Source organism: Candidatus Dormiibacterota bacterium (genome assembly GCA_035532035.1).
Taxonomy (GTDB): Bacteria; Vulcanimicrobiota; Vulcanimicrobiia; order Vulcanimicrobiales; family Vulcanimicrobiaceae; genus Tyrphobacter.
This window is the reverse complement of record DATKRS010000011.1, coordinates 1-56984: the sequence shown is the minus strand read 5'-3', so window position 1 is coordinate 56984 and position 56984 is coordinate 1. Positions and strand designations below refer to the sequence as shown.

56 protein-coding genes and 1 riboswitch (1 of these 57 running past the window's edge) are annotated in these 56984 nt (G+C 65.2%); of the genes, 31 read left to right on the top strand and 25 right to left on the bottom strand.

Annotation, left to right across the window (positions count from 1 at the left end):
* The 5 genes in view from metH to VMV82_04125 are tightly spaced (at most 59 nt apart) and all read left to right on the top strand, a layout consistent with a single transcriptional unit that may run on beyond the window.
* Window positions 1–2281, top strand: the 3' portion of a protein-coding gene (gene metH / locus VMV82_04145; protein HUY40741.1) for a methionine synthase. Its footprint begins 1220 nt before the window's first position; only the last 2281 of its 3501 coding nucleotides appear in the window; its start codon lies beyond the left edge, outside the window; its stop codon occupies window positions 2279–2281.
* Between the two features lie 59 nt (window positions 2282–2340).
* Window positions 2341–2565, top strand: coding sequence for a type II toxin-antitoxin system Phd/YefM family antitoxin (locus VMV82_04140; protein ID HUY40740.1), 225 nt, complete (start codon window positions 2341–2343; stop codon window positions 2563–2565).
* Complete coding sequence (locus VMV82_04135) at window positions 2562–2981, top strand: type II toxin-antitoxin system VapC family toxin (protein HUY40739.1); 420 nt, start codon at window positions 2562–2564, stop codon at window positions 2979–2981. Before VMV82_04140 ends, VMV82_04135 begins: the two co-directional genes overlap by 4 nt.
* 5 nt (window positions 2982–2986) lie before the next feature.
* Window positions 2987–3373, top strand: coding sequence for a glyoxalase (locus VMV82_04130; protein ID HUY40738.1), 387 nt, complete (start codon window positions 2987–2989; stop codon window positions 3371–3373).
* Between the two features lie 48 nt (window positions 3374–3421).
* On the top strand, window positions 3422–4324 hold the full coding sequence (locus VMV82_04125; GenBank protein HUY40737.1) for a sulfite exporter TauE/SafE family protein: 903 nt from the start codon (window positions 3422–3424) through the stop codon (window positions 4322–4324).
* A 9-nt stretch (window positions 4325–4333) separates the two neighbouring features.
* Here VMV82_04125 and VMV82_04120 read toward each other — a convergent pair whose 3' ends face one another.
* Both VMV82_04120 and manB read right to left on the bottom strand, forming a co-directional pair.
* Window positions 4334–5476 (bottom strand): amidohydrolase family protein, encoded by a 1143-nt coding sequence (locus tag VMV82_04120; protein HUY40736.1) that lies wholly within the window; start codon window positions 5474–5476, stop codon window positions 4334–4336.
* A 181-nt stretch (window positions 5477–5657) separates the two neighbouring features.
* Window positions 5658–7010 (bottom strand): phosphomannomutase/phosphoglucomutase, encoded by a 1353-nt coding sequence (gene manB / locus VMV82_04115; GenBank protein ID HUY40735.1) that lies wholly within the window; start codon window positions 7008–7010, stop codon window positions 5658–5660.
* A gap of 42 nt (window positions 7011–7052) precedes the next feature.
* Between manB and VMV82_04110 the strand changes: the two genes are divergently transcribed.
* Together VMV82_04110 and VMV82_04105 are read left to right on the top strand one after the other, a co-directional pair.
* Complete coding sequence (locus tag VMV82_04110) at window positions 7053–8411, top strand: SpoIIE family protein phosphatase (protein ID HUY40734.1); 1359 nt, start codon at window positions 7053–7055, stop codon at window positions 8409–8411.
* Window positions 8395–8781, top strand: a complete 387-nt coding sequence (locus VMV82_04105; protein HUY40733.1) for a hypothetical protein — start codon at window positions 8395–8397, stop codon at window positions 8779–8781. Before VMV82_04110 ends, VMV82_04105 begins: the two co-directional genes overlap by 17 nt.
* A gap of 16 nt (window positions 8782–8797) precedes the next feature.
* Here the strand turns inward: VMV82_04105 and glnA are convergent, their stop codons facing one another.
* Genes glnA through VMV82_04090 form a run of 3 tightly spaced genes read right to left on the bottom strand, consistent with a single transcriptional unit; the run spans window position 8798 to window position 12058 of the window.
* Complete coding sequence (gene glnA, locus VMV82_04100; protein ID HUY40732.1) at window positions 8798–10234, bottom strand: type I glutamate--ammonia ligase; 1437 nt, start codon at window positions 10232–10234, stop codon at window positions 8798–8800.
* 46 nt (window positions 10235–10280) lie between these two features.
* Window positions 10281–11069 carry an ABC transporter ATP-binding protein gene (locus VMV82_04095; protein HUY40731.1) on the bottom strand — a complete coding sequence of 263 codons (789 nt, stop codon included), beginning with the start codon at window positions 11067–11069 and terminating at the stop codon, window positions 10281–10283.
* Window positions 11066–12058, bottom strand: coding sequence for an iron ABC transporter permease (locus VMV82_04090; protein ID HUY40730.1), 993 nt, complete (start codon window positions 12056–12058; stop codon window positions 11066–11068). Before VMV82_04090 ends, VMV82_04095 begins: the two co-directional genes overlap by 4 nt.
* 19 nt (window positions 12059–12077) lie before the next feature.
* Between VMV82_04090 and hflX the strand changes: the two genes are divergently transcribed.
* Entirely contained in the window at window positions 12078–13160 is a 1083-nt protein-coding gene (gene hflX, locus VMV82_04085) for a GTPase HflX (GenBank protein ID HUY40729.1), read from the top strand.
* 8 nt (window positions 13161–13168) lie between these two features.
* On the opposite strand, the gene VMV82_04080 is transcribed toward hflX, so the two are convergent.
* Together VMV82_04080 and VMV82_04075 are read right to left on the bottom strand one after the other, a co-directional pair.
* Window positions 13169–14263, bottom strand: coding sequence for a potassium channel family protein (locus VMV82_04080; GenBank protein HUY40728.1), 1095 nt, complete (start codon window positions 14261–14263; stop codon window positions 13169–13171).
* A 5-nt stretch (window positions 14264–14268) separates the two neighbouring features.
* Window positions 14269–14703 (bottom strand): carboxypeptidase-like regulatory domain-containing protein, encoded by a 435-nt coding sequence (locus VMV82_04075; protein ID HUY40727.1) that lies wholly within the window; start codon window positions 14701–14703, stop codon window positions 14269–14271.
* Window positions 14704–14802: 99 nt separating this feature from the next.
* Here VMV82_04075 and VMV82_04070 point away from each other — a divergent pair, with 99 nt between their 5' ends.
* From VMV82_04070 to VMV82_04005, 14 genes are read left to right on the top strand one after another with little or no spacing between them, the layout of a single operon-like run.
* The gene (locus tag VMV82_04070) at window positions 14803–15156 is read left to right on the top strand and encodes an NADH-quinone oxidoreductase subunit A (GenBank protein ID HUY40726.1); all 354 of its coding nucleotides are present in this window, start codon (window positions 14803–14805) and stop codon (window positions 15154–15156) included.
* Window positions 15141–15626 (top strand): NADH-quinone oxidoreductase subunit B family protein, encoded by a 486-nt coding sequence (locus tag VMV82_04065; protein ID HUY40725.1) that lies wholly within the window; start codon window positions 15141–15143, stop codon window positions 15624–15626. Before VMV82_04070 ends, VMV82_04065 begins: the two co-directional genes overlap by 16 nt.
* Window positions 15627–15648: 22 nt before the next feature.
* Window positions 15649–16236 carry an NADH-quinone oxidoreductase subunit C gene (locus VMV82_04060; protein ID HUY40724.1) on the top strand — a complete coding sequence of 196 codons (588 nt, stop codon included), beginning with the start codon at window positions 15649–15651 and terminating at the stop codon, window positions 16234–16236.
* 56 nt (window positions 16237–16292) lie between these two features.
* Window positions 16293–17456, top strand: a complete 1164-nt coding sequence (nuoD, locus tag VMV82_04055; protein ID HUY40723.1) for an NADH dehydrogenase (quinone) subunit D — start codon at window positions 16293–16295, stop codon at window positions 17454–17456.
* A complete protein-coding gene (locus tag VMV82_04050) occupies window positions 17453–18229 on the top strand; it encodes an NAD(P)H-dependent oxidoreductase subunit E (GenBank protein ID HUY40722.1) in 777 nt (258 codons plus the stop codon). Before nuoD ends, VMV82_04050 begins: the two co-directional genes overlap by 4 nt.
* Complete coding sequence (gene nuoF / locus VMV82_04045; protein HUY40721.1) at window positions 18216–19478, top strand: NADH-quinone oxidoreductase subunit NuoF; 1263 nt, start codon at window positions 18216–18218, stop codon at window positions 19476–19478. The genes VMV82_04050 and nuoF overlap by 14 nt, the downstream gene beginning before the upstream one ends.
* Window positions 19475–21406 carry a molybdopterin-dependent oxidoreductase gene (locus VMV82_04040; GenBank protein HUY40720.1) on the top strand — a complete coding sequence of 644 codons (1932 nt, stop codon included), beginning with the start codon at window positions 19475–19477 and terminating at the stop codon, window positions 21404–21406. Before nuoF ends, VMV82_04040 begins: the two co-directional genes overlap by 4 nt.
* Entirely contained in the window at window positions 21407–22384 is a 978-nt protein-coding gene (gene nuoH / locus VMV82_04035; protein HUY40719.1) for an NADH-quinone oxidoreductase subunit NuoH, read from the top strand.
* Window positions 22385–22398: 14 nt separating this feature from the next.
* The gene (gene nuoI / locus VMV82_04030; protein HUY40718.1) at window positions 22399–22977 is read left to right on the top strand and encodes an NADH-quinone oxidoreductase subunit NuoI; all 579 of its coding nucleotides are present in this window, start codon (window positions 22399–22401) and stop codon (window positions 22975–22977) included.
* On the top strand, window positions 22974–23570 hold the full coding sequence (locus VMV82_04025) for an NADH-quinone oxidoreductase subunit J (protein ID HUY40717.1): 597 nt from the start codon (window positions 22974–22976) through the stop codon (window positions 23568–23570). The genes nuoI and VMV82_04025 overlap by 4 nt, the downstream gene beginning before the upstream one ends.
* Entirely contained in the window at window positions 23570–23890 is a 321-nt protein-coding gene (gene nuoK / locus VMV82_04020; GenBank protein ID HUY40716.1) for an NADH-quinone oxidoreductase subunit NuoK, read from the top strand. Before VMV82_04025 ends, nuoK begins: the two co-directional genes overlap by 1 nt.
* On the top strand, window positions 23887–25779 hold the full coding sequence (gene nuoL, locus VMV82_04015) for an NADH-quinone oxidoreductase subunit L (protein HUY40715.1): 1893 nt from the start codon (window positions 23887–23889) through the stop codon (window positions 25777–25779). Before nuoK ends, nuoL begins: the two co-directional genes overlap by 4 nt.
* Window positions 25776–27167 (top strand): NADH-quinone oxidoreductase subunit M, encoded by a 1392-nt coding sequence (locus VMV82_04010; GenBank protein ID HUY40714.1) that lies wholly within the window; start codon window positions 25776–25778, stop codon window positions 27165–27167. Before nuoL ends, VMV82_04010 begins: the two co-directional genes overlap by 4 nt.
* Window positions 27164–28567, top strand: a complete 1404-nt coding sequence (locus VMV82_04005) for an NADH-quinone oxidoreductase subunit N (protein HUY40713.1) — start codon at window positions 27164–27166, stop codon at window positions 28565–28567. Before VMV82_04010 ends, VMV82_04005 begins: the two co-directional genes overlap by 4 nt.
* Window positions 28568–28574: 7 nt before the next feature.
* Here VMV82_04005 and VMV82_04000 read toward each other — a convergent pair whose 3' ends face one another.
* Window positions 28575–28958, bottom strand: coding sequence for a RidA family protein (locus VMV82_04000; GenBank protein HUY40712.1), 384 nt, complete (start codon window positions 28956–28958; stop codon window positions 28575–28577).
* Window positions 28958–29992: an aldo/keto reductase gene (locus VMV82_03995; protein ID HUY40711.1), complete on the bottom strand. Its 1035-nt coding sequence runs from the start codon at window positions 29990–29992 to the stop codon at window positions 28958–28960. The genes VMV82_04000 and VMV82_03995 overlap by 1 nt, the downstream gene beginning before the upstream one ends.
* A gap of 41 nt (window positions 29993–30033) precedes the next feature.
* On the opposite strand from VMV82_03995, the gene VMV82_03990 reads away from it, so the two are divergent.
* Window positions 30034–31449 (top strand): aminotransferase class I/II-fold pyridoxal phosphate-dependent enzyme, encoded by a 1416-nt coding sequence (locus VMV82_03990; protein ID HUY40710.1) that lies wholly within the window; start codon window positions 30034–30036, stop codon window positions 31447–31449.
* 14 nt (window positions 31450–31463) lie between these two features.
* Here VMV82_03990 and VMV82_03985 read toward each other — a convergent pair whose 3' ends face one another.
* Window positions 31464–32765 (bottom strand): glutamine synthetase family protein, encoded by a 1302-nt coding sequence (locus VMV82_03985; GenBank protein HUY40709.1) that lies wholly within the window; start codon window positions 32763–32765, stop codon window positions 31464–31466.
* Entirely contained in the window at window positions 32749–33636 is an 888-nt protein-coding gene (locus VMV82_03980) for a helix-turn-helix domain-containing protein (GenBank protein HUY40708.1), read from the bottom strand. Before VMV82_03980 ends, VMV82_03985 begins: the two co-directional genes overlap by 17 nt.
* Window positions 33637–33674: 38 nt before the next feature.
* Between VMV82_03980 and VMV82_03975 the strand changes: the two genes are divergently transcribed.
* Window positions 33675–34505, top strand: a complete 831-nt coding sequence (locus VMV82_03975) for a sensor domain-containing diguanylate cyclase (GenBank protein HUY40707.1) — start codon at window positions 33675–33677, stop codon at window positions 34503–34505.
* Here VMV82_03975 and VMV82_03970 read toward each other — a convergent pair.
* From VMV82_03970 to VMV82_03960, 3 genes are all read right to left on the bottom strand, one after another.
* Complete coding sequence (locus VMV82_03970; GenBank protein ID HUY40706.1) at window positions 34474–35760, bottom strand: Nramp family divalent metal transporter; 1287 nt, start codon at window positions 35758–35760, stop codon at window positions 34474–34476. The genes VMV82_03975 and VMV82_03970 overlap by 32 nt on opposite strands.
* Window positions 35760–37061, bottom strand: a complete 1302-nt coding sequence (locus VMV82_03965) for a CBS domain-containing protein (GenBank protein HUY40705.1) — start codon at window positions 37059–37061, stop codon at window positions 35760–35762. Before VMV82_03965 ends, VMV82_03970 begins: the two co-directional genes overlap by 1 nt.
* 77 nt (window positions 37062–37138) lie before the next feature.
* Window positions 37139–37437: riboswitch (M-box (ykoK) riboswitch) on the bottom strand.
* Between the two features lie 126 nt (window positions 37438–37563).
* Window positions 37564–37863, bottom strand: coding sequence for a cupin domain-containing protein (locus VMV82_03960; GenBank protein HUY40704.1), 300 nt, complete (start codon window positions 37861–37863; stop codon window positions 37564–37566).
* A gap of 642 nt (window positions 37864–38505) precedes the next feature.
* Here VMV82_03960 and VMV82_03955 point away from each other — a divergent pair.
* Window positions 38506–38973, top strand: a complete 468-nt coding sequence (locus tag VMV82_03955; GenBank protein HUY40703.1) for a hypothetical protein — start codon at window positions 38506–38508, stop codon at window positions 38971–38973.
* Window positions 38974–38980: 7 nt separating this feature from the next.
* On the opposite strand, the gene VMV82_03950 is transcribed toward VMV82_03955, so the two are convergent.
* The 3 genes from VMV82_03950 to VMV82_03940 form a co-directional block, all read right to left on the bottom strand.
* The gene (locus VMV82_03950; protein HUY40702.1) at window positions 38981–39745 is read right to left on the bottom strand and encodes a thioesterase family protein; all 765 of its coding nucleotides are present in this window, start codon (window positions 39743–39745) and stop codon (window positions 38981–38983) included.
* Window positions 39746–39812: 67 nt separating this feature from the next.
* Window positions 39813–40277 (bottom strand): DUF1003 domain-containing protein, encoded by a 465-nt coding sequence (locus VMV82_03945; protein HUY40701.1) that lies wholly within the window; start codon window positions 40275–40277, stop codon window positions 39813–39815.
* Window positions 40277–40723 (bottom strand): hypothetical protein, encoded by a 447-nt coding sequence (locus VMV82_03940; protein HUY40700.1) that lies wholly within the window; start codon window positions 40721–40723, stop codon window positions 40277–40279. The genes VMV82_03945 and VMV82_03940 overlap by 1 nt, the downstream gene beginning before the upstream one ends.
* A 56-nt stretch (window positions 40724–40779) precedes the next feature.
* Between VMV82_03940 and VMV82_03935 the strand changes: the two genes are divergently transcribed.
* Window positions 40780–41619, top strand: a complete 840-nt coding sequence (locus VMV82_03935) for a serine hydrolase (protein ID HUY40699.1) — start codon at window positions 40780–40782, stop codon at window positions 41617–41619.
* 11 nt (window positions 41620–41630) lie between these two features.
* A complete protein-coding gene (locus VMV82_03930; protein ID HUY40698.1) occupies window positions 41631–42392 on the top strand; it encodes an inositol monophosphatase family protein in 762 nt (253 codons plus the stop codon).
* Between the two features lie 199 nt (window positions 42393–42591).
* Here the strand turns inward: VMV82_03930 and VMV82_03925 are convergent, their stop codons facing one another.
* Window positions 42592–42903, bottom strand: a complete 312-nt coding sequence (locus tag VMV82_03925; protein ID HUY40697.1) for a DUF962 domain-containing protein — start codon at window positions 42901–42903, stop codon at window positions 42592–42594.
* Window positions 42904–42951: 48 nt separating this feature from the next.
* Between VMV82_03925 and VMV82_03920 the strand changes: the two genes are divergently transcribed.
* Together VMV82_03920 and VMV82_03915 are read left to right on the top strand one after the other, a co-directional pair.
* Complete coding sequence (locus tag VMV82_03920) at window positions 42952–43614, top strand: hypothetical protein (GenBank protein HUY40696.1); 663 nt, start codon at window positions 42952–42954, stop codon at window positions 43612–43614.
* 84 nt (window positions 43615–43698) lie between these two features.
* Entirely contained in the window at window positions 43699–46020 is a 2322-nt protein-coding gene (locus tag VMV82_03915) for an MFS transporter (protein ID HUY40695.1), read from the top strand.
* Window positions 46021–46043: 23 nt separating this feature from the next.
* Here VMV82_03915 and VMV82_03910 read toward each other — a convergent pair whose 3' ends face one another.
* On the bottom strand, window positions 46044–49178 hold the full coding sequence (locus VMV82_03910; GenBank protein ID HUY40694.1) for a diguanylate cyclase: 3135 nt from the start codon (window positions 49176–49178) through the stop codon (window positions 46044–46046).
* A gap of 126 nt (window positions 49179–49304) precedes the next feature.
* Between VMV82_03910 and VMV82_03905 the strand changes: the two genes are divergently transcribed.
* Window positions 49305–49487, top strand: a complete 183-nt coding sequence (locus VMV82_03905) for a metallothionein (protein HUY40693.1) — start codon at window positions 49305–49307, stop codon at window positions 49485–49487.
* Between the two features lie 41 nt (window positions 49488–49528).
* Here VMV82_03905 and VMV82_03900 read toward each other — a convergent pair whose 3' ends face one another.
* The 5 genes from VMV82_03900 to VMV82_03880 are packed head-to-tail and all read right to left on the bottom strand — an operon-like array spanning window position 49529 to window position 54807.
* Window positions 49529–50869 carry a HAMP domain-containing sensor histidine kinase gene (locus tag VMV82_03900; GenBank protein ID HUY40692.1) on the bottom strand — a complete coding sequence of 447 codons (1341 nt, stop codon included), beginning with the start codon at window positions 50867–50869 and terminating at the stop codon, window positions 49529–49531.
* Window positions 50866–51537, bottom strand: a complete 672-nt coding sequence (locus VMV82_03895) for a response regulator transcription factor (protein HUY40691.1) — start codon at window positions 51535–51537, stop codon at window positions 50866–50868. The genes VMV82_03900 and VMV82_03895 overlap by 4 nt, the downstream gene beginning before the upstream one ends.
* Window positions 51534–52745 (bottom strand): ABC transporter permease, encoded by a 1212-nt coding sequence (locus tag VMV82_03890; GenBank protein HUY40690.1) that lies wholly within the window; start codon window positions 52743–52745, stop codon window positions 51534–51536. The genes VMV82_03895 and VMV82_03890 overlap by 4 nt, the downstream gene beginning before the upstream one ends.
* Window positions 52746–52747: 2 nt before the next feature.
* Complete coding sequence (locus VMV82_03885; GenBank protein ID HUY40689.1) at window positions 52748–53449, bottom strand: ABC transporter ATP-binding protein; 702 nt, start codon at window positions 53447–53449, stop codon at window positions 52748–52750.
* Complete coding sequence (locus VMV82_03880; protein HUY40688.1) at window positions 53449–54807, bottom strand: efflux RND transporter periplasmic adaptor subunit; 1359 nt, start codon at window positions 54805–54807, stop codon at window positions 53449–53451. The genes VMV82_03885 and VMV82_03880 overlap by 1 nt, the downstream gene beginning before the upstream one ends.
* A 267-nt stretch (window positions 54808–55074) precedes the next feature.
* On the opposite strand from VMV82_03880, the gene VMV82_03875 reads away from it, so the two are divergent.
* The gene (locus VMV82_03875) at window positions 55075–56298 is read left to right on the top strand and encodes a hypothetical protein (GenBank protein HUY40687.1); all 1224 of its coding nucleotides are present in this window, start codon (window positions 55075–55077) and stop codon (window positions 56296–56298) included.
* Here the strand turns inward: VMV82_03875 and VMV82_03870 are convergent.
* Complete coding sequence (locus VMV82_03870) at window positions 56295–56597, bottom strand: hypothetical protein (GenBank protein ID HUY40686.1); 303 nt, start codon at window positions 56595–56597, stop codon at window positions 56295–56297. The two genes, VMV82_03875 and VMV82_03870, sit on opposite strands and share 4 nt — an antisense overlap.
* Window positions 56598–56984: the final 387 nt, after the last annotated feature.

The window sequence follows — 56984 nt, the reverse complement described above, 5'->3', positions numbered from 1 at the left end:
GCAGATGCGTGAGATCGTCAGGCGTCTCGCGCAGTCGGTCGAGGCACCGCTCATGATCGATTCCACCGAGCCGCGCGTTCTCGAAGTGGCATTGCAGAACTACCCGGGGCGGGCGATTCTCAACTCCGTGCACCTGGAGGCGGGTCGCGCGAAGATCGACCGCGTGCTGCCGCTTGCAATCGAGCACGGGGCGGCGGTCGTAGCGCTGACGATCGACGAGCAGGGTATGGCAAAGACCGTCGAGCGCAAGGTCGAGGTCGCGCGCCGTATCTACGACATTGCAGTCGGGGAGTACGGCTTGCCGCCGGGCGCGCTGATCTTCGACGCGCTGACGTTCACGCTCGCGACCGGCGACGCCGAGTTCGCGGAGTCCGCGGTCGCCACGATCGAAGGCATCCGCTCCATCAAGGCCGCGCTTCCCGGCGTTCTCACCTCGCTCGGCGTTTCGAACGTGTCGTTCGGCCTCTCAGCGGCGGCGCGCGCCGCGCTGAACTCGGTGTTTCTCCACCATTGCGTGGCGGCGGGCCTCGACTGCGCGCTCGTCCACGCCAAAGAGATCGCACCGTACGCGGAGATCGACGCACAGGCGCGGGAGCGCTGCGACGATTTGGTGTTCAACCGCCGTGCCGACGCACTCGCGCGCCTCATCGAGCACGTCGAGTCGGCCGGCGTGAAAACGCCCGATGAAATAGAGACCGCGGACGATGGGGCTCCGATCGAGGTGCGTATCCGTCACGCGATTCTGCACCGCCGCAAAGACGGCATCGAGAAGAAGATCGACGAGGCGCTACGCTCGCGCACGCCGGTCGAGGTGTTGAACGAGATCCTGCTGCCGGCGATGAAAGAGGTCGGCGACCGCTTCGGCGCGGGCGAGCTGATCCTGCCGTTCGTGCTGCAATCGGCGGAGGTCATGAAGAAAGCCGTCGCGCACTTGGAGCAATTCCTCGAAAAGAAAGACGGCGTCACGAAAGGCAAGATCGTGCTCGCGACGGTCTTTGGAGACGTGCACGACATCGGGAAGAATCTTGTCAATACCATCCTTTCGAACAACGGCTACACCGTCTTCGATCTCGGCAAGCAGGTTCCGATGAACGCGATCCTCGAGAAAGCGGTCGAAGTCGGCGCAGACGCGATCGGGCTCTCCGCGCTGCTCGTCTCGACGAGCAAGCAGATGCCGGTCTGCGTGCAGGAGCAAGACGTGCGCGGCCTTCACTTCCCCATCATCGTCGGCGGAGCGGCGATCAATCGGGAGTTCGGACGGCGCATCGCCGTTCTCGACGGCACGCGTTTCTTCGAGCCTGGACTCTTCTACGCGAAGGATGCCTTCGAAGGCCTCGAGATCATGGAGACGCTCACCGGCGAGCCGGCGCGGCGAGAGGTATTCGTCGAGCGCGCGCGCTCCGAGGCCTTGGCGCAAATCGCGCGCAGCGCGGCGCCGACGAACGTCGCCCGCACCGCAGTGGTTTCCACGGTGCGCGCTCAGCCGGCTCCAATTCCGACGGTGCCGGCGTACGGCGCGCGCACGCTGGACGCAATCGATCTGCACGCGCTGTGGCCGTGCTTCGATCTGCGCAGCCTCTACCGGCTGTCGTGGGGCGCCGCCAACACGAAGGGCGCCGCGTTCGAGCGGCTCGTCGCCGAAGAGTTCGAGCCGCGCCTGCGCCGCTACCAAGAGCGGGCGGAGCGCGGCGAGATTATTGCGCCGCGCGCGGTCTACGGCTACTTTCGTGCGGTGGCGGAGGGCGACGACGTGGTGCTCTTCGACTCGGCGGACGCAACGAAGGAGATCGGGCGCTTTGCCTTCCCGCGCCAGCCGGGCGGCGAGCATCTGTCGCTGGCCGATTACGTGCGCGAGCGCGAGAACGGCGGTGCCGCCGACGTCGTCGCGCTGCAGATCGTCACCGTGGGCGAGGAGGCCGGTCGGCTAGTCGAAGCGTTGCAGTCGGCCGGCGACTACAGCGAGGCCTACTTTCTGCACGGGTTCTCGGTTCAATCCGCCGAAGCGCTTGCGGAGCTCGTGCACCGGCACGTTCGTGCCGAGCTCGGCATCGAACCGGGTCGCGGGAAGCGCTATTCGTGGGGCTACGGCGCGTGCCCCGATCTCGCGCAACACGACACCGTCTTCAGATTGCTCGACGCAACGCAGCGCATCGGCGTAACGCTCACAGCCGGTTTCCAAATCGTTCCAGAGCAATCGACTGCCGCGATCGTGCTCCACCATCCGAAGGCGAGCTACTTTAATGCTGCCGCCACGCGAGAACGCTCCGCACCCGCGACGTAGCCGAGCATCCCAGGCGCGAGTCTTGCGCGTAGTTGGTCTAGTATGTTAGACTAGACCAGATGAAACGCGTCAATATGTATGAGGCGAAGACGCACTTATCGCTCCTCGTCGGCGAAGCGCTCAAGGGCGAGGAAGTCGTGATTGCGCGCAACGGGAAGCCTTTGGTGAAGCTGGTGCCCGTTCAAGAACGAAAGCCGAGCGATGCCTTCGGAATGGATCGTGGGAAATTCGAAATTCCACCTGATTTCGATGAGACTCCGGATGATTTCAAGGAGTATCTGTGAACGGCGTCCTGCTCGATACGCACGTATTTCTCAGCTTGGCGCTGGAGCCGGAGCGCGTACCTGCCGCGATGCGGCAGGCGCTCGACGCGTCGCCGCACCGGCTCCTTTCCGTCGCCTCTGCCTGGGAAATTTCCATAAAGTACTCGACCGGCAAGCTGCCCCTCCCGGAGCCTCCCGCTGCGTACGTGCGGTCTCGTTCTTCACAGTTGCTCGTGCAGTCGCTTCCGATAACGGAGCAGCACGCCGTGCGTGTCGCGACGCTTCCTATGTTCCATCGCGATCCGTTCGATCGTCTCTTGATCGCGCAGGCGCTCGAAGAAGACCTCGTGCTTCTGACGCTCGATCGAAGAGTTCTCCAGTACAAGGTTCGCACCGTTCGCGTTGAAAGGCAGCGAACGAAGAGGCGAGGTCGATAGAGGACGTGATGCTCTACGATCACATCGATTTTCGCGTCGCCAACGTCGCGCTGGTGCGGCCGCTCTACGACGCACTGCTAGTCGAAATGGGATACACGGATCAGCACGACGACGCCGAGTCCGTCGGCTACCACCGGCCGAACGAAGCGGGGACGGACGCATTCTTTTGGATCGTCCAACAGGACGGGCACGTGCCGAACGGTACGCGCGTGGCATTCGCCGCACAATCGCGCGCGGAGGTCGACCGTCTCGCGGCGACCGTACGCGAGCACGGTGCACGCGAGTTCGAGCCGCCGCAGCTCGTTGCGGAGTACGGGCCGTCCTATTATGCGGCGTTCTTCGAAGATGCCGAGGGGAACGCGCTGGAAATCTGCTGCCGGAAGCCCGAGTAGGACGAACGAAAATGGCAGGAGCGCGCGATACTCGAATGCCACGCAGCGATGGTTGAGACAGTTCTCCTTATCGTCCTGGGCTTCGTTACCGCGCTTTTCGTGTGGGCCTGGATCGACGCCCTGATCGTCAAGCGCCGCGGCCTCGCGCGGCCGCGCCTAATCGAGCTCGCGATCGGCTTCGTGACCGACTTCTTCGATACGCTCGGCATCGGATCGTTCGCTCCGACGACCTCGCTTTTCAAGCTCTTTCGTCTCGTTCCCGACGAGCGTATTCCGGGGACGCTGAACATCGGTCACACGCTGCCGACGGTTCTCGAAGCGGTGCTCTTCATCGGCTTCACGAGCCGCGCGGCCGTGGAGCCGATCACACTCGTGTCGCTCATTGCCGCGGCGGTGCTCGGGGCCTGGCTCGGTGCTGGCTTCGTGGCGCGTTGGCCCCGCCACTACATTCAGATCGGGATGGGTACGGTGCTGCTGATCGCGGCGGCGCTCTTCGTTATGAAGAATCTGAACTGGCTTCCGGGCGGAGGTCACGCGCACGCACTCTTCGGCCTGAAACTATGGATCGGCGTCGTGGCGAACTTCTGCCTCGGCGCGCTCATGACGATTGGGATCGGTCTTTACGCTCCGGCCATGATGCTCGTGGCGCTGCTCGGGATGGAGCCGGCCGTCGCGTTTCCCATCATGATGGGCTCGTGCGCGTTCCTCATGCCCTCCGCGAGCATCCGCTTCATCCGCTTTGATGCGTATTCAGCCAGAGCGGCACTGGGTCTGACCGTCGCAGGATTACCCGGCGTGTATCTCGCCTGGCGGTTCTTCCAGTGGCTGCCGATCACCGCGGTGCGATGGCTCGTCGTGGTCGTGGTCGTTTATGCGGCGATCGCGATGCTTCGCTCGGCAATGGTGCGCGGTCGCGCCGACGCGGTTCGGGTCAAAGGGGCGGGCGCGTGACGATGCGTTCTACGCCGTAGCGGGCGTCGTCGCTCCGAAGACAAACGTCCCGCCTACGATCGTGCCGATGACGTCGTGGGCGGCATCCCAAAGAGAGAGATCCGCGCGCATTCCCGGTGCGATGCGTCCGATGAGATGGTCGTGGCGGATGAGCTTTGCGGGCGCGTACGTTGCCGCGACGATCGCGCGCTCGAACGGCAGTTCTGCGTACGACATGTAGTTGCGCACGGCCTGATCCATCCTGAGCGCGCTGCCGGCAATCGTCCCGTCAGACGAGCGCATGACGCCGCCTTCGATGTGATAGCTCGCGTCGGCTGCCGGCATGAAGTCGGTTGCGAGCACGATGCGCTCGCCGAGCGTCCGGTGCAGGATGTCGATCATCACCGGCGACACGTGGTATCCGTCGCAGATCACCTGTACGAGCGTTCGCGCGTCCTGGATGTACGCCGCGAGCAGCGACGGATCCCGATGATCGAGCGGCGGCATGGCGTTGAAAGCATGCGTCAGAGAGCGGAATCCTAGCCCTATCGCGAGAATTCCATCGCGGTAGCGCGCGCCGGTGTGGCCCGCGGAGCAGACGACGCCGTGCTCCAAGAAGACGCGCGCTGCGTCTGCGGCGCCCTCGATCTCTGGTGCGAGCGTGACCATCAGGCATCCGCCGTGGCAGGCTTCCACCATCTCACGCGCGCCGCGCTCGGAGGCGGGAACGATCCAGTCGCTGCGATGCACGCGGCGAAACTTCGCGTTCAAGAACGGGCCTTCGAAGTGCACGCCGAGGCAACGCGCACCGTGCGGTTCGTCTTCTTCGAGCGCGTGTGCTGCCTCGACGACCTCGGAGGCGGCGTGGAGCATGGATTCCCACGGCGCCGTCATGATGCCCGCAACGAACCCGGTGACGCCGACGCGGGCGTACTCGCGCGATGCAACGGGTACGGCGTAGCCTTGATCGCGGTTGAACAGATGCTCGCCCGCGCCGTTGGTGTGAACGTCGATCATGCCCGGCGCGATGATGCTGCCGTCGGGGAGCGGAACGTCGGTTGCACCCTCCGCGGGTAACAATGCATCGATGCGGCCATCCGCCATTCCCAAGCGTCCGAAGATCGATGTCCCGTCACCGGTCGCGATGAACGCGGGCCCCAGGGTGAGTCCCACGAGCGGCGCTCTTCGCGACCGCGTTAAACGGCCCTTGCCCTCGCCAGACATTTTACAAAGCAAGCGCGGCAAGCGGGAGCTAGGACGGCGGGGGCGAGGAGGCTAAGCAGCAGGAGCGAGGAGGCGAAGCGCAAGAGCGGCTCCGAGACGAAGGGGCTTTGCGTTTCTTCTGCGGCTACCCCTAGCTGGAACGTATCAGTGCGAGCGCCTCGTCGCGACGTTGCTCCATGAGCTCGCGCGTGTCGCCTTCGACGTTGAGCCGCAGCAGCGGCTCCGTGTTGGAAGGGCGCACGTTCATCCACCAGTGCGGGTACTCTACGGTGACGCCGTCGAGATGGTCGATCGTTGCGTCGCGATAGTGCGATTCGACGAGCGTGAGCTTGGCGGCCACGTCGTCGACGTGCGTGTTGATCTCACCCGAGCGGTAACGCGTGTCGATGGGAGCGATGACGGTGCTCACCGGAGCATCGGCCTCGCTGAAGACCTCGAGGCATTGCATTAGCGCGATCATTCCGGAGTCCGCGTACCAATTATCTTTGAAATAGAAGTGGCCGCTATGCTCGCCTCCGAAGACGATATCTCGCTCGCGCATGGTTTTCTTGATGATCGAGTGACCGACTTGCGAGCGAATCGGGATGCCGCCCGCGCGGGTGATGAGCTCGGGGACGCTGCGACTGCAAATGAGATTGTAGAGAATCTTTGCCCCCGGATGGCGTTTGAGCGTATTGAGCGCGACGAGCGCGGTCACGGTGCTGCCGTCGACGAGCTGCGCTTTCTCGTCGACGATGAACATGCGATCGGCATCCCCGTCGAACGCGACCCCGACGTCGCAGCCGTGGCGTTTCACCGCGGCCTGTAGGTCCGCCATGTTCTCTGGCTCGATCGGGCTCGCGGGATGGTTCGGAAAGCTGCCGTCGAGCTCGAAGAAGAGCGGCGTCACCTCGCACGGCAAGTGCTTGAACACGTACGGAACGGTTTTGCCGGCCATGCCGTTTCCAGCGTCGATCGCGACCTTGAACGGCTTGATCGCGGAACGATTGACGAACGAAAGGCAGTGCTCCGCGAATGCGTCGAGCACGTCGCGGCTGGAGATCGAGCCCGGCGTCTTCGCCGGCGGCGGGAGTGCGCCCGAGAGAACGCAGTCGCGAATCGTTGCGAGGCCCGTATCGAGCGAGATCGCCTCGGCTTGCGCACGCGTGAACTTCATGCCGTTATAATCCGCCGGATTGTGTGACGCCGTGATCATGACGCCGCCGTCGAAGCCAAACTTTCCGACGGCAAAGTACAACGCGTCGGTCGAGACGAGGCCGATGTCGACGACGTTGGCGCCGGCCTCCGTCGCACCGCGAGCGAACGCTTTGAATAGGGCGGTGCCCGAAGGGCGCATGTCGCGACCGACCGCGATGGTACGCGCGCCGAGCTGCGGTGCGAAGCACCGGCCTATCGCGTAGGCAACATCGTCGTTGAGCTCTGACGGATAAATCCCACGAACGTCGTAGGACTTGAAGATGTTTGCGCCCAGGCGGGACTGCATGGCGCCCTGTTCGGAGACGGTGTGCTGAAACCTTTGCCCGCGTTGACGGAGCGGGCGGCGGGCACCGTCATATTCACGGTCTTCCTCTTGTTCGTGCTGTGGATCGCCGTCGAAGGCGCATTTCAAACGCGAGCGAACATCGCCGACACGTTCAGTCGCGAAGCCGAGATGCAGCGCGCGCAAATCGACCTGCAAGAGATGCTGCGCTTGCAGATCAACGAAGAGAACTCGTTGCGCGGCTTCGTCTTGACGCGCGATCCGTTCTACGTGCAGCAATACGCTCTAGCGTCGGCGCAGTGGGCGGCGAAGGAGACGGCGGTGCATAACGCGCTCGTCGACGAGCACTTGGGGGGCGCATTGCAGATGCTCGACGAGTACGATACCGTGCAGACGCGCTGGCGGACCGAGATCGCGCTTCCGCTTCTCTCGCGGCCGCGCAGCGGGCTCGTCGCGCTGGACAAGCAGAACAAAGCCTTCATCGACTACCAGGCGCAGACGGCCGACGGCGTCCGCGCCGCCCTCGTCGTCACGAGCGCGGCGCTCGTGCGCAGCACGCAAGACCAAATCAATCGTTCGTCGTACGTGCGTGCCTTCTGGCTGCTCATCTTCGGGCTGCTCGCCATTCTGTTCAACGCGTACGGATCGCGCTTGACGCGAGAGCTCCAAGAGGAACGAATGGTCTCGGACGTGCTGCAGCAAGCCTTCCGCAGCGCGCACGTTCCCGTTCCCAACTGCGAAATTGGCGCGAGATATCTGTCGGCGAGCAATCGTCTGCGCGTCGGCGGAGACGTGTACGACGTCTTCCGGCTATCGGAGAAGCGCGCGCTGCTGCTCATCGCGGACGTCAGCGGAAAGGGCGTCGATGCCGCCGTGCTGACTGCCTTCGTGCGGTTCACCGTGCGCTCGATCGCGCTGCGCCACGTCGACCCGGGGAACATCCTGACGGAGTTCAACGAGACGTTCGCTAGGACGATCGACAACCCATCGCTGTTCATCACGATGCTCGTCGGCGTTCTCGATTGCAGCGGCGGGTCGTTCAGCTATGCAAGCGCCGGGCACGATTCCGCATACGTGCGCCGTTCCACGAGCGTGGAGGCATTGCAGGTGACGGGGCCGCTCGTCGGCGTCATCGAAGCGACGTACGGAACGAAATCCGTGCAGCTTGCGGTCGGCGACTCGCTCGTGCTGGCTACCGACGGGCTCACCGAGGCGCGCGCGCGCTCTGGAGAGTTGTTGGGCGAGCGTGCGGCGATGGATTTGATCGCCGCCGCGCCGCCCGAGGCGCAGGCGCTAGCCGATTATCTCGCGGCGCAGGTGCGCAAGCGCAGCGGCAATCGTCCCACCGACGATCTCGCGCTGCTCGTCGTGCGATATGCGGGAGAGGATGCCTGCAATGCGTGAGCTCGCGCGCGTCGGCGCGGCGCTGCTTCTCGCGCTGCTGTGTAGCCTCCCAGCGGCGGCCGCCTGCCGGCTCCGCGTGCGGGAACGCATCGTGCTCTTCGGGCTCGGCGCCGACCCGGGCGTGTTCCTCTGGGACTCTCGCTTTCGGTTACGCGCCTATCACGCGGCTTCGTTCGACGAAGCGCAAGGGATGCTACCGCGAGCGCTTCTCGTCCGAGCGGGAACGCGTGCGATCGTGATCTGGTGCTTGCCGCGGTTCGTGCAACCTCGCTACGGCATGACGCTCGACGATGCGGTCGAAGTGCGCATTCTCACGGGCCCGCTGCACGGGCAGACCGGGTGGGTGCTCGGCTCGGACGCGCGCCTCTAGCAGGCTGTTAGCCTCCCTAGCAGTCGTAGTACAGATAGAACTCGTACGGATGCGGCCTGATTTCGACCGGACGCAGCTCGCGCTCGGTCTTGAACGCGATCCACGACGAAATGAAGCTCTCGGTGAAGACGCCGCCATCGACGAGATATGCGTGATCGCCGGAGAGCGCGTCGAGGGATTGCCGCAGCGAGCCGGGCACCGAGCGAATCTTTGCGGCTTTCTCCGCCGGCAAATCGTAGATGTTTTCGTCGAGCGGTCCAAACCCCGCGGCAACCGGATCGATCTTGCGCTTGATGCCGTCGATGCCGGCGCAGAGCAGCGCCGAGAACGCAAGATACGGGTTCGCCGCCGGATCGGGAGGGCGGAACTCGAGGCGCTTCGAGCTTGGCTTTCCCTTGTAGAAGACGGGGATCCGGATGGCTGCCGAACGGTTACGCGCGGAGAACGCGACGTTGACCGGCGCCTCGTAATGCGGCACCAGTCGTTTGTACGAGTTGGTCGTCGGCGCGCAGAACGCGAGCAGCGAATCGATGTGCGTGAGCAATCCCCCGATGTAATAGAGCATCAGTTGCGACGCTTCTCCGTAACCGGACGCGTCGTAGAAGAGCGGCGCGTCGTCCTTCCAGAGGGACTGATGCACGTGCATGCCGGAGCCGTTGTCGCCGAAGACGGGCTTGGGCATGAACGTGACGGTTCGTCCGTTTCGCGCAGCGACGTTCTTGACGACGTACTTGAAGGCCATGAGGTTGTCTGCGGTGCGCAGCAGTGAGTCGCAGCGGAAGTTGATCTCGGCTTGGCTCGCGCCGACCTCGTGGTGCTGCATCTCGACCTGCATTCCCCAGTCGGCGAGGGCGAGCGCGGTCTCCGCGCGCAGATCGGCCTGCGTATCGTTCGGCGGCACCGGAAAGTATGCTTCCTTCGGTCGCATCGTGTAGCCGCTCGGCTCCACGGCAGAGTTCCATGAACCCTCGCGCGTGTCGATCTCGTAGAACGCGCGGCTCATGGTGTTCTCGTACGAGACGCGATCGAAATAATGAAACTCCGCCTCGGGTCCGAAGAACGCGGTCGTCGCGATTCCGCTGGAGCGCAAGTACGCTTCGGCCTTGCGCGCGATATTGCGCGGATCGCGCTCGTAGAGATCCTGCTTGACGGGATCGAAAACGTCGCACACGAACGACACCGTCGGCACGGTGCGAAACGGGTCGCGAACGGCGGTCGATGGATCGGGCTTCAATATCATGTCCGACTCGTGAATGGACTGAAAGCCGCGAATCGAGGAGCCGTCGAAGCCGGTGCCCGCTGTGAAGGCGTCCTCGTCGATCTGATCGGCGGGGACGGTCGTGTGCTGCCAGGTCCCCGGCACGTCGGTGAACTTGAGATCGATCATCTTGGCGCCGCATTCCTTGACGAAGGCGACGGCGTCTCGTGCGTTCTGCGGAGTCTTCTTTGTCATGGAGGGTCGTTTCCGCAAGACGGCGGCCGCGCCGCTGTCCACGCGGTTAACGTTCCGGCGCAGGAGGTGCTCCAGATGGATAGACCCGCAGGTGTCCGTCCGCCAGCCGCACGCGCGCGATCGTGCTCTCGTAGACGACGTCGAGCAGCGGGCTCGCGAGCACGTCGTCCGGTGCCCCAGCGGCACGGAGTGCGCCGTCGCCGAAGAGCACGATGCGATCCGCATACGCTGCCGCCTCGTTGAGGTCGTGCAGGGCACAGAGTATCGCCTTCCCGCGTCGCGCGAGCGAGCGCAGGAGCGCGAGCATGCGCTGCGCGACGTGCAGGTCGAGGTGCGTCGTTGGCTCGTCGAGCAGCAGCACCGGCGTCTCTTGCGCGAGAGCGACCGCAACCCAAACGTTTCGGCGTTCGCCGCTCGAGAGCGTCGAGAAGGTGCGATCGGCGAACCCTTGCGCGCGTACCTCGGCCAGCGCCGTCGCGATGGCGGCCTCGTCCGCTGCGTTTTCGCGCCATTCCCACCATCGGTGATGCGGGTAGCGTCCGGCTGCGACGACGTCGCGCACGCGCAACGCCTCCACGGGTGTCTCCTCGGCGGCCAGAAACGCGATGCGCAGCGCGCGTTCGCGCGTCGACAGCGCGTCGATGCGGACGCCATCGATCGCGATCGTTCCGAGAGCCGGCGGATGAAACCCGGCGATGGCGCGCAGGAGCGTCGTCTTGCCGACGCCGTTCGGCCCGACGATCGCGACGAGCTCGCCCGAGGCGACCGAGAGGGAGATATCCGAGAGCAGGCGCCGGCCGGCGATCTCCAGCGCGACGTCGCGCACCTCGATCATCGCTCGCTCCCGGTGCGAAGGAAGAGCCAGAGAAAGACCGGGACTCCGATGAACGCGAGAAGCACGCCGATCGGAAGCTCCGCGGGAGCGACGATCGTCCGGCAGACGGCGTCCGCGAGCACGCAGAGCAATGCGCCTGCAAATGCCGAAGCCGGCAGCAAGAAGCGCACGTCGGTTCCGACGATCTTCCGTCCGGCGTGCGGAACGATCAGGCCGACGAAGCCGATCAGTCCCGCCAGCTCGACGCTGCACGCTGCCAGCAATGCAGCCGCCGCGAGGACGAGCCATTGCGCGCGCTCGACGTTGACGCCGACGCTGCGCGCCTGTACGTCGCCGATGCGCAGTGCGTTGAGGGCGGGAACTGCGGGCACGACGAGGGCACACGCGAACGCGGCGTACGGAAGGCAGAGCCACACGTCGCGCCAGGTTCGTCCAGCGGGAGATCCGGCGAGCCATCCGATGATCGCATTTGCGTACGAGCCGGATTGCGAGCTCACGATCGCCAACGCGACGATTGCGGAGAAAAACGCGGAGAGCGAGACGCCGGCGAGAATGAGGCGCTGCGCGTCCAAGCCGCTGCCGCGGCGTGCGAGAGCCGCCACGAGCACGGCCGTGCCGAGGCCGGCGGCAAAGCCGATTCCCGGCGTGGCGACGGCGCTCACGCCGAGCAGTAGCGAGACGGCGATGGCTGCGGCGGCACCTGCGCTCACGCCGGTGAGGTAGGGATCGACGAGCGGGTTGCGCAGCAGGCCCTGCAGCAGCGTTCCCGCAATCGCGAGCGCGGCGCCGACGAACGCGACATCGCAGATGCGCGGCAGGCGCAGTTGCCACACGATCACGCTCACGGCATCGGTCGCCTGGGGATGCGCGAGTGCTGCGGCGATGCTTCCGGCGGGGATCGGCGTCGCGCCGACGAGGAGCGCAGCGCACATCGCGCCGAGCGCGAGGAGCGCGAGCGCCGCGACGCGCAGGCCCAGGCGAAGCGTCATGCTTCGCTAAGTGTACGCCATGAAGGAAACCTTGCCCGCTGCGCAGCGCGGCATCGTCGTTGCGGTCGATCTCGGCGATCCGCGTCGACCGCTCGAGCCGGAGCTCGAAGAGTTCGAAGCGCTCGCGCGGGCCGCCGGAGCGTCGGTCGCGGGGCGCATCGTTCAGCGGCGCGACGCGCTCGATCCGTCGACGCTCGTGGGGAGCGGCAAAGCGGGCGAGATCGCCGATGCCGTGCGCGATCTCGGTGCGAACGTCGTTCTGATCTTGAACGATCTGCGTCCGCGCCAGAGGAAGGGGCTCGAACGGTCGATTCAGGTACCGATCGTGGATCGCACGATGGTCATCCTCGACGTCTTCGCACGTCACGCACGCAGCCGCGAGGGGAAGCTCCAGGTCGAGCTGGCACAGTTGCGCTACCGGCAGTCGAATCTCATCGGAATCGGAGCGGACCTGTCGCGCTTGGGCGGCGGCATCGGCACGCGCGGCCCCGGCGAGACGAAACTCGAGGTCGACCGTCGCCGCATCGCGCAACGCGTCGCGACGCTCAAGGAACAGCTGGAGCAGGTCCGGCGGCAGCGCGCCACGCGCCGCGCGGCACATCGCCGCGAACCACTGGTGGCGCTCGTCGGCTACACGAACGTCGGGAAGTCGTCGTTGCTCAACGCGCTAGCCCGAACCGCGAGCACGTCGAAAGGCGCGTTCGTCGCGGACCAACCCTTCGCGACGCTCGACCCGACGGTGCGCCGCGTCTATCTTCGCGAGGAGAGCAGCGTGCGAGTGGTCGACACGGTCGGCTTCATCACGGACCTGCCGAAGGACCTCGTTGCGGCATTTCGCGCGACGCTCGAAGAGCTCGGCGAGGCCGATCTCTTGATCCACGTGACGGACGCATCGAGCCACGATCGCGAGCGCCAGGGCCGTGCGGTCGATGCGATCCTGCAGGAGCTCGACCTCGATCGCAAGCCGAAACTCGTCGTCCTCAACAAAATCGACGTGGCGCAAACGGCGCCGCACGTCCCCGGCGTATTGGAAGTCAGCGCGAAGACGGGACTCGGGCTCGATCGGCTACGCGCAGAAATCGCGAAAGCCGTATCGCCCTAACGAGGCCCTCATGCGTTCCCTGGACCGTCGTGCGCGTGCGATGCCGTGCCGTCGCCGATCCACGCGACCTGCGGAATCTTGAAGAAGCGCGCCATGGCGTTCAGCGGTCCCGCGTACTCGCCTCTCGTCCGCGCGAATCGCTCCCACGCTTCATCGCGTTCGCACAACGCGTAACCGGCCGCGACGAGGCGCTTGCAGGCGCGATCGAAGTCGGCGCGCGCGATGCCGGGATCGCCGGCTATCATCTCGCCGATGCGAAAGAACGTCGCGAGGTCGCGCACCGCGTGGCGAGCGATCGAGAAGCAGATGCGCGCCTCGCCGTACTCCTCGGGGTCGAGCATCGTATCGGCAAGCAGCGACGCGTCGAGCAGGGCGCCGAGCGTTCCGACCCACGATTGGTCGTCGTGGCTCGAGCGGAAGAATGCGAGCACCGGGTACGCGAGATGGCTTTCCATCAGGGCAGCGGTCCAGCCTTGCGCTTCGCGCATGAGGTCGCACAGGCTCGAGCGCGTATGCGTCATCGCAGCGATTTCGTAGAGCCCGACGGCGCTCGGCGGCGATCCGGCCCTCGCTGCGAAGGTGACGATGAAGGATTCGCGGCGCTGGAACGTTCCGAAGAGCGCGAAGAGGTATGCGGTCGTGATGGAGACGACGCCGAGGCCGGAGGCTGCGGCACAGAGCGAGACGAAGCGCGCGAAGCCTTGACGCGCGACGATGTCGCCGAAACCGATCGTCAAGAACGACGTTCCAGCGAAGTATGCTGCGTCGAAATACGAGCGCGGCACCGGCGCCAGCTCGCCTCGCAGGCCCCACATCACGGCGCCGTATCCGAGAACGAGCACGACGACCCAAGTGATGAGCATGACGATGAGCGCGAGGGGCGCAAACGTCGCGAAAAACTCTTCGCGCCGGGCGGCGTCATGCGGATAAAGACGTTTGCCGATTGCCGGCCACACCTTCCAGAGGCTGCGCCAGACGATGAAGCTGATGCGGTACGAGAGCGTCGGCGCCCGGGGAACGATGACCGCTTGAAAGATGTCCGTGAACGCGAAAGCAATCGAGGCGATCCCGGCGAGGAGCACCACGAGATCTGCGGTGCCCACGCGCGTTACGGCGTTTGCGTGGGCAGCGGCGTCGGCGACTGGCTCGGTGGCGCCGACGGAACCGGCGGAGGCGGGAGCGTCGGCATGCCGGCCGGCATTGCGATGGGGAGCAAGCGCGCGTAACCGATGGAGATGCCTTGGTCCTTCGTAACGGCCACCGTCACGTCGACCGTCGTATAGGCCGGCGCGCGCACGGTGACGATTTGTTGGCCGACGGGGACGCGTGCGATCAGGAAGGCTCCTCTGCCGTCGGTCGACGCCGTGTACAGCGATCCGACCGAGACAAGCGCATTGCCGATCGGCTGATTGGTCGTGGCGTCGAGCACCCGTCCGGTCACCGAACCGTAGTCCTGCACGCCGACCACGTGCGGCTGCGAGCAACCGCCGCCGTCCGCGCCGAGCAGCAAAAGGCAGCCGAGAACGACGGGGAGCCAGCGCATCTGGATACCCTACGCCTTGCCTGCTGGGTTCGCCTCCGAAGCCGGCGAGCCGCGCTCTCCAAGGGGAAGCTGCCCGCTTGTGAAAAATGTCACAAGCGAATGGCTCCGTACGCGCCGGTCGGTATTTTCCTCCTCGTTGCCCTTGCAGCTGCTTTGCTTTTCACGCTCTTGCCGGGGCTGCTCGGCCGCAGTAAACCCAATCCACAGAAAGCCGATCCGTACGAGTGCGGCGTCGAGCCCACCTCGCCGCTCGCCGGGCGTTTCCCCGTGCGCTTCTACCTGGTCGCGATGCTCTTCGTCGTCTTCGATGTGGAGGCGGCCTCGTTCTATCCCTGGGCGGTGCAGATGCACGCGCTGCGCGTCTTCGGCCTGCTCGAGATGGTCGTCTTCGTCGTGATCCTCGCCATCGGATACGCGTACGTGTGGAAGAAGGGCGGATTTCAGTGGAGGTAGGCCCGGGGAAGTTTTTGCTCGCGCGCGTCGACGAGGTCGCGCGCTGGGCGCAAAGCTCGAGCGTTTGGCCGCTCACCATGGGCCTTGCGTGTTGCGCGATCGAGATGATGAGCGTTACCGATCCCCAATTCGACATCGCCCGTCTCGGCTCGGAAGTCTTTCGTAGCTCGCCGCGGCAGGCCGACCTCATGATCGTCTCCGGCCGCGTCGCGCAGAAGATGGCGCCGATCATCAAACGCATCTACGATCAAATGGCGGAGCCAAAATGGGTGATCTCGATGGGAGCGTGTGCGAGCTCGGGCGGCGTCTTCGACAACTACGCTATCGTCCAGGGCGTCGACACGGTGATTCCCGTTGACGTCTACGTTCCGGGCTGTCCGCCGACGCCAGACGGCCTGCTCCACGGCATCACGTTGATCCAGCAGCATATCCGCGAAGGCGGACGCGGCGGAATTCTTGCGCGCTCGTAGCTTTTCTCGTTAAGGAGCCTCGTTGCCCAGCACTCAAACTCCACCGATCGCCGGCGGTGCAATCGACCCCCCGAGCCTGCGCCCGCCGATCGCGGACGCGCGGATCGAGCGCGTGGACGCGGCGCGGCTGCGCGCGCGGCTCGAGGAGTTGCACGCGCAAGGCTGGACCATGCTGCTCGACCTCGGCGCCGCCGACTACCCGCTGCGCGCGCCGCGCTTCGACGTCGTCTATCATCTATTGAAGCTGTCGCCGGCGGCGCGAACGGTCGCCGAGGTGGGAACGCCCGAACGTCTGCGCCTGCTGTGCGGCGTCGAGGCCGGCGACGCGCGCTTGCCGACCACGACCGATCTCTGGCCGTCGGCGAACTGGGCCGAGCGAGAAGTATTCGACCTCTTTGGGATCGTCTTCGATGGCCATCCGGATTTGCGTCGCATCCAAATGCCGCACACGTGGGAAGGGCATCCGCTGCGCAAGGACTATCCGCTGCGTGGTCCGGCTCGGGAACGCTCGCCGCGCCCCGCGTTTGCGCTCAAGAGCAACGTGCAGGCCGGCGTCCCGCCCTCGGGCGACACCCTCGCGGCTCTGCAAGAACAGCGGAAGAAATCGTGAGCAGTCTCTCGACACAGCCGCTCACGCCCGAGATCGTTTCGCGCGAGGGGAACTCGATGGTCCTGTCGATGGGGCCGCAGCACCCATCGACGCACGGCGTTTTACAGCTCGTTCTCGAGATCGAGGGCGAGAACGTCGTCAACGTCGATCCCGAGATCGGCTATCTGCACACCGGCATCGAAAAGACCGCCGAAAATCTCTTCTGGTCGCAGGCGCAGACCGTCATCGAACGCATGGATTATCTGGCGCCCGAGTCCAACTCGCTGTGCTACGTTCTTGCCGCCGAAAAGCTGCTCGGAATCACCGATCGCATTCCTTCGCGCGCACAGGTGATTCGCGTGCTCTTTGCCGAGTTGACGCGCATCGCGTCGCATTGCGTCTGGCTCGGGACGCATTGCATCGATCTCGGTGCGCTCTCGGTGTTCTTTTACGCCTTCGACCTGCGCGAGAACATACTCGATCTGCAAGAGGAAGCCGGCGGCGCGCGCATGCACCCGAACTACCTGCGGATCGGCGGATGCAACGGCGATCTGCCGGAGGGATTTCTCGCGAAGCTCGACGCGTTGATCGAGAAATTTCCGGGACGCATGGCCGATCTTCGCGGGCTCCTGCAAGCGAACCCGATTTTTCAAGATCGTACGATCGGCATCGCGAATCTCAGCGCGAGCGATGCCGTCGCCTGGAACGTCACCGGGCCGTCCCTGCGCGCCACTGGCGTCGCGTACGACGTGCGCCGCGCGTTCCCGTACTGCGGATACGAGAGCTACGAGTTCGACGTGCCGACGCGCACCGACGGCGACGCGTACGCGCGTTTTCTCGTGCGCCTCGAAGAGATGGAACAGGCGCATCGGATCCTGCAGCAAGTGCGAAAGCGGCTCGACGCGCCGGGGCCCGTCATGATCGACGACCCGAAGGTTGCGGCGCCTCCCAAGGAGACGATAGCGCTCTCGATGGAGGCGCTGATCCACCATTTCAAGATCGTCAGCGAAGGCTTTCGCGTTCCACCGGGTGACGTCTACCAATCGGTCGAGTCGCCGCGCGGCGAGCTCGGTTTCTATCTCGTCAGCGACGGCGGAAACCGCCCGTATCGCGTGCGCACGCGCCCGCCGTCGCTCTACAACCTGCAGGCGATCAAGGCAATCGCTCGCGGAAATCTGATCGCCGATCTCGTCGTGACGATCGGTTCGCTCGACCCCGTCTTCGGTGAGGTCGACCGGTGAACGAGCGCGAAGCGGCATTCCCCGCGTTGCTCGCGCGGCTGCGCCCGCAGTGCGAGGCGCTCGCCGCCCAGTACGAGCAAAAGCGCTCGGCCCTGCTGCCGATCATGCATCTCTTCCAGGAGCACGAAGGGTTCGTGAGCCTGCAAGCCATGCGCGCGGTCGCCGAGATGCTCGAGCTCACGCCCGCGGTGGTCGAGTCCACGGTCTCGTTTTACACGCTGTTCTATCGTAAGCCGGTTGGGAGATACATCGTCCAAATCTGCCGCGGTCTTGCGTGCAGCATCAACGGCGCCGAAGACGTGATGCGCATCTTCCGCCGGAGACTCGGCATTGCGAGCCTCGAGACGACCCCGGACGGGCTCGTCTCCTACGAAGAAGTCGAGTGTCTCGCGGCGTGCGATCGCGCGAGCTGCGCGCAGGTGAATCTGGAGTTCGTATACGAGCTCGACGAAAGGGCGATCGACGAGATGCTCGCGGCGATGCGCTCGGGGACGTACTCGACTGCCCCGATGGCGCAGTCCGACGTTCCGGAACGCTCGTGGAGCGTGGCGCAGAACGCCGAAGTCGCGCGCGGGCGCAAGTCGCCGGGAGCGGTGGGGACGCCCAGCCCGGACAACGCGGGCGGCGTGGGAGACGAAATCGGCATCATCATGCTGGACCGCATCGCCGAGCGAGACGTTTCGTTCCACGGCGCAACCCGCGAACGCGCCGTGCGCGAAGCGCGCGACGTCGTTGCCGTCCTTGAAGAAGAACGAAAGAATGCCGGTCACTAAGGTTCTCACCGAAGGCATCGGCGAGGTGGATCTGCGCTCGATCGACGTCTATCGCAAACGCGGTGGCTACGAGCAGTGGACGCGAGCGCTCGCATCGCTCACGCCGGAGCAGGTCATGGAATACGCCGACAAGTCCGGCTTGCGCGGCCGCGGCGGCGCCGGCTTTCCCACGGGGCGCAAGTGGAGCTTCCTTCCGAAAGTGGACAAGCCGCGCTATCTCGTCTGCAACTCCGACGAGGCCGAGCCGGGTACGTTCAAAGATCGCATGCTGATCGAGAACGTGCCGCATTTGGTTCTCGAGGGGATGCTGCTCGGCGCGTACGGCATCGGCTCGCATCACGCATTCATCTACATTCGTGGCGAGTTCAAGGAAGGATATCGCGTCTTCACGCGCGCGCTCGAGGAGGCGCGGGCGGCCGGATTCGTCGGTAAGAACGTGCGCGATAGCGGATACGACCTCGAGGTGACCGTGCACCGGGGAGCGGGTGCGTACATTTGCGGTGAGGAGACCGCCCTGTTGAACTCGCTCGAGGGCAAGCGCGGCGAGCCGCGCCTGAAGCCGCCGTTTCCCGCCGTCGAAGGCCTGTACGGAATGCCGACGGTGGTGAACAACGTCGAGACGCTTGCGTATCTCGTGCCGATTCTCGCGCGCGGCTGGGAATGGTTCGCCGCCGTCGGCACCGAGCGGAGCAAAGGCTACAAGATCGTCTCCGTTTCCGGACACGTGCAGCGTCCGGGCAACTACGAAGTGCCGCTCGGTACGCCGGTGCGAGAACTGATGGAGCTCGCGGGCGGCCTGCGCTCCGGCCGTACGCTGAAGGCGATCCAGCCCGGCGGCGGCTCGTCTGCGTGCATCTTCGAAGAGCAGCTCGACCTGCCGTACGATTACGAGTCGCTCGCGAAGGCAGGCACGATGCTCGGTTCCGGCGCGATGGTCGTCTTCGACGACACGACCGATTTCGTGAAAGCCGCCTACAACCTCGTGCGCTTCTTCGCGCACGAATCATGCGGACAGTGCACGCCGTGCCGCGAGGGCGGCCACTGGCTCGAACTCGTCCTCGAACGTTTCGTCGAGGGCCGCGGATTGCGCGGTGATATCGACATGCTGCACCGCGTCAGCGCGAGCATCACCGGCATCAACCTCTGCCCGCTCGGCGATTCGATCGAGCCGTTCTTGAAGTCCGTGCTGAACCGGTTCCCCGAAGAGTTCGAAGCGCGTCTCATGAAGGAAGCCGTTCACAGCCGATGACGGAGCTGATTACGCTGACGATCGACGGCGTCGAGCTCGCCGTGCCGAAGGGCACGCTGCTCGTCGAAGCCGCCCGCACGGTCAGGCAAGAGATTCCCGTCTACTGCTATCACACGAAGCTCGGACCGGCGGGGCTCTGCCGCGTCTGTTTGGTCGAGATCGAAGGCATGCCCAAGCTGCAGATTGCGTGCAACACGCAGGCTGCGGACGGAATGGTGGTACACACGCGCAGCGAGAAGGCCCACGCGGGTAGGGCGACGGTCGTCGAGCTGTTGCTCGTAAATCATCCGCTGGATTGCCCGATCTGCGACAAGGGCGGCGAATGCGACCTCCAGGATTACGCGATGGCGTACGGGCGCGGATCGTCGGACGTCGTCGATCCCAAATACAGCAAGCCGAAGGCCGTGGACCTCGGGCCCACGATCGTGCTGGACGAGGAGCGGTGCGTCGTCTGCCAGCGCTGCGTGCGCTTCGACGACATCATCGTGCGCGACCCGCAGCTCGTCGTCAAAGATCGCGGCTACCGCGACATCATTGCCACCGCTACGGGCGCACCGTACCGGCATCATTTCACGGGCAACGTCACCGAGCTCTGCCCGGTCGGCGCGCTCACTTCGAAGACGTACCGGTTCAAGTCCCGCCCGTGGGATCTCGATCGTACGGAGACGAGCTGCACGCAGTGCTCCGTCGGCTGCCGGCAGAACGTCGACGTGCGCTACGGTACGCTCATGCGCACGATGACGGTTGCGGAGGACGACGCGATCTCCGACGGCTGGCTCTGCGACCGCGGGCGGTACAACATCGGCTTCTACGAGTCGCGCGATCGGCTGACGCAGCCGTTGTACAAGAGCGATGGCCGCTTCGTGCAGATCGCGTGGAACGCCGCGTTCGATCTCTGGGCCTCGGCGTTGCGTGCCGCTTCGAAGACGCCGGAATCGTTCGGCGCGATCGGCGGCGGCCGGTTGACGAACGAAGAAGCGTACGTCCTCCGGCACCTTTTTGAGAGGCTCGGCACGCGGAATCTCGATTGGCGCGCCGGGTGGCAACGTCAAGCGACGCCGGGCGCGCGCGCGGGCAGCATCGCCGAGGTCGAGCGCGCGCAGGTCATTCTCGTCGCGGGAGAGAGCCCGGCCGAACTCGCGCCGGTGTTCGATCTGCGCATACGCAAAGCGGCGCTACGCGGCGGCGCACGCGTACGCCAGGTAACGGATCCAGACGACGCCCGCGCGCAGGCCGGCGATGCCGAGCGCGTCGCGCTCGTGTGGGACGGCGTCGATCTCGCGTTGGGAAAGCGGTTGTACGAGAGTCTGTCGGCGCTTCCGGGACTGCGCACGTACGTGGTGGGCGAGCAGCCCAACGCGCGCGGCGCCGAGGCGATGGGCATGCTGCCGGCGGAGGGCGGACGCGACACGTTCGGCATGTTCGCCGACGCTCGCGAGGGCAAGATGGCCGCGCTCTCGCTCTTCGGCGTCAATCCGGTTCGCACGGCACCCAACGCGCAAGACGTGTGCGCGGCGCTCGATGGCGCTGCCTTCGTCGCCGCGAGCGAGCTTTTCATGACGCAGACCGCGCAGCGTGCGACGCTCGTGCTGCCGGCGAAGGGTGCGTTCGAGAAGAGCGGCACGACGACGAACTTCGCGGGCGACCTGCTGCGGCTCAAATCCTCACTCGTCGCTCCCGAGGGCCCGCTCTCGGATCTCGAGATGCTCGTCGGCCTCGCGCGTGCGCTTCGGATCGAGCTGCCGACGGTGGAAGACGTCGAGAAGGCCGTGGGCGAGCGTGCCGCGCGAGCCGAGAGCTTCGGTTTCGGCGATGCGCGTTACGGCGTCGCGCACGAGGGCTCGCCGCCGCCGCGGCGCCTATTCTCCGGCGGCGGCACGTGCGCGCACGACGATCGCATCGCCGCGCTCTGCGAGGCGCCGGCATAGATGCCGCTCTGGATCATCGTGTTCGTCAAGTCCGCGATTCTGCTCTTGGTCGTGATTACGGCATTTGCGTATGCAATGCTGGCGGAGCGGAAGATCTTGGGGTGGATGCAGCTTCGGCCCGGTCCCAATCGCGTCGGCCCATGGGGGCTGCTGCAACCGGCAGCCGACGCCGCGAAGCTGATCTTGAAGGAAGATCTGATGCCGCGCACGGCCGATCCGCTGCTGTTCCGGCTCGCGCCGTTCATCTCGCTGCTGACCGCGTTTTCGGTCTACGCGATCATCCCGTTCGGCGCATCGCCGGCCGGCGTATGGGCGATCGGCAACGTGAACGCAGGCGCGCTGCTGCTGCTCGCGATCATGTCGATCGGCATCTACGGAATATCGCTCGGAGGATGGGCGTCGGGGTCGAAGTACCCGCTGCTCGGCAGCGTGCGGTCGATGGCGCAGATGATCAGCTACGAGCTGGCGATGGGGCTCTCGTTCGTCGGCATTCTGCTCGTTGCCGGGACGACGTCGCTCGACGGCATCGTCTCCGCCCAGCGGGGCCTCTGGTTCTTCATTCCGGAGGCGGTCGCGTTCGTCGTGTACGTCATAACGGCGATCGCCGAGACGAATCGCGCACCGTTCGATTTGGTCGAGGCAGAGACCGAGCTCGTCGCCGGGTTCCACACCGAGTACTCCGGGCTGCGCTTCGGCTTGTTCTTCATCGCCGAATACGTCAACATGCTGACGATCTCGTGCATCGCTACCTTGCTCTTCCTCGGCGGATGGAATGCGCCGTTCGGCTGGACGTGGCTGCCGGGCGTCGTGTGGTTTCTGCTGAAGGTTGGGGCGTTCATGTTTTTCTATATGTGGCTGCGGGCGACGTTGCCGCGCATTCGGTACGACCGCCTGATGGCATTCGGGTGGAAAGTGCTGCTGCCGGTCGCAACGCTGAACGTGATCGTCACCGCCGTCGTCGTCGCGCTGCGGAGTTAGGGTTTTCGAAGAACATGGCAACGCAAAAGCGCCTCTACAATGTCGCCGCGATCCTCAAAGGGCTGTCGATCACGTTCGGCTTCATGTTCAAGAAGAAGCCGACGATTCAGTATCCTTCCGTTCGCAAGAAGCACGCGCCCCGTTTCCACGGGCTGCACGAGCTTCGCCGCTACGAAGACGGCAAGGAGCGCTGCATCGGCTGCGAGTTGTGCTCGAGCGCGTGCCCCGCGAACGCCATCACCGTCATCGGCGCGGAAAACGCGCCCGACGACCGGCGCTCTCCGGGAGAACGGTATGCTGCACGCTACGAGATCGACGAGCTGCGCTGCATCTTTTGCGGGATGTGCGAGGAGGCGTGTCCGACCGACGCGATCGTGCTCACGCCGCGCTTCGAGATGTCGGACTTTCGCCGCGGGGCCCTGATCTACGCAAAGGACCGCCTGCTGGTGCCGCCGGATGGTGGCGTCGGAGCGCCGCCGGACGACCGGCCCGGGGGCATTCCCGCAGATCTGGGAAGCGTTGCCGAGACCAAATCGACGACCGATCCGCAGACCGGATACGACGCAACGTACAACGGATCGCTGTTGAAATGAGCGCGCTCTTTTGGATTCCGGCTGCCGTCATCGTGTGCAGCGCCCTGTGGACGATCGCCGCGTCGAAGCCCGTGTACAGCGTCGTCGCGCTCTTGCTGAACTTTGCCGCGCTCGCGGTGCTCTTTCTCTCGCTCTCGGCTGAGTTCTTGGCGATGATTCAGATCATCGTGTACTCTGGCGCGATCCTCGTGCTCTTTCTCTTCGTTATCGCCTTGCTTTCCAGCGGCGTCGCACCGATCGCGCTCGGTCCGGACCGGCTCTCGCGCCTTGCCGGCCCGGCGTCGTTCTTCATCGCGATCGCTTTGGGCTTGGTCCTGGCGGCCGTTCTCTCGTCACATGCGCCGCCGGCGCACGCCGCGGCGCTCGCGGGGCCGGCCGGCGCGCCCGGCGTCTTCGGCAGCGTCGCGGATTTCGGGAAGGCGCTCTTCACGACGTACCTCTTGCCGTTCGAGATCACGGCGCTGATTCTCATGGTTGCCGTGGTCGGCGTCATCGTGCTTGCGGGGGACGAGACGCCGTACGTAGCGACGCGCCGGCGAGCGGAGCAAACGCGCAAAGAGGTGCGCGAAGCGATCGCGCGCGAGGGAGACTGATGACGGTTGGCCTGCTTCCCGCTCCCGCTTCCGACTACGTCGCGCTCTCGGCGGTGATGTTCTTCATCGGCGTCGCTGGCGTCGTCGTGCGCCGCAACCCCCTCGTGATGCTGATGAGCATCGAGTTGATGTTCAACGCCGCGAACCTGGCGTTCGTCGCCTACGCACGCGTCTGGCTGAATAACGCGGGGCACGTCTTCGCGTTCCTCGTGATTACCGTGGCGGCGGCAGAAGCGGCAATCGCGCTGGCGATCGTCGTCGTGACGTTCCGAACGTCGGAGCGCGTCGACGTCGACGACGTGAGGACGTTGCGCGGATGATTCTGATCGCACTGCTCCTTCCGCTCGCCGGCGCGGTGCTCTGCTGGGGCCTCGGCCCGTGGCTGCGTTCGTGGGCCGGCTGGCTCGCGACCGCCGTCGTTGCCGCGTCGTTCGGCCTGATCCTCGCAACGGGAAGCGGCTCGCAAGCGCTCTTCTCGTGGATGCCCGGCTTCGATTTCGGCCTGACGCTCGATCGCCTTTCGCTGCTCTGGGCGCTCATCATCACCGGCGTCGGCTTCCTGATCCACCTCTACTCGATCGGCTACATGCACGGCGACCGGGCATTTGCGCGCTTCTTTGCCTACATGAACTTCTTCATCTTCGCGATGCTGCTACTCGTGCTGTCCGACAACTGGATCGGGTTGCTCGTCGGGTGGGGCCTCGTTGGGTTGGCCTCGTATTTTCTCATCGGCTTCTGGTTCGAGCGGCCGTCCGCAGTTGCGGCCGCGCGCAAGGCGTTCGTCATCAACGTCGTCGGCGACGTCGGAATGATGTTCGCGATCTTTCTCATCGTCGCGAACGTCCACTCCATTCGGTTTTCGGACACGTTCTCCGCGGTTGCGACGCTCGGGACGCCGGTGCTGTACGCGATCTGCTTCGGCTTGTTCGTCGGCGCGGCGGCGAAGTCGGCGCAGGTACCGCTCCACACGTGGCTTCCCGACGCGATGGAGGGCCCGACGCCGGTCTCGGCGCTGATTCATGCCGCTACCATGGTGACCGCCGGCGTCTATCTCGTCGCGCGCTGCGCGCCTCTCTGGGATCAAAGTGCATCGGCGCAGATGCTCGTTGGAACCGTCGGCGCGCTGACGGCAATTGCCGGCGCGATTCTCGGTGCGTCGCAGTGGGACATCAAGCGCATTCTCGCGTACTCGACGATGTCCCAAATCGGGTACATGATCATGGGCGTGGGCGTGGGCGCGTACGCCGGCGGGATCGCGCACTTCTTCACGCACGCGTTCTTCAAGGCGCAGCTCTTCTTGGCGTCGGGCATCATCATCCACGCGCTGAACAACGAACAGGACGTGCGTCTCATGGGAGGCCTCAGGAAGCGCATGCCGCTCGCGTTCTGGGGAATCTTGACCGGCGTGCTCGCGATCAGCGGGATCCCCGGCTTCAGCGGCTTCTTCAGCAAGGATCAAGTCATCGCCGGCGCGCTCGCGCACGGCCACCCATGGATGTATGGCGTCGGCATCCTCACCGCCGGCATCACCGCGTATTACATGTTCCGGCTCTTGTTCGTTACGTTCTTGGGCGAGTATCGCGGTAACGTGGATCCTGCGGCGCTCGGCATCGTGCGCGAGCGTACCGTCGTGCGCGAGCCGCAGCACCACCAGCCTGCGGCCTGGATCATGGGAATTCCCGTCGCCGTGCTCATCGTTCCCACCGTTTTTTCAGGCTGGCTGCTCTTCGGATCGAACGCCGCGCCATCGCTCTGGACGCGCTTCTTCGCGGTGCAGTTCGCGCCGGCCGGTACCCCGCCGGTACCCGTTGCGGAATGGATTACGACCCTCATCACGTTTGCCGTGGTGCTCGCAGGAATCGGCGTTGCGGCGTGGCGATATGCAACGCGCGGAGCGCAGGCGAACGCCGTCGCGCGTCTTCGCGACGAAACGTTGCGCATGCCTAAGGTGCTCGTGCACGCGTACTACGTCGATGCGCTGATCGACGCCGTCTTCGTGCGCGGAGCGCAGATTCTCGGCTCGCTCTTCGCACGCGTCGTCGATCCGTACGTCGTCGACGGAGCGGTTCGCGAGAGCGTGGCTTCGGCACAAGCGCTGGGCACGGCGATGCGCGCCCTGCAGAGCGGCCTCGTGCGCGCATACGCTTTCGTGCTCGTGGTGGGCGCCGGGTGCTTCCTCGCGTATTACTATTTCGTGGGGGCGCGATGATGTCGCCGCTCGTCATCGTCGTCCTGCCACTGGTCGCCGGGGCTTTGCTCTTCCTCCTACCGCGCGACGACGTCAGGATCTCGAAGGCTGCCGGTGCAGTCGTCGCGGCGGCGCTCGTCGTCCTCACAATTGCGGGACGAAACGAATCCTGGACGTGGCGCTGGTTGACGCATCCGTTCGTCGCCAACCTGCATTTCGGCGCAACGTACCTCTCGCATTGGCTCCTCGTGCTGCTCGCGCTGTGCACGTTCGGCGCGATCGTCGCGACCAACGTCGCACGCACGCGCAGCATGGTAGCGGCGTTGCTGCTGCTCGAAGGGACGATGGCAGGCCTCTTCCTCGCGCGCGATCTCCTCGTCTTCGCGTTGTTTTGGGACGCGATGCTGCTCCCGGTCTTCTTCGTGATTCTTTCGTGGGGCGAGCACCCGTCCGTTGCGTGGCGGTACTTCATCTACAACTTCGCAGGCGGGTTGGCGCTCTTGCTCGCCGTCGCCGGCTTCGGTGCCGTCTTCGGCACGACCGACGTCATCGGCAACAGCACGTTCAACGGCGCGATCAGCCCATGGGCGCCGTGGATTCTTGCCGGCTTCGCGTTCGCGTTTCTCGTGAAGACTCCGGTATGGCCGCTTCACACGTGGATGCCCGCGACCTATGCCGCCACGCCCGCGCCGATGGTCGCCGTCGTGAGCGCGGTGCAGTCGAAGGCCGGCCTGTACGGTTTCCTCGCGATCACGCTGGCGCTTTTCCCATCGTACCTCACGGCCGAGGTTCCGGTGCTCGTGATTCTCGGCGCGATCTCGCTGCTCTACGGCGCCTTCGTCGCGCTCGTGCAGAGCGATATGAAGCTCGTCGTCGCGTATTCGTCGCTCTCCCACTTGGGATTGATCGTGGTCGCGATTGCGTCGCGCGATCCGCTCGCGTTGCGCGGAGCACTCGTCTACATCGTTGCGCACGGCCTCTTCAGCGCGGCGCTCTTCCTCGTGCTCGGCTTCATCGAAGAGCGCGAGGAGACGCGCTCGCTCGGTAGACTCGGGGGACTCGGCTGGACCAATCCTCGCTTGACGGGTGCGTTCGGCATCGCCGCGCTTGCGGCGCTGGGCCTTCCCGGCCTTGCCGGATTCGTAGGCGAGCTGATCATTCTCATCGGCGTCTATCAGGGCGGATACGCGTGGGCCGCGATGCTCGCGCTCGTCGCGATCGTCACCTCTGCCGCCTACATGCTGCGCTTGCTGCAGGGCGCGACGCAGGGCCCGGAAGTTCCCGATCTGCCGGTGCGCCGAGACCTGACGTGGAGCGAGGGCGTTGCGCTCGCGCCGCTGCTCTTTGCGCTGCTGTACTTCGGCGTTTATCCGCATGCGCTGCTCGCCTCGGGATGGCTGCACCCGTGAGCGTGAGCGTCACTGCTGCCGACTGGGCGGCGGTTCTGCCGGTCATGGTGCTCGGCATCACCGGTTTAGCCGTGCTGCTCGCCGACCTCGTTGCGCGCGATGATGTGCCGCGGTATGCGGCGATCCTCCTCGCGGTCGTTGGAACGATCGTCGCCGGCGTGCTGTGCTATCAGCAGTACGGCACGCAGTACGCGGCGTTCGGCGGCGGATTCGTCGTCGACTACGCATCCGTGATCTTCGAAGGGCTCGTTCTGTTGGCGACGCTCGGCTCCGTGATCCTCTATGCCGCGATCGGCGACAAGCGGCACGTAGCCGGCGCGATCGCGCTCATGTTGTGGAGCGCGAGCGGCGCCATGGTGCTGGCGGGAGCCGGCAACCTGATGACGGTCTTCCTCGGACTCGAGCTGCTCTCGCTCGCACTCTACACGCTCTGCGGCATGTCCGAGCGCGCCGGCGCGCGAGAAGCCGCGCTCAAGTACCTCATCCTGAGCTCGACGGCGTCGGGTTTCTTACTGTACGGCATGGCGTTGCTCTTCGGTGCGACCGGGAGCATCGCGCTGGCTTCGCTCTCCAACCCGGTCCTTGCGTCGAACCCGATCTTTTGGATCGGCGTCGGCGCGTTTTTCGTCGCCATTTGCTTTAAGCTCAGCCTCGTACCGTTTCACACGTGGGTGCCCGACGTGTATGAGGGCGCGCCACTGCCGGTTACGGCCTTCATGAGCGTCGCGACGAAAGCCGGCGTGCTCGCGGTGCTCGCGCGCGTTCTCTTGTGGTCGCTGCCGCCGCAGCACGCATCGGCGTTGCTCTTGCCGGTTTGGATCGTCGCCGGCATCTCGATGATCGGCGGCAACGTGGCAATGCTCGCCCAGACCGATCTCAAGCGCATGCTCGCGTACTCGGGCATCGCGCAGATCGGCTACGTTCTCGCCGCGCTTGCCGGCGCAAGCACGCAAGGGTTCGATGCGGCGCTCTATTACTTCGCGGCGTACGCGTTCATGAATCTCGGTGCCTTCGCGGTCGCATCGATGCTTTCGAGCGATCGCGAAGAGGGCGCGCTACTGACGAACTATGCCGGCTTGGCGTATCGGCGTCCGTGGCTCGCCTTCGCTATGTCCGTGTTCCTGCTGGCGATGGCCGGCCTGCCGCCGACGGCTGGATTCCTCGGAAAGATCTTCATCCTACGCACTACCGTGGAGACCGGCTATATCTGGCTCGGCATCCTGCTCGTCGTCGGAACGGCGATCTCTCTGTACGCGTACGGCCGCATCGTTCGCGCGATGTACGCGCGCGCGTCGTATCCCGTGCACGACGCGAAACCCTTCGTGCCGCTCGCCGCGGTGAGCGCCGCGCTCTGCGCGGTCGCGGTAATCGTGCTGACGTTCTTTCCGTTTACGCGCTAGGGGTTCCCTAGGTCTTCCGGGCGATCGCCTCGATCTCGACGCGCAAGCCGAGCGGTAGCGCTCTGACGGCGATGGTCGAGCGCGCGGGTTTCACGGCGTCGAAGTACGTCGCGTAGACGGCGTTGACGGTGGCGAAGTCGTTCATGTCGACGAGAAAAATCGTGGTCTTCACGACGTCGCCATAATCGAATCCAGCCGCACGCAGCACGTTTCCAAGATTTTTCAGCGTCTGGTCCGCCTCGGCCGCGACGTCGCCATCGATGCGCGTGCCGGTCTTGGGGTCCATCGCGCCCTGACCGCTGCAGAAGAGCCATTTTCCGCTGCGAATCGCTTGGCTGTACGGTCCGATCGGAGCCGGGGCACCGGCAGTGAAGACGGGTTTGCCGGGCATCAGGCATTCACCGCGTCGCGCTTCATCGTTCCCTTGAAGCTCATCGGTTCTTCTTCGATGCCGAAGTTGCGCGCGTACAGCTGCTCGATGGTCGTCATGTCCTCGTCGCTGAGCGGGGGCGCCTCGGGTGCGCTTGCGAACTCGCGCAGCTGCGCGGAGTCGTAGATGTTCGGAAGGACGGTCATCACGCGCGGCTCTTTGAGCAACCACTGAATTGCGGCTTGGCCGAGCGTTCGATCGGGCAACTCGAGAAAGCGCAACTGCTCGACTTTCTTGATGCCGTTGAGCAGCCACGAGCGCGGGCGATGCCGGCGATGATCGTTCTCGGCAAAGACGGTCTCTTGCGTGTAATGCCCCTCGAGCATGCCGCTCGAGTGCGGCACGCGAATCATGAAGCCGGTCTGGGCGTGCGCGTCGTATGCCGCTCGGATCTGCGCGTTACCCGGAAACTGTTCGAGCGCACTCCAGATGATCTGGAGCGACGGGCAGTTGCGCTCCACGACCGCGTCGACGCCCTCGAAGAGCCAGCCGATGGCCGGCCCGAGCGCAACGCCGTACGTGCGGATCTTGCCCTCGCGCTTGAGATCTTCGAGCAGCTCCCACAGCGCGTCGTCCTCGACTTGCGCCATGCGCGCGTTGTGCATTTGGTAGATGTCGACGTAATCGGTCTGCAGGCGCCGCAGCGACGCTTCCAGCGCGCGGCGCACGAACGGAGGCGAGAAGTCCTGCGCCAGCTCGAACTGGCCGCGCCGCTCGTTCGCGTTCTGCGAGGAGATGTCGTAGCCGAACTTCGTCGCATAGACGACGCGCTCGCGGCGTTCGCCGAAGGCCTTTGCCAGCTGCTCCTCGCTGCGGCCGTTGCCATACGTGTCGGCGGCATCGAAGAACGTGACGCCGAGATCGTAGGCTTCGCGCAGCAGTGCGACGGCTTCGTCGTCGCTCTTCTGGCCCCACCATCCGGTCGAGGTGGTCCAGAGGCCGAAGCCGACTTCGCTGACGCGAATCGTGGAGTTCGGGTACGTGCGATATTTCATCGGGCGGGGCTTCTCCGTCGGTGAGGCCAACTCTCTCCATTGTGAGCGAAATCGAGCATTTCGATGAAGACTTTGCTCGGGTCGAACGCTGGATCGAGCAGTACTTCGCGCACCCCGAGCGCTATCCGGTGCTTCCGCGGGTCGCACCGGGGGAGATCGAGGCGGCGCTTCCCGACGCCGCGTCGGAGGAGCCCGAACCGTTCGAGCGCATCTTTGCCGATTTCGAGCGCGTGATTCTCCCGGGCATCACCCATTGGAACCACCCGCGCTTCTTCGCGTACTTCGCGACGAGTGCGGCGCCGGTTGCCGTGCTTGCAGAAGCGCTCGCGGCAACGCTCGACGTGAAGGTCATGCTGTGGCGAACGTCGCCGGCGGCCGCGGAGCTCGAGAACGTGGTGTTGCGCTGGCTCGGCAAGCTCATCGGCGTGCCGGAGGGCTGGACCGGCATCATCTACGACACGGCGTCGATCGGCGGCTTCTCGGCGTTGGCGGCGGCACGCGAGGCGCTCGGCCTCGGCATCCGCGAGCACGGCGCGAGCGGCCGTGACGTTCCGGTGCTGCGCATCTACGCGACGTCCCAGACCCACTCGCACATCGCGAAGGCTGCGATCGCCCTTGGGGTCGGCGTGCAAAACGTCGTGCACGTGGCGTGCGACGATGCGTTTCGCATGCGCCCCGACGCGCTCCACGAAGCAATCGATGCAGATCGTGCTCGTGGCATGAAGCCCCTCGCGATCGCGGCGACGGTCGGCACGACGTCGACCACGTCGATCGATCCCGTTCCGGCGATCGCCGAGGTTGCAAAGCGCCACGGCATCTGGCTGCACGTCGACGCGGCCTACGCGGGCGTGGCCGCAATCCTGCCTGAGTTCCGGCACATCATGGACGGCGTGGAGCGGGCGGATTCTTTCGTCGTGAATCCGCACAAGTGGCTCTTCGTCCCGATGGACTGCTCGGTGCTCTACGTGCGCGACGAGTCGCTCTTGCGCCACGCATTCAGCCTGGTGCCGGAGTACCTAACGACACCCGAGCGCGGCGTCGTGAACTACATGGATTACGGCTTGCAGCTCGGCCGTCGGTTTCGCGCCCTCAAGCTGTGGTTCGTGCTGCGCTCGTTCGGCGCCGCCGGCGTTCGCGAGCGCCTGCGAGAGCACGTCGCCCTCGCGAACGAGTTTGCGTCCTGGGTCGAAGCGGAGCCGGGTTGGGAGGTCCTCGCGCCGCATCCTTTCTCCGTCGTCTGCTTTCGTTATCGGCGCGAGGGCATGAGCGAAGAAGAAGCGGAGGCGTTCAACGCCCGCGTGATGGAAGCGGTGAACGCTTCCGGAGATCTCTTCATTTCGCACACGAAGGTCGACGGCCGCTACGCGCTGCGCCTCGCGGTCGGAAATCTCCGCACGCAGCGCAGCGACGTCGAAGCGGCATGGCTCGCGATCAGAGACGCGGCGGCGGCCGCCTAACCTGCTAGGAGTCTTTAGTAGAGGCGCAGGTAGGCGCGGCGCTCCCACGGATGCACCGCACGGCGATAGCGCTCGTACTCCGCAAGCTTGGCATCCCGCAGCGCGTGGTAGAGATGATCGCCGAGGATCGCGCGCACGACCGGATCTTCGTCGAGTTCTGCGATCGCCTGACGCAGCGACTTCGGGAGCGCGCCGACGCCACGCTCGCGCCGGTCGCGCTCGGTGAGCTCGTACGTGGATCCTTCCCAGGCGTCGCCTGGCAATCGTTCGTGCGCGATGCCGTCGGCGGCGGCACCGAGCAGCACTGCGAGCGCGAGGTAGGGATTGCACGCGGGATCGGGGCTGCGCACCTCGATGCGCGGCGCGCCTGACGACGGCGGGACGCGGACGAGCGCGTTCGCGCTACGCCGCGACCACAGAGGATAGATCGGCGCGTCCCACGCGGCGACGAGGCGCTTGTACGAGTTGACGGTCGGATTGCAGATCGCGGTCGTCGCGGGGGCGTGCGCGAGCAACCCCCCGACGGCGTAGAGCAGCGTTTCCTCGCCCGTCCCCTCTGGAAGACGCAGGTCGACGTGCAAGCCGCTGCCCGCGCGATCCTCGACGGGTTTGGGCATGAACGTCGCGTCGAGTCCGAAGCTCGCCGCGACGTGCTTGGCGACGGTGCGCAGCGTGAGCGCGTGATCCGCGGCGCGCAGGGGAGCGTCGTGCGCGACGTCGATTTCGTGCTGACCGGCACCGTGCTCGTGATGCGCAGACGCGACGCGAATGCCCATGCCCTGCAACGCAGCGACGATCGCATTACGCGTCTCCTCGCCCCGGTCGTTGGCGGAGAAGTCGAAGTAGGAGCCGACGTCGCTCGTCTCGGTCGCGCCGTCGTTCCCGCGTTCGAAGAGGTAGAACTCCATCTCCAACCCCACGCTCGCGTGCGCGAGCGGGGTCGCGCTCTCGATCGCGCGGCGCAGCGTCGTGCGCGGGCAGCCTTCGAACGGCGAACCGTCCGGCATAGCGATGTCGCAGATGAGGCGCGCCTCAAGCCCGTCGGCAGTCGACCATGGGTAGATCGCGAACGTTTGGGGGTCTGGGCGCAACACCATGTCGAGCTCTTCGCCCCGAACGAACCCGTCAATGGATCCGCCGTCAAAGGTCACGCGTCCGTCGAGCGCGTTCTCGAGCTCGGTCGCGGGAATCGAGACGTTCTTGCTGACCCCGAGAATGTCGGCGAAGACGAGGCGCACGAAGCGCGCGCCGCGTTCCTTCGCGAGCTTCAGGACGTCGCGTTTGGTCGTGGCGTGGGTTTCAGGAGTGGAGTGCATCGATAGCCATCGCAAGACGAAGAGTGAGTTGGTCGTGCGGCGTCGAGAGCTCGCTGCGGCAAATGTCCGCGATCTGCCGCAGCCGGTAGAAGACGGTGTGTCGGTGCACGTTCAGCTCGGCGGCCGCGGTCTTCACGTTCTGCCCGCAGGCGAAGTACGCCCGCAGCGTGCGTTCGAGCTCCGTCTGGTGTTTTTCGTCGTAGTCGCGTAGCGGCGAGAGCACGGTGCGTGCGAATGCGCGCAGCTCTTCGACGGAAGCGCCGCCGTGCAGAAGCGCGTACGCGCCGAGCTCGTCGTACACGTAGACGCGGCCCGCACCGAAGATGCGCCTGCCGATGGCAAGCGCGCTGCGCGCGCGCTGCAGCTGCTGTCGCGCCGACGTCGCCGGGCCGCTGCCGCCGACGCCACCGCTCAGGTGAAGCGGCAGCCGCCGTTTGGCGACGGTCTTCGGCAGCAGCGTCGCGGCGGTACGGACGTTGCTTGCTTCCACCTCGCGCGCAACGGGTACGAGCAGCTCCACCGCCGCACCGGACTCGAACGTTCCGGTGTCCGGCCGCGCGAAAACGTCGAGTGCGAGCCGCCGCAGCTCCGAGCGATCCGCCGGCACCGCGGGATCGTCGAGCTCGAGCGACACGGCGACATAGGCCGGCGCGAGGTGAACGCCGGCGGACGCAGCAGCCTCCCGAACGGTCGCTTCGTCGGAATACGCGCCACTGGCAAGGCGCTCCCAGAACGCGTGGCGCGAGCTCGAGACGCCGTTGCGCGTTCGCTCGGCGGCCATCGTCGCGGCGAAGCGCATCGCCTCGGAATCGCCCTTGGCAACGGCTGCAGCGAGCCCCTCGACGAAGGCGACGATCTCTTCGGGAGTCACCGCGGCTCTGTTCGGCGAATGGCGGAGGTACTCATCGCATGGAGTTTGCAGCAACGCGCGAGGTGCTCGCCTCGCTCTTCGAAGAGTCCCCGACGGCAACGTTGCTCTGCGACGGCGATGCGCGCATCATTGCGGCCAATAGCGCGGCGGAACGGTTGACGGGCTTCGCACGGGGCCAGCTCTTGGGTTTGACGTGCCGGGATCTCAGTCGCGACGGCCTGCGACTCGAGCGCGCGATGCGCCGTGCTGCCGGCGGCGGTAGCGAGCGGTTGGAGGTGGAGCTCGCGACGTGCGACGCCTCCGCGATTCCCGCGGCGTGTGAAGCGTTCGCTGCGCGTTTGCAGGGGCGCATCTACGGCGTCTTCCTACAGATATTGCCGCAGTGCGCCGCGCTTCTCGATGGGGTTACCGGCCTGCCGAACCGCGTGCTGCTCGACGATCGCATCGCTCAGACGCTCGTGGCTGCTCGGCGGTACCGCCGCGGGTTCGCGCTCATGTACGTCGACGTGGACGAGGCGCCCGACGACGCTTTGCGCGCGGTCGCGCAACGATTGCGGACCGTGCTTCGCGAGAGCGACACAATCGCGCGCGTCGGCGGTGACGACTTCGCCGTGCTCCAGCCGATGATCGACGATTCCGATGATGCCGTCGACGTCGCGCGCAAGATCATCTTCGCGCTGCGCGCGCCGATCGTCGTCGACGTCGCTTCGCTCGAGCTGCGCGCGAGCGTCGGCATCGCGGTCTTTCCGGGGAACGGCGAAAGTGCCGGCGAGCTTGCCATGGCCGCAGACCGCGCGCTCGACCGGGCGAGATCGCAGGCCGAAGGGTGGGCGCTCGCTACGAGACCAGCGAAGGAAACAGCGACGTAACGATCGAGATCAACGTGAGCGTCGCGACGACGATCACAGTGGCCCATGCGATGACGTTGAACGCGAGGCTGTTCGTCCACGCTCCCATCAAACGCTTGTTGTTGATGAGGAGCAGCATCAGGAACAACACGATCGGCAGGAGCGCGCCGTTGATGACCTGCGAATAGAAGATGATTCCGAGCAGCGGCGCTCCCGGCAGCAACACGACGCCGGCGCCGATGAGGATGAACGCGAGGTACAGACTGTAGAAGATTGGGGCCTGCTTGAAGTGCAGCTCCACGCCCCGCTCGAATCCGAATGCTTCGCAGACATAGTACGCGGTCGACAGCGGGAGGATCGAGGCCGTGAACATCGCGGCGTTGAGCAAGCCTATGGCGAAGAGCAGCGACGCGAACCTTCCTGCGAGGGGCTGGAGCGCTATCGCGACGTCGCTCGGCAGTGAGATCACGAGGTGATGGTGGACGTGGGCTTGATTGAAGACATAAATCGTCGCAGCGCTCGCCACGATGATAAAGAAAGCGACGATGTCGCAACTGATCGACCCGATGGCAACGTCCAATTGCGTAAACCTGTAGTCGTCGCGCGGGACGCCCTTTTCCACCGCGGCCGCCTGGATGTAGAACTGCTGCCATGGCGCGATCGTCGTGCCGATGACGCCCACGATCATCAAGAAGTAGGCCTTCGACGGCGTGAACGTCGGCAGGAACGTGCCGCGCAGCACGTCGTGCCAGTTCGGATGAACGATGATCCCGCTCACGATGTACGCGAGGTAGACCGCGCAAAAAGCGAAGAAGATGCGTTCCACCACCTTGCGGCTATTGCTCGTGACGGTGGTGAACACAAAGATGGCGACCACCGGAACGAGCCAGAGCGGCGAGATGAAGCGCGCGTACCCGTGGAAGATCGTAGCCGATGACGAAACGCCCGAAAACTCGGCCGCCACATTTCCGAGGTCGCCCAAAACGAAGAGCAAGAGTACCCAAAACGTGACCTTGACGCCGAAGTTCTCGCGAATCAGATCGGCGAGGCCTTTGCCGGTGACGACGCCCATCCGCGCGCCCATCTCTTGCGCCACGTACAAAATGACGGTGACGGGGATCAATAGCCATAGGAGCGAGTACCCGAACTGCACGCCGGCCAGAGAGTACGTGGCGATGCCGCCGACGTCGTTGTCGGCATTGGCTGTGATGATGCCGGGGCCGATGATGGAGAGGAACATCAGCAGCTGCCGGATGCCGGTGCGCCGCCGAGTCATCAGCCGTTCTCTGGCGTAGCGGCGTGCGGCTTGTGATGGCGCGTGAAGCGTGGAAGCCGCCGCGCCATCTCATGCGGCATGATCGCGTCGATCGCATCGTCGACGGTGACGATGCCGAGCAGCTCGCCCGTTTCGTGTACGACGGGAACGGCAAGCAAGTCATATTTCGCGATGGTCGCCGCGACCTCGACGGCGGGCGTCTCGGGCGAGACCGTGACGACGTCGGTTTCCATGATGCGCTCGATGAAGGCCGTCGGCAGTGCGAGCAGCAGCGCGCGCAGCGAGATCACGCCGAGCAGCCGGTCGCGCTTGTCGACGACGTAGAGATAGTAGATGAACTCTGAGTTCGGCGCGATCTCGCGGATCTTGCGAATCGTCGCTTCGGTCGTGCGATGCGGATAGATCCATACGAAGTCCGTCGTCATCAGGCCGCCGGCGCTGTCTTCGGGGTACTTCGCCAGCTCGCGCAACTCGTGCGCGGTGAACGTGTTCATCTCGCCGAGGAGTTTGGAGCGGTCTTCCTCCGGGAGCTCCGCCAGCAGATCGGCGGCGTCGTCCGCGTCCATCTCCTCGATGATGTCGGCCGCACGCTCCGTGCCGATATCCTCGATGAGCGATTTCTGCACGTCGCGTTCGAGATGCTCGAAGGCATCGGCGGCGGTCTCGTCGTCGAGCTGCTGGACGATGGCGAGTGCCTCGCGCTTCGAGAGGTCGCCGATGATGTCGGCCAGCTCCGACGGGTGGAGTCGCGAAAGTTTGCTCTGCTTGACCGCGAGCCGCACCTGCGCCGGACTCTTCTCGTTGATCGGCGCGACGGAGCTCCACGGAATGAGTGAGCGCGGTGCGCCGCGATACATATCCCGCGTAAGGCGTCTGCCGATGGAGCGCAAGCCCAGGCGGCGTAACAGGCCGCTGACGCCGACGTCGGCGGCGATGACGCGTAGCCGGCCGGCGGTACTCGCGATCTCGATGTCGTTGATGCGTACGACTTTTCGGCCGTCGACGTCGACGATTTGTTTGTCGAGCAAATCCGAGACGAGGTAGAGCGTCTCGCCGTCAGGCGGAGCCGGGTCCTTCGGCGTCATCGTCAGGGCGACCGTGCCGTTGCGATCGATATCTGCGACCTGCTCGATAGGGACCATGCGTCTGCCCTGCGCGGTTTTCACGACGAGCGCATCGATGTGGGGGAACGTGTCGTCGGGTTTGTTGACGATGAAATCGGCTACCTTGCCGATCGGCAGATCGTCGATCGTCGCCTTGCGCCCCACGAGTTCCGAGATGAATCCTTCGGTAAAGGCCACCGCTGCTCACCCCCTTTCAAAATACGAAACCGGCTGCCTCGCCGGCGGCCGGTGCGAAAGAAGAAGCGTCCCGAAGGGCCTACCTCATTCGCTCCCTGAGCTTTGGCACCACGCACCGTAGAGTTTTGCTCGGGTCTCGCACCGGATTGCTTCGTCGCGTCAGCCCCCGCGTGCCGTAGCACACCTTGGGGGATTCCGCTCTTCGCACTCCAGCGCAATACCTTCGCAGATGCACGTCCCCCCGGGAGTCGTGCTCCTCAGCCGCATTAGGCATCGCCTTGTTTCGGCGGAGCCTGGTCCACCCGATTGGCGTCTCTCGACGTTTCCGGGCAGCGGCCTGTGTATTGCGTGGACGCCTCACCTAGCGAGGTATCCATTCTTAGTATAGTCCTTGCGGTCAACACCGATCGGGGATGGCAGAGAAAAACGAGCCCCCCCTGCTTGAGGCTGCAAGCGTCGAGGCCGGTTAACGCTCCGAGCGCAAAGCGCGGCTACGCGCTATCTATCGGGAGTCCGAGGGATACCGATCGGATATGTCCGCGTCTGCGTCGGCTTTGGTTGCATGGACGGTTCCCGGACGATGGTGAGGCGGCGTGTATACGGTAAACAGCTTGAAAGCTCCGCTGGTGCCCGCTACGAAATTGTGCTGCGTGCCGGCGGGCACGATGACGACATCGCCGGCGGCAACCGGCCGTCGCTCACCCACAAATATCGCCTCACCGTTGCCCTCGACGAAGACCAGAATTTGATCGGTCCCGACGTGGATTTCCTCTCCGATTTCGCCGCCGGCCGGCACACACATGAGAACGAGTTGGGAGCGTTGGGTCGTGTTCAGTACGCGCCGGAAGTCAGAGTTGCGGCGTGCGAGCTCTTGTATGGCGGCCGCGTAGGGTTCATTCGTATTCATCCCGCACAGGTTACGCCGCTTTTGTGAAGACGAAAAGAAGCGATGCCGCTCGTTCCGGCAGGCACCCAGCCACGGACTACGCGACGCGCAGACGGCTCGATTGCTCCCCTAGCTCTTGACGCCCCACACGGAGTCTCGCCAAGGAACACGCCGTTCGCGCTGCTGCATAGCGCTCGCCCTCCTTTTGTCTTCGTCGTTTTACGCGACGGGGTGCTATGCTGTCGTAACTGTGAAAAACAACCTAGAGGCTCGCGAACAGGAGCCTTGCAAAACATCCCGCGTTCTTGCCCACGGCGGGACCGAAGAAGGTGCGTCGGAAGTTCCGACGCTTCCGCGGCCGTTACCGCGTAGAGATAGTTTCTTTCTCGGCTGGGGCCCGCGCGTCGTCTAAGCTGAGCGGCTTCTTTAAGTGCAGGTGCGCGACGAGCGTAAGCACCAGCGCGCGACGAGCCTGACGTGCCGGATACGGCAACGACTGTACCATCGTAGGTGCAGGGGTCGATACGGAGAACCTCTTAAAGTCCAAGGAGGATATCTATGCTTCGAGGCCTTTCATCTATTGTAATTCTCTGCGCGCTGGTCGGCGCAGCCGCCGTCGCCGCACCTGCCGGCCCCGCGCTACCGCCGCAGCCGAGAGTGCATCCCGCCGGGATTCCGCGCAACGCGGTGCTCGTCTCGCCGTGCATCAGCACGATGGGCGAACACTGGGCTGCGCTGCGGGATCTGCCGAACGGACCCATCTACGGCGTTTGGCAAGGCAAACCGGTCTTCACCGAGATCATGGTTTCGGTAACGCAACTCCAGCACGGCTTCAGCTGGGCGAACGTTCGTGCGCTACCCGGATACCACATCGACCACATCGATTTCGAGTTCGAGCCGCATGGGCACGAAGGGTTTCCGGTGCCGCACTACGACCTGCATGCCTATTACGTATCGCCTGCCGCTCAGGCGCGCATCTGTCCGAACGGCATTCCCGATCCGGCGATGAAGCCGACGAACCACTAATCTGCAGCTATAACGCTGGCCGGCGACGGTCCACGAGCAACGGCTGCGAGCCGTAGGCGAATGCGCCGCTGGTGTCCGCGAGCGTGAAGACGCACGCTCCGATGCCGTCGCCGGCGAGCGTGCTGCGAGCCTGCAAAAGGATCCACTCGCCGGCGGGATAGCGCAGAAACGTCACGGTGAGCCGCGGCGGAACGGAGATCCACTCCTCGAGAGCGCGTTCGGCGCTCACGCCGTTGGCGGAGTCCGCGACGATCAGCGCGCGCTCCAGCGGAAGGAGCGCCTCTCCGGCGACGAGCGGCAGGCGAACGTGCGTCCAAACGTCAGCGGGACCCGGGCAGGCGTATCCGCCGCTGACGAAATGCCACGCGATCGCCTCACCGTATCCCCACCCTTCCAAGCCGGGAAACTCCCGCAGTTCGCGAGCGCCGCTTAAGTCCGGGGGTGACTCGTCGCGTGGTTGCGCGTCCTCTCGTGCGAGTACGCGAATGCGCCAGAGGCGCGCGAGCGCGAAGACTCTGCCGTCGTGCTCCATCGTCGCCTCGCCGAGCTCGATCTGACGGCCTGGCCGTACGATCTGGGTGCGCACGCTGACCTCGGCGCGGGGCATCGGACCGAGAAAGTCGATCGTGGCCTGTGCCACGCGCATCTCCGGCCGCGGATACGTGCGTTCGATCGTTGAAGCGAGCAGCGCCGACACCGGCCCCCCGTGCTGAAGACGCTGGTCCCAGGGGCTGCTCGTCGCCGACGTCGCGCGAAACGCGTGGGCGCCGATCGGCTCGTAGAACGCGACTACCAGAACGTTTCGCGGAGCCAGGCCGCGGCGAGAAGAGGTGCGTGGATCATGGCATCGACGCCTGCTTTGTAAGCGACGCGATCATCGGCGCCAAATCGCTGACGTCGACTCCCGCACGCTCGGCGAGGCGAACGAGAATGCGGTCCTGGACCTCGCCGTGGTAGAGCAGGCGCGAGATCGTGTCGTGGTCCGCTTCAGCGCGTATCTCGGCATGCATCGTCTGTTGCTTTTGCGCGACCGAGATGACGAAGATGAGAATCAGTTGAAGAATGTTCGAAATCGTGAGCAGAAAAGCGAACGGATACGGGTCCCAGTGCGTCAGCGTCCCCCAAAGGATCCATCCAAACTGAAGAAGGATCGCGAGCAGCAGCGCTGTCGGCGCTCCCGTCGCATCGGCGATCCGCCGGCAGACGCGTTCCGTCACGGAGAGCCGATCGCAATGCTGCGCGTTGACGTCCGGGACGAGAGGGTGGTCGTCGACCTGTGCGGGACTTTGCGCGGCGCTCTGCATCAGGCACCACCGCAGTCGTGTTCGCTATTCATTCCCGAATACGAAGCGTGCCGGCGATAATCGTAGACGGTGTAGACGCGCCCGCGTAAATCGGTCACCGGGTTGCAGTAGCGGTCTCGCGTGGGGACGTGGACGAGACAGACGCGGACGCGATCTCCGCGTCGTTCCGACATCATCAACGCGTTGCCGCCGGCACCCCCGTAATGCACGACCGAGGCCGACCCGGCGGCGTTCACGCCAAGCGTCGTGTTGAAGGCTACCTCCACGCCGCTTGCAAAGTCCGCGCGAGTGAAGTGCGTTTGCCCGTAACTGACGATGCGCGGTTCGACGATCGTGACCGTCGTATTGACGCACGCGTGTGCCGGCGAGGCGATAACCGGCGCGGGAAGGACGGCGCTCGGGAGAAGCGCCGCCACGATTGCCACAAACATAAAAGAGCGCTGCATTGTGGCCCTGAATTTCAGCAGGCGGTGCGAACCCCCTACCGGAAAGCGCGTCGTCCATGGAGCGGCGTCTCTTTATCGGCAGCGGCGTTGCGGCAATCGCCGCCCTCGCCGCGGGTCCGCGCCTCGAGCGATGGCCCTTCCCGGGTACGGTCGCGATCTTTGCTCAACGGCTGCACGACGCGCGTCCATTTGCCCAGCACGACGCGAACCGTCGCTTGCCCTCGGCGTCGGTCATCAAGCTCGTGATTCTCATCGGCGCGGTTCGCGAGATCGACGCCGGCAGGCTTCGCTGGAGCGATACGCTGCGGCTTTCGGAGCGCGAGATCGTGGGCGCTTCGCAGAGCTTTGGGAGTGTGCGGCCGGGATCGCGCGCATCCGTCAGGCATCTCGTCGATGCGATGGTCACCCAGAGCGACAATACCGCAGCGAACGTGCTCGCGGATCGCCTCTCCTTCGCCGGCGTGAACGCGGTTGCCGCCTCGCTTGATCTCGAGCAAACGCGTCTGCAGCGCCACTTCATGGATTTTGCGGCGCGCGCTCGCGGAATCGATAACACGACGAGCGCGGGCGATATGGGGAGAGTGCTGCTCGGCATCGAGCGCGGAGCGCGCGCGATGCCGACGCACGTTGCGAGCGCAAAGAGCTGCAGGGCGATCGTGGACGTCATGCTTCGTCAGGAAGATCGCGACACGATACCCGCCGGCGTCCGTCGGCGCGTACCGATCGCGAACAAGACCGGAGTCTTACCCGACGTGCGCAACGACGTCGCGATCGTGGATCCGTACGGGCGCGCCCCGTACGTTGTTGCGTTGCTGTCGCAGTTCAAGCCTGAGGACGCGCGCGTGGCGTACGCGCGACTGAGGACGATCGCGGCAAGGATCGACGAGCTAGCGTGAAGCGCGACCCCTTGGAACTCGCGCTCGACGTCGCGCGTGAGGCTGGAGCGCTGCTGCTCGAGCATCTGCACGGCCCGCTGGAGATACGTGAAAAGGCACGGCGCGCCGACATCGTGACGCTTGCGGATGCGGCGAGCGAGAGGCTCGTCGTGGAGCGCTTACGCGCCGCCTCTCCCACAGCGACGATTCTGAGCGAGGAAAGCGGGCTCCATGCCGGCACCGGGCAGGAGCGCTGGATCGTCGATCCCCTCGACGGCACGACGAACTACGCGCACGGCTATCCTTTGTGGAACGTCTCTATTGCCTACGAGCGAGATGGCGAGCTGGTCGCGGGCGTGGTCTACGCGCCGGCTATGCGCGAATGCTTTGCCGCGCAACGCGGCGGCGGCGCGTCGCTCAACGGGCAGTCGATTCGCGTCTCGGAGATTCCGTGGCTTGGGGAGGCGCTGGTCTGCACCGGGTTTCACCCTGCGGATTTCGAACGCAACGGGGCGCAGTTCGCTGCCGCGTCACATCACGCGCAGGCGGTACGCCGCGACGGCGCGGCGGCGCTGGATCTCGCGTACGCCGCGTGCGGCCGGTTCGACGGCTTCTGGGAGTTCGATCTCCACGCGTGGGACGTCGCCGCGGGAACGCTGCTCGTTCGCGAAGCGGGAGGCACGGTCACGCGCATCGACGGCGGCGCAGCGGCGCTCGACGCAGGCTCGATTCTCGCGACCAATGGGAAGATCCACGACGAGCTGGGCGCGCTGCTTAGGGGTGAAACACGCTGAGCGGCGGCGTCATCACGTTTCACGGGGGCGGGCTCAACGGCCGTCGTGCGGTGTACGTGCAGGGTCGAGTCGGCTCGAACAATCCACCGCACGTCAAGTTCCTGCTTCCACGAGGCGGGTACGGCGACGAATGTGACGGCAAGGGTTAAGGAACCTCTGATTAATCCGCTCAGAGGTTCCTTAGCTTTGTCCGTCGGTTTCACGAGCGAATCTTTGCGTACTGCTCGTCGATGGTTCCACGCAACACGTGCCACGCCATGATGTAGTCGGCACGGAGTGACGCGATCGGCGCCCGAAAGGTTTCCGGGCGGTTGCGCTCGATGAGCGCGTGCGACGCCCACGCCGGTCCGTATCCCGCGACGAGGCCGATAGCGGCGAGCCACGGTTTTCGTGCGGCGAGCGCGGTGATGACAAGCGCTGTGCCGGCGAGTGTGCCGGCGACGTGCAGCGCGCGCGTTCGCGGATCGGAATGCGCCAGGAGATAGCGTGGCCAGAAGTCGTCGAACTTCATCCGGTGGGCTTACGGGGCCTGAGCGCCTTCTCCTCGAAGCGACCCTCCGTGCGCGTGACCTTGGTCGTCCTACTCCTGCCGCTGCTCGTTTCGTGCGCGCATACGCCTGCGCGGCAGACCCCGATCAACCCGGCCGGGTTTCCATTATATCCGCAGAGCAACGTGCTGGCGGTGCGCGATTGGCACCGGTCGCTCTCTTCGAGCGAGCGCAACGCGCTCGGCATCAGCGACGGCGCAGGCACGTACGAGGGGCACGAAGTCGTGACGTCGACGCAGGCGACCTTCGACGACCTGCTCGCGTGGCTGCGACGGCTTGACGCGCGTCCTCCCGACGGGTACCGCATCGGCCTTTGGGGAAGCGGCGTCGACGATGCGCGTGCGCAGGCGCGCAGCATCGGCATCGATTTCAGCGTTTTCGATCGAACGGAACGCTCGGGCGCGCACGACGTCGTCGTCGTGACCGTCGATCCGTCGCTCGTGCAGAGAAAGGCAGGCCTCATGCTCTCCGCGATTACGCGGTTTCGGTATTTGCCGGCGTTCTTGCGCGCACCGCTCGATGCGCAGGCGCTCGCCCAGACTGGTTTCACGATCAGCGAGGCGCTCGACCCGAATACGCCGATCGGTGCGGCGATCGACGCGCTCGGACGTCTCAATGGCGCGCACGGCCGAGGCGTAATCTTCATCGACGCAAGCCCCGTCGATGCGCGCTAGTAGCGTAGCGGTCTCTTTCGCAATCGGCGCCGAGCGCGTGCGGCGGTTCGGCCTGCTCGCCGAGTGGCGCGCTCTTCTTCCGCATTGAACGAAAAAAACGGGCGCGCGCAGGAAGTCGGCTCCTGGACGCTGCTGAACGCGCTCTGGATACCACTCGCGTTCCAGGACGCCGCACTCCTTGCGATCGCCATTCCCGCGGCCCTGCTCCATCTCACGCCGCATACGTATCGCACCGTTCTCGCGGCGCTCTCGTCGGCGTCGTCGTTCGCCGCAATGCTCGTGCCGCCGTTCGCCGGGTGGCTTTCGGACCGGTTGCGGCGCGGCGGCGGCTCGCGCCGCGTCTTCGTCGCCTTTGGGCTCGCCATCGACGTGCTCGCGTTGCTCGGGCTTGCAACGGCGCAGGATCTCTCTTGGTTCTGCTTCTTTACGATCGTCGCGATCGCCGGAGCGAACATCGCTCTCTCGGCGTATCAGGCGCTCCTCCCCGAGATCGTGCCTCGCGCGCAGTGGGGAATCGTCTCGGGAATCCGCGGCGCGGCCACCCTGATCGGTGCCGTGCTCGGCCTGAGCATCGCAGGCGAGCTCCCCGACTCGCGCTTGACGTTTCTCGCAACGGCGGCGATCCTTGTGCTCTTCTCGTTCTCGCTTTTGGCAATCGACGAGGGCGCCTGGAGCGAGCCCGAACACGTTCGCGTCCGCGACTGGCACGACTTCCACATCATCTTTGCTGCGCGCGCGGCGGTGTTCTTTGGCCTGACGCTGCTGATGACGTTCGTGCTGACCTTCTTTCACGACGTCCTGCACGTCAGCAATCCTGCGGCGGGAACGGGCCTCGTGGGCATCAGCGCGCTCGTCGGTGCGCTCGTCTCGTCGATCTGGCTCGGCTTTCTCTCGGACCGCGTACCGCGACGCATCGTCGTTTCGCTCGCCGGGGTACCGATGGCGATTGCGGCGCTCGGTTTCGCATACGCGCCCGATCCGAGCTGGATGATCTCATTCGCGGCGCTCTTCGGCGTCGGGTTCGGAGGCGTGATATCGACGGGCTGGGCATTGGCGATGGACAGCGTGCCGGAGCTGCGTGACGTCGCACGCGACCTGGGCATCTGGGGAATCGCGACGCATCTCCCCAACGTCGTCGCGCCGCTCGTCGGCGGCGCGGTCCTCGCGGCCTTCGCCGGTTCGCGCGTCGGGTATCAGATCGTCTTCGGCATTGCAGGTCTCAGCTTCACCGCGGCGGCGCTCGTTGTGCTGCGCATCGGTCGAAAGCCGCTCTCGTCCGTCTGGAGCGTGCCGCTGCGCTTCGTCGTCATTCTCGGAAACGCTGCGTACGTGCACGTCGCCTACCGCGTGCGTGGCTGGGGCCGCTTCCCCGCGCGTCGCGGCTCGACGCTCGTCATCGCGAATCATCAGCACGATCTCGAGTCGCCGGCGCTCGCCTCGACGCTCTCCGTGACGAGCCGTGCGTGGCGCGAGCCGATCTTCTGCGCGTCCTCGCGGCGCATGTACGAGCCCGGGTTTCTCGCCGTTCGACTGCGCATGCCGTTTTTGCGCCGGTTCAACGGGGGCGCGATCTTCTACGGAATCGGTCTGCTGCCAATCGAGAACGAGCTCGGATCGCGCACGATCGCAAGCTTGGGGTGGTCTGCGGGTTTGCGGCACGGGCGCATGCCGCTCGTCGAGCTTTTCGACGAGCGGGTCGCGTCGCAGTTCGCGCCGGGGACGACGACGGCGGATTTCTGGAGCCGGGAGAACTTCGAGAAGGGGCAGCGGTACGTACGCCTGTCGAGCCTGCGCGAGCCATACCGCCGCGAGGAGCTGGATGCGATGCGGCGCACGCTCGACGAAGACTTCGCGCGCATCGTGAACGTGGTCGCATCCGGCGGTACGTTCTTTCTCACGCCGGAAGGCCATTACACGACGACGGGAGCGCTCTTGCCCATGCACGGGATTCTCGATCGCCTGGCTCCCGTTGCAGAGCAGACGTATGTTGCCGGCGTGAGCTACGACGTATTCGTCGGACGGCGTCTCTCGATGCTCTATCACATCGTGAAACTCGAGGATCGCGATCGCCTGCGCGATACGCTTGCCGCGAGCCGCCCCATAACGGCGAGTCAGCTCTTGGCGACGTACCTCGACGGCTACGACGCCCCGATCGACGACGAGGCGGCCATCGCAGACGTAGAGCGGCAGTTACGCGAGCTTCCGGCCGAGCTCTTCGTCGATCCGGAGCTGCGGCGCAATCCGCGGGCAATGACGCGCGCCGCGCTTGCGGGGTTGCGGCGACTCGGCGACGGCAAACGTCATCCGCAGTTTCCGGGGGTCACCGACATGGTGGCTTTCCAGGCGACGTTCTTGCGCGAAACGCTTGCCGGCGCTGCCGCTCTGCGCGAACGGCCCCCGCGCTAGGGAAGGTGGCGATCTGGTCGCGCCTAGATCGCGAGCGCCTCGTTCGTCGCCGCTTCCAGCGAGAGCCATCCGCCTCGCGTGATCGCCGATTCGAACGCCGGGGTGCCGACGCTCTGCTGCATTGATGCTTGGGCTTCGTTGATCATGGAGAGAATCCGTTGGAACGGTGCGCGTACTCCACGGCGACTGCGTTCTGCGCGCGCGAAGCCCAGAATGGTCGCGCCGCGAGCGGGCTCGCCGCGTTCCGCTGCCAGGAGCGCGAACGCGTCAAAGCATGCGCAGAGATAATCCGGTCGCGTCGTCAGCGTCGACTCACGTATGCAGCGGCGCAGGGCAATCCGTGCGCGACCGAACTCGCCTGCTGCGAGCCAGCACCACGCGAGCGTCAATGACGCGAGCGCGCCGCGCGTGCCGTTGTGCACGCTGTCTTCGTATGCGAGACACGCTTGCGCGTGCTCGACCGCTTCCGCGGTGCGCCCGCTGAGAAAGAGCGCTATTCCATAGTATTCGTGAATCCACGACTGGATGCTCGGCGGCACGTCGAGGGTAACCGCTTCGGCTAGAAGGCTCAGCGCTTCTTCAACGCTTCCATCGTGCATCTCGACGTAGGCGAGATAGCCGAGCGAGAGCGCCCGCTCCTCCGGGCCCACGCACGGCTCTGCCAACATCGCCTGAATTTGCTCGCGAGCGTGCGGCGTGTCGTTTAGCTCGAAATACGCGGAGGCGGCCATGCGTCGCGCCAAATGCAGCCCGCTGCCGTCGGACGCCTGCGCGCACCTATCGATGAGCGGAAGCGCGCGGTCGAGCGTTTGCTGGGCTTCTCCGAGATTCATCGTGGCTTTGGCCAAACGTGCAGCGACGGACCGCGAGCGATCCTCTCCGATGTCGAGCTTGAGCGTGTGGTCGAGCCAGCGTTGCGCTTCGCGATAACGGGCGCTGCCCTGCCAGAACTCCCATAGCGCGTCCACGAGAGCTACTCCCAGCTCGGCGTCGCCGCGTGCGACGAGCGTCCAGCGCAGCGCCGCCTGGATGTTGTCGTATTCGCCGCGAATCGCCTTGAAGGCGGCCGCGTCTTCGCGCTCGTCTGCAGTCATCGTGCGCACGATGAGGTCGTAGAAATAGCGCGCGTGCGCGCGTGCGGCGTGCGCAGCCTCACCGGATTCCTGCAAGCACTCCGCCGCAAACGCGCGAGTGGATTCGAGTGCGTAGTAGCGCATCTCATTTCCGCGCGGCTCGACGATCAGCAGCGACTTGTCGACGAGCGCGCTGACGAGGTCGAGAACTTCGTCGGCGCCGAGATCGGCATCGCCGGCAATCGCAACGGCCGCCTCGGCGCCCCAGTTCCCGATGAGCACGGAGAGACGCTGCAACGCGCGTTGCTCGCCGGGAGAGAGCAGCTCGTACCCCCAGCGGATGAGCGCGTACAGCGTCTTCTGGCGCGGAAGAGCATTGCGCTGTCCGTTCGTCAGCAGCGTGAAGCGGTTGTCGAGTCCACGCTCGATCTGCTCGAGCGTCATCATCCGCAGCCGGGGCGCCGCTAGCTCGATGGCCAGAGGAATGCCGTCGATTCGGCGGCAGATGCGTGCGACGGCATTCGCGTTCTCGTTGGTGAGCTCGAATGCCGGATCGACGAGCTTCGCGCGATCGACGAAGAGGTGTACGGCGTCGTACGCGAGTGCCTCTTGCGCCGTGAGCGGTGCTCCTTCGGGCGGAATCTCGAGCGTTGGAATGCGATACGTGGCTTCCCCGCGGACGCCAAGCGGCTCGCGGCTCGTCGCGATGATCGTCACGCCGGGAGCGGTGCGCAAAAGCAGTTCCGCGAGCCGCGCGCATTCGACCAGGACGTGCTCGCAGTTATCGACGGCCAACAGTCCGCCGTTGTGCTCGAGATGATGGCAGATCGTCTCTTCCGTGCTGTGCGCGAGCTCGTCGTGGAGGCCCAAGGCCCTCAGGATCGTGGGGCCGACGGCTGCCGGACAGACGGCCGGTGCGAGATCGACGAAGGTCACGGAACGTGCGCCCGCGTGCGAAGCCGAAACCTCGAGTGCGAGGCGCGTCTTGCCTACCCCGCCGGGCCCGACGAGCGTCAGTAATCGCGTGTTCTGCAGCAGGCGCTCGATCTGCGCGATCTCGTTGCGACGGCCGAGAAAGGTCGTCAGGGGAATCGGGAGGTTCGTCGCGGTTTGAACGCCGCAGCGTTGTACGATGGATCCTTCGGAGACGTATGCCCCCGCGACGATTCGATTTCTTCCAGCGGACTTTGCGCGGTAAAGGGCGAGATCCGCCGCTTCGACGAGCGCGGCGGAAGCTTCGTTCGGGCTCGGTGTCACCGTGGCGACGCCGGCACTGATGCTGACGGTACCGATGGAGGTTCCGGCATGGGGAATCTGCAGCCGTTCGACGGCGAGACGAATGTTCTCGGCGACGGCGACCGCACCCGCGAGATCGGTCTCGGCGAGCAGCACCGCAAACTCCTCGCCGCCGTACCGCGTAACGACGTCGCTAGCGCGCATGGTCGAGCCCGAGAGCGCCTTCGCGATCCGCTGCAAGCACGCGTCGCCGGCAACGTGACCGTATCGGTCGTTGAACTCTTTGAAGTAATCGACGTCGATCATGACGACCGAGAGCGGCTCTTGATTGCGGGAGCACCGGCGCCACTCGGCGTCGATGCGCAGGTCGAAGCGACGCCGATTGCCGACCTCGGTCAGGGGGTCCACCTCGATGAGGCGCTCGAGGTCGTCGTTCGTATGAGCGAGGCGCGCGTTGCGCAACCCGACGGCGATGTAGCGCGCGCACGTTTCGAGCGTCGAGACGTCGTGGCTCGCGAGACTGTCGCGCGATCTCGGAGCGATCGTCAGCGCGCCGATGGACTGTTGACCGATTTGCAGCGGGACGCTCTCCGCGTACTCGATGCTTTCACCGACCAGCCCGAGCGGCATGTCGTAGCGGTACTCCGCGCACGGGCGCCCCGGGTCGTCGAGCAAGATTGAGACGGAACGAGCGCCGAACGCGTGAGCGAGCAACGTGCACAGCTCGGTGACGCTCTCCGCCAGCGGCTGTTCGCTTGCCAAAACCTCGGAGACCTGGCGGATCAGCTCTCCGACGTCGATGCGCTTTGCCGCCGGGAAGGAAGGGGGAAACGCGCTGGCTTCAGGCATCCTAGATATTCTACGGCCGGTTGCCCCCAGAACGTGCACGGCAGCGTGCCGCACCGCTTTAAGATTCTGCAAAGAAGCTTGTGGATAGCGTGCAGGGCAGGACTCATCGCGTGGGAATCATGAGGCATGGTCACTGAGACGCTCAAGTGCGCGCACGAGCCCTGCCTCTGCACCGTCGAGGCCGAATTTGCCGAAGAAGAGCTCGAAGAGTCCGATGCGCGGTTCTGTAGCGGGTACTGCTATCGCGCGAGCGACCGCGAAGAAGAGGGAGCGTGCGCCTGCGGCCACCCGCCCTGCGACACTCCCTGACTACCCTTCTTTCGCCCAGGCTGTATCGTCTCGGGTTTCATTTATAGTAATGACGGAAGCCGAACCGTCACGCACGTTCCGGCACCGGGCGAGCTCTCCAGCGCAATCGAGCCACCCGCGCGTTCGATCGCTCTCTTCGCAATCGCGAGGCCCAACCCAGAACCCTCGGCATCGTGCCGGCGGTTGCCGCGATAGAATCGCTCGAAGACGTGCGGCAGATCCGCCGCTTCTATTCCCGGACCTCGATCGGATACCGAGATGACAACGTCCTCTCCCGGATCGACGGAGATCTCGATGGGCGAGTTCGGCGCGTACTTCACGGCGTTATCGATGATATTCTTGAGGGCTTCGTAGAGCTCGGATTCATCGGCTTCCACCGGTGCAGCCCGCGGAGCGTCGACGGCGATGCGGTCGTCCGCGAGGGGAGCGAGCTCCGCAGCGACGCTGCGGACGACCGCCGAAACATCGAGCGTCTTGGCGGGCTGAGTCGGTGCTCTGTCGAGCCGCGCGAGCAGGATCAACTTCTCAATTACCGCTCGCATGCGATGGCTCTCGTCTCTCATCGTTTCGTGAATGCGCGAAACGTTCGGACCGTCGGTGATCGCCCCGAGCCGAAGCATGTCCAAGTATCCCATGATGACGGTGAGCGGCGTACGCAGCTCGTGACCGGCGTCGGCGATGAACTGGCGCATCCTGGCATCGTCTTCTCGGCGCTGCGCGGTCGAAGCCGTAAGGCGGTGCGCGACGTCGTTGTATGCGCTCGTCAACGCGCTCAGCTCGCGCCCACCGTTTGCTAGCGGCTCGGGCTGAAAATCGCCGGCGGCGATGCGGCGCAGCGCGGACGTAACGCTTTCGAGCGGGTCGAGAGCGCGTCGCGTGAGATTGCGCCCAGCAAGCCACGCGACGAGCGCGGCGGCGAGGCCGACCGGAATCATGATCGACCAATACCATCCGAGAACCACGAGGAATCGCGAAAGATTGGGCGCGATGACGAGAATGCCGCCGGCAAAGCGCACGATTTGTGGATGGGCGCCGAAAAGCGACCCGAACGGCTCCACCAGCTCGCGTCCAAACGACGGCGGTGGCAACCGGCCCGCGAGCAGGTGGTGCGCGTCGTCGAATGCGACGATCTGAACTCGTCCGTGCTCGAGCCGCGAAACGATCTTCGAGGCAGTTTGCGCGGTGGTGAGGTGCTGCGTTCGCGCCTGCGCGGCCATGTCCGCCGCTCGCCGTGCAGTCTGCGTCACGGCTTCGTTGAGCGTGCCCGCGTAGAGCAGGAACGCCAGCAGCGTCGACACGAGCACGACCACGAGGACCAGCGCGCAAGCGAGGGCGACGTAACTGCGCGTAATCCGCCAAGCGAAAGCCTGGAACGTGTTCATTCTGATTTCAGCGCGTAGCCGACGCCGCGCACGGTGTGGATGAGGCGGGTCGGGAAGCCACCGTCGACTTTTGCGCGCAAGTACGAGATGTATCGCTCGACCGCGCCCTCGGTGACGTCGCGCTCGTCGCCCCAGACGAGATCGAGGAGTTCGTCGCGCGTGAAGACCCGCTTCGGCCGGCGTACGAGCGTTGCGAGCAGATCGAACTCCAGGCGCGAGAGGTCGAGGGGTCTTCCGTCGCGCTCGGCGCTGCGCTTTTCGAGATCGAGCGATACGTCAGCGTACTGCAGGCGATCGGTATGTTCCAGATGCGGCCGTCGCAGCTTCGCGCCGATATGCGCGAGCAGCTCCGAGAGCTCGAACGGCTTGCTCAGATAATCGTCGGCACCATGGACCAAACCTTCGACGCGATTCTCGAGCTCGCCCTTGGCGCTGAGCATGATGACCGGCGCGTCGGTTACACGCCGCAACATCGGAAGAAGCGCGATGCCGTCGATTTGCGGCATCATCACGTCGAGCACGATGAGATCGGGATCGAACTCCTTGGCGAGCGCGAGGCCCGAGGCACCGTCCAGCGCGCTACGCACCGTGTAGCCGTCGTGCGTCAACGCGAGCTCGAGCAACTCGCGTATCCGGCGTTCGTCGTCGATGACGAGGACGCGTGTCATTCGAAGCGGAGTGCGTCGATCGGGCTAAGCAGCGACGCTTTGCGTGCGGGATAGTATCCGAAGAAGATGCCGACGAGTGCCGAGAAGAGCACCGACGCGAGGATGCCCGAAAGCGGAATCACCGTGGACCACTTCGCCAGGAGCGAGACGAGCACCGTTCCTGCGATACCGACCCCAATGCCGATCGCGCCGCCGCAGGTCGAGAGCATCACGGCTTCGGTCAGGAACTGGCTCAAAATCGTCTTTGCGCGCGCGCCGAGCGCCATGCGCAACCCGATCTCTCGCGTACGTTCGGTGACCGAGACGAGCATGATGTTCATGATGCCGATGCCCCCGACGATCAACGAGACCGCCGCTACACCCGCGAGCAAGAACTCCATCACCGCGCCGGTCGAAGACGCTGCTGCCGCGACGTCTTGTAGATTGCGCACCTGAAAGTCGTCCGGTCGCGGTGCGACGATGCGGTGCCGTTGCTCGAGCAGCGTCGTGATCTCCGTTTGCACCACGCTCACTTGATCGCTATTCGCGGCGGACACGTCGAGCGCGCTCACGGTGGTTTGCCCCGTCAACCGTTCCATTGCGGACGTGTACGGCACGAGAATGGTGTCGTCTTGGTCCTGCCCCGGGCCGCTCTGTCCCATCGGGCTAAGCGTTCCCACGATCGTGAACGGGACGCCGCTGATGAGGACGTTGCGCCCGATCGGCGACGAGCCGTCGGGGAAGAGGTTTTGGACCACCGTCTGACCGAGCACGGCGATCTTTGCGGCGCTTGCGACGTCATTCTGCGAGATGAACCTCCCCGACGCGAGCGGCCAGCTACGCACGAACGTGTACGTCGGCGCGACGCCGTTGACGAGCGTCTGCCAGTTCTGGTTTCCGGCCACCGCTTGCGCGCGCACGCCAACCGTCGGGGTCACGGCGGCGACGCCCGGCAACGCGGCGATGGCGATCCCGTCTTGCGCGGTGAGCGTCGAGGCACCTCCGGCGCCGCTGCGAGCCCCGCCCGAGGTCACGCTCCCCGGCTGCACGATCAGCAGGTTGCTGCCGAGACTTGCGATGCGCTGCTGCACCGACGCGCGTGCGCCGGCGCCGATCGCGACGGTTACGATGACAGCTGCGACGCCGATGATGACGCCGAGCATGGTGAGCAGCGAACGCGACCGGTTGCGCAAAAGCGCGCGCATCGCGAGGGCCATCGTGGCGCGCATGCTCACGCCGCGGTCCTCGTCTGTTGCGTGTCGGAGACGACGCGCCCGTCACGAAAAGTCACGAGGCGTTTTGCGAAGGCAGCGACGTTGGGCTCATGCGTGACGAGCATGATCGTGATGCCGTTCTTCTCGTTGAGATCGGTGAAGAGCCGCATCACCTCGTCGGCAGACTTGCTGTCGAGGGCACCGGTCGGCTCGTCCGCGAGGATGAGTCCCGGATCGTTCACGAGCGCGCGCGCAATGGCAACGCGCTGCTGCTGGCCCCCCGACATCTGGTTCGGATAGTGATCGCGCAGTTGCGCGATGCCGACCATCTCCATCTTCTCGAGGGCGATGCTCGTGCGTTGGGCTTCCGGCACACCCGCGTAGACCAGGGGCAGCTCGACGTTCTCGAGCGCGCTCGTGCGCGGCAACAGGTTATACGATTGAAAGACGAAGCCGAGACGCCGATTGCGGATGTCGGCGCGCGCGTCACCATCGAGCTCGGAGACGTCGCGGCCCTCGAGCAGATACCGGCCGGTCGTCGGGACGTCGAGCATGCCGACGACGTGCATGAACGTCGACTTTCCTGAGCCCGAAGGCCCCATCACCGCGACGAACTCGCCAGGCACGATCTCCAGATCGATGCCGTCGAGCGCGACGATCGACTGCCCGTCGAGCGCGTAGATCTTCTTCAAGCCTCGAACGTCGACGACCGGCTGCATCAGTGAAGCGCTCTCATCGCGCCGAACGCGGACCCCGATGAGGCCGGGCGAGTGCTGCGTTGCGCGCCCGTCGAGGAGATCACGACCGCGTCGCCTAGCGCCAGCGTCCCTTGGAGCGGCGTCACGGCGGCTTGCGTACCGCTCACGAGTACGACGCGCACGCGTACCGGCGCAACCTGGCCACCGCGTTCGACGACGACCGTTGCGATGCTGCCGGCGGCAACCGTTTGTGCCGACGATCCTTGCGCAGTCTGGCCCCACGGCGATGCTTGTCCTGTGCCGGCGGTGTGCGCGTGCACGGCTTGCAGCGGCACGACGAGTGCGTTGGGAGCGCTCGCGACGGCGATCGTCGCCGTTGCAGTCATTCCCGGGAGGAGCTTGCCGCCAGGGTTACTCACCTTGGTGATGACCGTGTAGGTTACGACGTTGTTTACCGTCGTCGGACTGACGCGCACTTGCGTGACGACACCGTGGAAGACGTCGCTCGGGTACGCGAGCACCGTGAAACTCACGTTCTCACCCGGGCGCACGGAGCCGATATCCGGCTCGCCGACCGCGATGTCGATCTCCATCTTCGTGAGATCCTGCGCGATCGTGAAGAGCGTCGGGGTCTGCAGGCTAGCGGCAACCGTTTGGCCGACGGAGACTTCGCGAGCGACGACCGTGCCGTTTACCGGCGACGTGATCACCGAGCGCTGGAGGTTCAACTGATCTTCCTGTACGACCGCTGCCTGCGCGGCAATGGCTTCTTGTGCGGCCGAGGCCGATGCGCCGCCTCCAGCTGCAGACGATGCGGCCTGCAAGACTTGCGATTGTGCGGTTTCAAGCGCCGCTTGGGCTGCGGCGACCGCATCTTGATCGGTCTGCACTTGCGCGCGCGCCACGTAGCCTTGTGCGAGAAGGTTTTGATCGCGCTGCAGCACGTTCTGCGCGAGAGCGAGCGCGCTGCGCATGCGCGTGAGGGTTGCGCCGGCCGACGAAATGCCGGCTTGCGCAGAAAGAGCTGTATCGGCTTGCACTGAGGCCTGGTCTTGCGCTTGTGCGAGCGAAGCCTGTGCTTGATTCAGCTGCGCCTGCAGCGTGCTCGGGTCGAGCCGCGCGAGCACTTGCCCTTTGCGAACCTTGCTGTTGAAGTCAACGTCGATCTCGGAGATCGTGCCCGAGACCTGCGTGCCGACGCTCACCGTATTTTGCGGGTTGACCGTGCCCGACGCGGAGACGCTCTGAACGAGGGTTTGCCGCTCGACCGGCGCCGTTACGTACGATGTGACGGCGCGAGCATGTGATGAAATGACTGCCGCAAAGATGGCAACCGCAAGCAGCAGGCCCAAGCCGCCGAGCACAAACCGGTTACGCACGAGGTGCGCGAGGCGTTCGAGGGTCGCGCCCGCTTTCGCGTTTGGGGCGGGCAGTGATTGCGGTGAAGCTGACATTGCAGACTTATCCTAGCGGCGGAAGCTGACAGGAGTTGGAGAAGCTGCCTATCCGATAGCAAGCGAGCGCTGATTGTCACGTTTAGGGTACGAACGAAGTGAGAAACATCCTTAACAGAGTTCGCGTTCAAGAGACGGAGGAACATCATGCGAACCATCGCGGCCCTCACAGGCGCAATCATCTTCTCTTTCATGGCAGTGCCGGCGCCGACGTCGGCACAAGTCTCGATCGGCATCGGCGTCGGGATCTATGTCAACTTGGCACCACCATCGCTGCCGGTGTACTACCAACCGTCCGCCCCCGGGCCGGACTTCATTTGGATGCCAGGATACTGGGCATGGGGCCCGGGCGGATACTACTGGGTCCCCGGGACCTGGGTGCTCGCGCCTCAGGTCGGGCTCTATTGGACGCCCGGATACTGGGCGTGGGATCCGTACTGCGGATGCTACGACTGGCAGGACGGCTACTGGGCTCCGCAAGTCGGATTCTATGGCGGCATCAACTACGGAGGCGGCTACTACGGCAACGGGTATGCCGGCGGATCCTGGCGGGGCAACCGCTTCTATTACAACCGCGCCGCCAGCAACGTGAACATCGGCATCGCACGCAACGTTTACTACGATCGCGCCGTGGTCGCTCGCGACACGGTTTGGAACCGGCGTGTGAGCTACAATGGCGGCTACGGGGGTAACCCGGCTCGGCCGACGCACTTCCAGAGCGCCGTACTCCACCTCCGTCGTCGGCCGATGACGCCGTTACAGGTAAATCACGTGCGCGTTGCGGCACAGGATCGGGGGTTGCTCTATCGCGTGAATCATGGAAGGCCTGCTGTGGTAGTGGCGCCTCGCCCGTTCACGACGCATAGGCTCCCCGCGCACTTTGCGCCGATTCGGGCTCAGGATCGGGCCGCGGCGCGCGCGCACCTGCTGCCGCCTACGGTCGTACGTCAGCGAATCATGACACACAACGCGACATTGCACCACGCAGCGCCGGTCATGCACCACGCAGCGCCGGTCATGCACCGCGCAGCGCCGGTCGTGCACCACGCAGCGCCGGTCATGCACCACGCAGCGCCGGTCATGCATCACGCAGCGCCGGTCATGCACCACGCAGCGCCGGTCGTGCACCACGCAGCGCCGACGGTGCATCATACAGCGGCACCATATCACGCGCCGGTTCGGCACGTGGCACCGGTCTACCACGCGCCGGTTCGGCACGTGGCACCGGTCTACCATGCGCCGGTTCGGCACGTGGCACCGGTCTATCATGCGCCGGTTCGGCACGTGGCGCCGGTCTATCACCCGGCACCGGTCAATCATGCGCCGGCCCGGCACGTAGCGCCGCGCGCTCCGTCTGCTCCTCACCCCGCGCCTCACCCGCAGAAGACGAGAGCTCCGGGAAAGCCGGTTTCCTAACTCGAGGGGAGCGTGACGTTCGATGACGCGAACGTCACGCTCCCGGAAACCGTTCGAAAATACGCGTGAATGGTTGCCTCGACACTACCCGAGGCGATCAGCCACGGCATCATCACGCTGGACTTCGCCTGAATCGCCGGATCGTTCCGTTCGTCCACGAAAACGTCGGTCAGAGGATGAACGGACGCGTCCTGCCGCGCCGCGAGCCGGAGATGAAATGCGGGCGCTCCATCGACGGTTTGTACTTCGAGGAGTGAGACGCGATACGCAGTCGCGCCGGTGAGGCGAGCCGCGCTCAACGCAAACGCAGAACGAGGGTGCGATCGCTCGCGTTATTCTTCGAAAAACGAGCGGCCGCTCGGGCATGGGGTGCGGGGCAGGCTCTCTTGACGATCTTCGCGAGCGACACGTTCTGCGTACTCGTCTGCGCGTCGCCCGCTGGTGCGCTCCGGATGGGTAAGATGGTAGGGACTGGCCCCGCCTCGCCTACGGAGTCGCGGGCACCCGGCCTTTCCGAATCTTGGAGGCCGCACTACCATGCATCGGGATTTCGAACATGAGGGCAGCCTCACCGGACTCTGGCACTTCGAAGCCGACGATGCGCTCAACGCGTTGCCCGCGCGTCCGCGGTTTATCCAGTATTTGAGAGAGTCTGCCGCGCAAGGCTCGGATTTCGACGGCGCGTC

Bases quoted from the DNA above. Each gene is read 5' to 3' on its own strand.
- VMV82_04140 (HUY40740.1), top strand. From the start codon at position 2,341: ATGAAACGCGTCAATATGTATGAGGCGAAGACGCACTTATCGCTCCTC.
- VMV82_04070 (HUY40726.1), top strand. From the start codon at position 14,803: ATGGCTCCGTACGCGCCGGTCGGTATTTTCCTCCTCGTTGCCCTTGCA.
- VMV82_03940 (HUY40700.1), bottom strand. From the start codon at position 40,723: ATGCAGCGCTCTTTTATGTTTGTGGCAATCGTGGCGGCGCTTCTCCCG.
- nuoD (HUY40723.1), top strand. From the start codon at position 16,293: ATGGTCCTGTCGATGGGGCCGCAGCACCCATCGACGCACGGCGTTTTA.
- glnA (HUY40732.1), bottom strand. From the start codon at position 10,234: ATGACAAAGAAGACTCCGCAGAACGCACGAGACGCCGTCGCCTTCGTC.
- VMV82_03875 (HUY40687.1), top strand. From the start codon at position 55,075: ATGGCAGTGCCGGCGCCGACGTCGGCACAAGTCTCGATCGGCATCGGC.
- VMV82_04010 (HUY40714.1), top strand. From the start codon at position 25,776: ATGATGTCGCCGCTCGTCATCGTCGTCCTGCCACTGGTCGCCGGGGCT.
- VMV82_04105 (HUY40733.1), top strand. From the start codon at position 8,395: ATGCCTGCAATGCGTGAGCTCGCGCGCGTCGGCGCGGCGCTGCTTCTC.
- nuoI (HUY40718.1), top strand. From the start codon at position 22,399: ATGGCAACGCAAAAGCGCCTCTACAATGTCGCCGCGATCCTCAAAGGG.
- VMV82_03995 (HUY40711.1), bottom strand. From the start codon at position 29,992: ATGAAATATCGCACGTACCCGAACTCCACGATTCGCGTCAGCGAAGTC.
- nuoK (HUY40716.1), top strand. From the start codon at position 23,570: ATGACGGTTGGCCTGCTTCCCGCTCCCGCTTCCGACTACGTCGCGCTC.
- VMV82_04090 (HUY40730.1), bottom strand. From the start codon at position 12,058: ATGACGCTTCGCCTGGGCCTGCGCGTCGCGGCGCTCGCGCTCCTCGCG.
- VMV82_03970 (HUY40706.1), bottom strand. From the start codon at position 35,760: ATGACTCGGCGGCGCACCGGCATCCGGCAGCTGCTGATGTTCCTCTCC.
- nuoL (HUY40715.1), top strand. From the start codon at position 23,887: ATGATTCTGATCGCACTGCTCCTTCCGCTCGCCGGCGCGGTGCTCTGC.
- VMV82_04040 (HUY40720.1), top strand. From the start codon at position 19,475: ATGACGGAGCTGATTACGCTGACGATCGACGGCGTCGAGCTCGCCGTG.
- VMV82_04095 (HUY40731.1), bottom strand. From the start codon at position 11,069: ATGATCGAGGTGCGCGACGTCGCGCTGGAGATCGCCGGCCGGCGCCTG.
- VMV82_04025 (HUY40717.1), top strand. From the start codon at position 22,974: ATGAGCGCGCTCTTTTGGATTCCGGCTGCCGTCATCGTGTGCAGCGCC.
- nuoH (HUY40719.1), top strand. From the start codon at position 21,407: ATGCCGCTCTGGATCATCGTGTTCGTCAAGTCCGCGATTCTGCTCTTG.
- VMV82_03945 (HUY40701.1), bottom strand. From the start codon at position 40,277: ATGCAGAGCGCCGCGCAAAGTCCCGCACAGGTCGACGACCACCCTCTC.
- VMV82_03985 (HUY40709.1), bottom strand. From the start codon at position 32,765: ATGCACTCCACTCCTGAAACCCACGCCACGACCAAACGCGACGTCCTG.
- VMV82_03905 (HUY40693.1), top strand. From the start codon at position 49,305: ATGGTCACTGAGACGCTCAAGTGCGCGCACGAGCCCTGCCTCTGCACC.
- VMV82_04000 (HUY40712.1), bottom strand. From the start codon at position 28,958: ATGCCCGGCAAACCCGTCTTCACTGCCGGTGCCCCGGCTCCGATCGGA.
- VMV82_03900 (HUY40692.1), bottom strand. From the start codon at position 50,869: ATGAACACGTTCCAGGCTTTCGCTTGGCGGATTACGCGCAGTTACGTC.
- VMV82_03960 (HUY40704.1), bottom strand. From the start codon at position 37,863: ATGTGTGTGCCGGCCGGCGGCGAAATCGGAGAGGAAATCCACGTCGGG.
- nuoF (HUY40721.1), top strand. From the start codon at position 18,216: ATGCCGGTCACTAAGGTTCTCACCGAAGGCATCGGCGAGGTGGATCTG.
- VMV82_03890 (HUY40690.1), bottom strand. From the start codon at position 52,745: ATGCGCGCCACGATGGCCCTCGCGATGCGCGCGCTTTTGCGCAACCGG.
- VMV82_04125 (HUY40737.1), top strand. From the start codon at position 3,422: ATGGTTGAGACAGTTCTCCTTATCGTCCTGGGCTTCGTTACCGCGCTT.
- VMV82_03975 (HUY40707.1), top strand. From the start codon at position 33,675: ATGGAGTTTGCAGCAACGCGCGAGGTGCTCGCCTCGCTCTTCGAAGAG.
- VMV82_03955 (HUY40703.1), top strand. From the start codon at position 38,506: ATGCTTCGAGGCCTTTCATCTATTGTAATTCTCTGCGCGCTGGTCGGC.
- manB (HUY40735.1), bottom strand. From the start codon at position 7,010: ATGCAGTCCCGCCTGGGCGCAAACATCTTCAAGTCCTACGACGTTCGT.
- VMV82_03925 (HUY40697.1), bottom strand. From the start codon at position 42,903: ATGAAGTTCGACGACTTCTGGCCACGCTATCTCCTGGCGCATTCCGAT.
- VMV82_03910 (HUY40694.1), bottom strand. From the start codon at position 49,178: ATGCCTGAAGCCAGCGCGTTTCCCCCTTCCTTCCCGGCGGCAAAGCGC.
- VMV82_03885 (HUY40689.1), bottom strand. From the start codon at position 53,449: ATGCAGCCGGTCGTCGACGTTCGAGGCTTGAAGAAGATCTACGCGCTC.
- VMV82_03935 (HUY40699.1), top strand. From the start codon at position 40,780: ATGGAGCGGCGTCTCTTTATCGGCAGCGGCGTTGCGGCAATCGCCGCC.
- VMV82_04075 (HUY40727.1), bottom strand. From the start codon at position 14,703: ATGCGCTGGCTCCCCGTCGTTCTCGGCTGCCTTTTGCTGCTCGGCGCG.
- hflX (HUY40729.1), top strand. From the start codon at position 12,078: ATGAAGGAAACCTTGCCCGCTGCGCAGCGCGGCATCGTCGTTGCGGTC.
- VMV82_03895 (HUY40691.1), bottom strand. From the start codon at position 51,537: ATGACACGCGTCCTCGTCATCGACGACGAACGCCGGATACGCGAGTTG.